Annotated in this window: 71 protein-coding genes, 2 rRNA genes and 2 other annotated features (1 of these 75 cut by a window edge); all 73 genes read left to right on the plus strand. The window is 45.3% G+C overall.

The window, feature by feature from the left end; all coding sequences use genetic code 11:
* A 23S ribosomal RNA gene (locus KP77_RS00495) occupies nt 1-99 on the plus strand; the annotation flags it as partial.
* Nucleotides 100-169: 70 nt separating this feature from the next.
* Nucleotides 170-285 (plus strand): 5S ribosomal RNA (rrf, locus tag KP77_RS00500).
* 393 nt (nt 286-678) lie between these two features.
* Nucleotides 679-1,140, plus strand: a complete 462-nt coding sequence (locus KP77_RS00505; protein WP_041120808.1) for a CtsR family transcriptional regulator — start codon at nt 679-681, stop codon at nt 1,138-1,140.
* Nucleotides 1,141-1,158: 18 nt separating this feature from the next.
* Nucleotides 1,159-1,707 carry a UvrB/UvrC motif-containing protein gene (locus KP77_RS00510; protein WP_041120809.1) on the plus strand — a complete coding sequence of 183 codons (549 nt, stop codon included), beginning with the start codon at nt 1,159-1,161 and terminating at the stop codon, nt 1,705-1,707.
* Entirely contained in the window at nt 1,697-2,776 is a 1,080-nt protein-coding gene (locus KP77_RS00515; RefSeq protein ID WP_041120810.1) for a protein arginine kinase, read from the plus strand. Before KP77_RS00510 ends, KP77_RS00515 begins: the two co-directional genes overlap by 11 nt.
* Nucleotides 2,773-5,211 (plus strand): ATP-dependent protease ATP-binding subunit ClpC, encoded by a 2,439-nt coding sequence (gene clpC, locus KP77_RS00520; protein ID WP_041120811.1) that lies wholly within the window; start codon nt 2,773-2,775, stop codon nt 5,209-5,211. Before KP77_RS00515 ends, clpC begins: the two co-directional genes overlap by 4 nt.
* Before the next feature lie 64 nt (nt 5,212-5,275).
* A complete protein-coding gene (gene radA, locus KP77_RS00525) occupies nt 5,276-6,652 on the plus strand; it encodes a DNA repair protein RadA (RefSeq protein ID WP_041120812.1) in 1,377 nt (458 codons plus the stop codon).
* Nucleotides 6,653-6,655: 3 nt separating this feature from the next.
* On the plus strand, nt 6,656-7,720 hold the full coding sequence (gene disA / locus KP77_RS00530; protein ID WP_041120813.1) for a DNA integrity scanning diadenylate cyclase DisA: 1,065 nt from the start codon (nt 6,656-6,658) through the stop codon (nt 7,718-7,720).
* 137 nt (nt 7,721-7,857) lie between these two features.
* Nucleotides 7,858-8,958 carry a PIN/TRAM domain-containing protein gene (locus KP77_RS00535; protein ID WP_041120814.1) on the plus strand — a complete coding sequence of 367 codons (1,101 nt, stop codon included), beginning with the start codon at nt 7,858-7,860 and terminating at the stop codon, nt 8,956-8,958.
* A 12-nt stretch (nt 8,959-8,970) separates the two neighbouring features.
* Nucleotides 8,971-9,651, plus strand: coding sequence for a 2-C-methyl-D-erythritol 4-phosphate cytidylyltransferase (ispD, locus tag KP77_RS00540; RefSeq protein ID WP_041120815.1), 681 nt, complete (start codon nt 8,971-8,973; stop codon nt 9,649-9,651).
* Between the two features lie 15 nt (nt 9,652-9,666).
* Nucleotides 9,667-10,143, plus strand: coding sequence for a 2-C-methyl-D-erythritol 2,4-cyclodiphosphate synthase (gene ispF / locus KP77_RS00545; protein ID WP_041120816.1), 477 nt, complete (start codon nt 9,667-9,669; stop codon nt 10,141-10,143).
* Between the two features lie 245 nt (nt 10,144-10,388).
* A complete protein-coding gene (gltX, locus tag KP77_RS00550; protein ID WP_041120817.1) occupies nt 10,389-11,846 on the plus strand; it encodes a glutamate--tRNA ligase in 1,458 nt (485 codons plus the stop codon).
* A 73-nt stretch (nt 11,847-11,919) separates the two neighbouring features.
* Nucleotides 11,920-12,137, plus strand: a binding site (T-box leader).
* Nucleotides 12,138-12,234: 97 nt separating this feature from the next.
* Entirely contained in the window at nt 12,235-12,885 is a 651-nt protein-coding gene (cysE, locus tag KP77_RS00555) for a serine O-acetyltransferase (RefSeq protein WP_039806237.1), read from the plus strand.
* On the plus strand, nt 12,882-14,279 hold the full coding sequence (gene cysS, locus KP77_RS00560) for a cysteine--tRNA ligase (RefSeq protein ID WP_041120818.1): 1,398 nt from the start codon (nt 12,882-12,884) through the stop codon (nt 14,277-14,279). The genes cysE and cysS overlap by 4 nt, the downstream gene beginning before the upstream one ends.
* Before the next feature lies 1 nt (nt 14,280).
* A complete protein-coding gene (locus tag KP77_RS00565) occupies nt 14,281-14,706 on the plus strand; it encodes a Mini-ribonuclease 3 (protein WP_041120819.1) in 426 nt (141 codons plus the stop codon).
* Nucleotides 14,699-15,442 carry a 23S rRNA (guanosine(2251)-2'-O)-methyltransferase RlmB gene (gene rlmB, locus KP77_RS00570; RefSeq protein ID WP_041120820.1) on the plus strand — a complete coding sequence of 248 codons (744 nt, stop codon included), beginning with the start codon at nt 14,699-14,701 and terminating at the stop codon, nt 15,440-15,442. Before KP77_RS00565 ends, rlmB begins: the two co-directional genes overlap by 8 nt.
* Nucleotides 15,443-15,448: 6 nt before the next feature.
* Complete coding sequence (locus tag KP77_RS00575; RefSeq protein ID WP_041120821.1) at nt 15,449-15,961, plus strand: NYN domain-containing protein; 513 nt, start codon at nt 15,449-15,451, stop codon at nt 15,959-15,961.
* Between the two features lie 4 nt (nt 15,962-15,965).
* Entirely contained in the window at nt 15,966-16,685 is a 720-nt protein-coding gene (gene sigH, locus KP77_RS00580; RefSeq protein ID WP_041120879.1) for an RNA polymerase sporulation sigma factor SigH, read from the plus strand.
* A 77-nt stretch (nt 16,686-16,762) separates the two neighbouring features.
* Nucleotides 16,763-16,912 carry a 50S ribosomal protein L33 gene (rpmG, locus tag KP77_RS17740; protein WP_084218539.1) on the plus strand — a complete coding sequence of 50 codons (150 nt, stop codon included), beginning with the start codon at nt 16,763-16,765 and terminating at the stop codon, nt 16,910-16,912.
* A gap of 56 nt (nt 16,913-16,968) precedes the next feature.
* Entirely contained in the window at nt 16,969-17,148 is a 180-nt protein-coding gene (gene secE / locus KP77_RS00585) for a preprotein translocase subunit SecE (protein ID WP_041120822.1), read from the plus strand.
* Nucleotides 17,149-17,393: 245 nt separating this feature from the next.
* A complete protein-coding gene (gene nusG, locus KP77_RS00590) occupies nt 17,394-17,930 on the plus strand; it encodes a transcription termination/antitermination protein NusG (protein WP_041120823.1) in 537 nt (178 codons plus the stop codon).
* Between the two features lie 441 nt (nt 17,931-18,371).
* Entirely contained in the window at nt 18,372-18,797 is a 426-nt protein-coding gene (gene rplK / locus KP77_RS00595; RefSeq protein WP_039806251.1) for a 50S ribosomal protein L11, read from the plus strand.
* Between the two features lie 105 nt (nt 18,798-18,902).
* Entirely contained in the window at nt 18,903-19,601 is a 699-nt protein-coding gene (rplA, locus tag KP77_RS00600; RefSeq protein WP_041120824.1) for a 50S ribosomal protein L1, read from the plus strand.
* 58 nt (nt 19,602-19,659) lie between these two features.
* Nucleotides 19,660-19,803: a sequence feature (ribosomal protein L10 leader region), on the plus strand.
* Between the two features lie 41 nt (nt 19,804-19,844).
* Nucleotides 19,845-20,345 (plus strand): 50S ribosomal protein L10, encoded by a 501-nt coding sequence (rplJ, locus tag KP77_RS00605; RefSeq protein ID WP_041120825.1) that lies wholly within the window; start codon nt 19,845-19,847, stop codon nt 20,343-20,345.
* Between the two features lie 65 nt (nt 20,346-20,410).
* Nucleotides 20,411-20,773, plus strand: a complete 363-nt coding sequence (gene rplL / locus KP77_RS00610; protein WP_041120826.1) for a 50S ribosomal protein L7/L12 — start codon at nt 20,411-20,413, stop codon at nt 20,771-20,773.
* 77 nt (nt 20,774-20,850) lie between these two features.
* Complete coding sequence (locus KP77_RS00615) at nt 20,851-21,453, plus strand: class I SAM-dependent methyltransferase (protein WP_041120827.1); 603 nt, start codon at nt 20,851-20,853, stop codon at nt 21,451-21,453.
* 224 nt (nt 21,454-21,677) lie between these two features.
* The gene (gene rpoB / locus KP77_RS00620; RefSeq protein ID WP_041120828.1) at nt 21,678-25,238 is read left to right on the plus strand and encodes a DNA-directed RNA polymerase subunit beta; all 3,561 of its coding nucleotides are present in this window, start codon (nt 21,678-21,680) and stop codon (nt 25,236-25,238) included.
* Between the two features lie 60 nt (nt 25,239-25,298).
* Entirely contained in the window at nt 25,299-28,898 is a 3,600-nt protein-coding gene (rpoC, locus tag KP77_RS00625) for a DNA-directed RNA polymerase subunit beta' (RefSeq protein WP_041120829.1), read from the plus strand.
* Between the two features lie 318 nt (nt 28,899-29,216).
* Complete coding sequence (locus KP77_RS00630) at nt 29,217-29,465, plus strand: 50S ribosomal protein L7ae-like protein (protein ID WP_041120830.1); 249 nt, start codon at nt 29,217-29,219, stop codon at nt 29,463-29,465.
* Between the two features lie 100 nt (nt 29,466-29,565).
* Nucleotides 29,566-29,985 (plus strand): 30S ribosomal protein S12, encoded by a 420-nt coding sequence (gene rpsL, locus KP77_RS00635; protein ID WP_041120831.1) that lies wholly within the window; start codon nt 29,566-29,568, stop codon nt 29,983-29,985.
* Between the two features lie 47 nt (nt 29,986-30,032).
* Complete coding sequence (gene rpsG, locus KP77_RS00640) at nt 30,033-30,503, plus strand: 30S ribosomal protein S7 (protein WP_039806267.1); 471 nt, start codon at nt 30,033-30,035, stop codon at nt 30,501-30,503.
* 51 nt (nt 30,504-30,554) lie between these two features.
* Nucleotides 30,555-32,633 carry an elongation factor G gene (fusA, locus tag KP77_RS00645; RefSeq protein WP_041120832.1) on the plus strand — a complete coding sequence of 693 codons (2,079 nt, stop codon included), beginning with the start codon at nt 30,555-30,557 and terminating at the stop codon, nt 32,631-32,633.
* A gap of 131 nt (nt 32,634-32,764) precedes the next feature.
* On the plus strand, nt 32,765-33,955 hold the full coding sequence (gene tuf, locus KP77_RS00650; protein ID WP_041120833.1) for an elongation factor Tu: 1,191 nt from the start codon (nt 32,765-32,767) through the stop codon (nt 33,953-33,955).
* Between the two features lie 329 nt (nt 33,956-34,284).
* Complete coding sequence (locus KP77_RS00655) at nt 34,285-34,749, plus strand: hypothetical protein (RefSeq protein ID WP_041120834.1); 465 nt, start codon at nt 34,285-34,287, stop codon at nt 34,747-34,749.
* A gap of 253 nt (nt 34,750-35,002) precedes the next feature.
* A complete protein-coding gene (rpsJ, locus tag KP77_RS00660) occupies nt 35,003-35,311 on the plus strand; it encodes a 30S ribosomal protein S10 (protein WP_039806276.1) in 309 nt (102 codons plus the stop codon).
* A gap of 44 nt (nt 35,312-35,355) precedes the next feature.
* Nucleotides 35,356-35,985, plus strand: coding sequence for a 50S ribosomal protein L3 (gene rplC / locus KP77_RS00665; protein ID WP_041120835.1), 630 nt, complete (start codon nt 35,356-35,358; stop codon nt 35,983-35,985).
* A 30-nt stretch (nt 35,986-36,015) separates the two neighbouring features.
* Nucleotides 36,016-36,639 carry a 50S ribosomal protein L4 gene (gene rplD, locus KP77_RS00670; RefSeq protein WP_041120836.1) on the plus strand — a complete coding sequence of 208 codons (624 nt, stop codon included), beginning with the start codon at nt 36,016-36,018 and terminating at the stop codon, nt 36,637-36,639.
* On the plus strand, nt 36,639-36,923 hold the full coding sequence (rplW, locus tag KP77_RS00675; protein WP_041120837.1) for a 50S ribosomal protein L23: 285 nt from the start codon (nt 36,639-36,641) through the stop codon (nt 36,921-36,923). The genes rplD and rplW overlap by 1 nt, the downstream gene beginning before the upstream one ends.
* 33 nt (nt 36,924-36,956) lie before the next feature.
* The gene (gene rplB, locus KP77_RS00680) at nt 36,957-37,787 is read left to right on the plus strand and encodes a 50S ribosomal protein L2 (protein WP_041120838.1); all 831 of its coding nucleotides are present in this window, start codon (nt 36,957-36,959) and stop codon (nt 37,785-37,787) included.
* A 60-nt stretch (nt 37,788-37,847) separates the two neighbouring features.
* Nucleotides 37,848-38,126, plus strand: coding sequence for a 30S ribosomal protein S19 (gene rpsS, locus KP77_RS00685; protein WP_041120839.1), 279 nt, complete (start codon nt 37,848-37,850; stop codon nt 38,124-38,126).
* A gap of 19 nt (nt 38,127-38,145) precedes the next feature.
* Nucleotides 38,146-38,487: a 50S ribosomal protein L22 gene (rplV, locus tag KP77_RS00690; protein ID WP_039806287.1), complete on the plus strand. Its 342-nt coding sequence runs from the start codon at nt 38,146-38,148 to the stop codon at nt 38,485-38,487.
* 3 nt (nt 38,488-38,490) lie between these two features.
* On the plus strand, nt 38,491-39,153 hold the full coding sequence (gene rpsC / locus KP77_RS00695; RefSeq protein WP_041120840.1) for a 30S ribosomal protein S3: 663 nt from the start codon (nt 38,491-38,493) through the stop codon (nt 39,151-39,153).
* 2 nt (nt 39,154-39,155) lie between these two features.
* Entirely contained in the window at nt 39,156-39,590 is a 435-nt protein-coding gene (gene rplP, locus KP77_RS00700) for a 50S ribosomal protein L16 (protein ID WP_039806290.1), read from the plus strand.
* Nucleotides 39,580-39,780 carry a 50S ribosomal protein L29 gene (rpmC, locus tag KP77_RS00705; protein ID WP_039806292.1) on the plus strand — a complete coding sequence of 67 codons (201 nt, stop codon included), beginning with the start codon at nt 39,580-39,582 and terminating at the stop codon, nt 39,778-39,780. Before rplP ends, rpmC begins: the two co-directional genes overlap by 11 nt.
* A 22-nt stretch (nt 39,781-39,802) precedes the next feature.
* Complete coding sequence (gene rpsQ / locus KP77_RS00710; protein ID WP_039806294.1) at nt 39,803-40,066, plus strand: 30S ribosomal protein S17; 264 nt, start codon at nt 39,803-39,805, stop codon at nt 40,064-40,066.
* Between the two features lie 41 nt (nt 40,067-40,107).
* Nucleotides 40,108-40,476: a 50S ribosomal protein L14 gene (gene rplN / locus KP77_RS00715; protein WP_039806296.1), complete on the plus strand. Its 369-nt coding sequence runs from the start codon at nt 40,108-40,110 to the stop codon at nt 40,474-40,476.
* 37 nt (nt 40,477-40,513) lie between these two features.
* Nucleotides 40,514-40,825, plus strand: coding sequence for a 50S ribosomal protein L24 (gene rplX / locus KP77_RS00720; RefSeq protein ID WP_041120841.1), 312 nt, complete (start codon nt 40,514-40,516; stop codon nt 40,823-40,825).
* Between the two features lie 26 nt (nt 40,826-40,851).
* On the plus strand, nt 40,852-41,391 hold the full coding sequence (gene rplE / locus KP77_RS00725) for a 50S ribosomal protein L5 (protein WP_041120842.1): 540 nt from the start codon (nt 40,852-40,854) through the stop codon (nt 41,389-41,391).
* Nucleotides 41,392-41,415: 24 nt separating this feature from the next.
* Nucleotides 41,416-41,601, plus strand: a complete 186-nt coding sequence (gene rpsN / locus KP77_RS00730) for a 30S ribosomal protein S14 (RefSeq protein WP_036787751.1) — start codon at nt 41,416-41,418, stop codon at nt 41,599-41,601.
* A gap of 30 nt (nt 41,602-41,631) precedes the next feature.
* Entirely contained in the window at nt 41,632-42,030 is a 399-nt protein-coding gene (gene rpsH, locus KP77_RS00735) for a 30S ribosomal protein S8 (protein ID WP_041120843.1), read from the plus strand.
* Between the two features lie 31 nt (nt 42,031-42,061).
* The gene (gene rplF, locus KP77_RS00740) at nt 42,062-42,598 is read left to right on the plus strand and encodes a 50S ribosomal protein L6 (protein WP_039806306.1); all 537 of its coding nucleotides are present in this window, start codon (nt 42,062-42,064) and stop codon (nt 42,596-42,598) included.
* Between the two features lie 33 nt (nt 42,599-42,631).
* Nucleotides 42,632-42,988: a 50S ribosomal protein L18 gene (rplR, locus tag KP77_RS00745; protein WP_041120844.1), complete on the plus strand. Its 357-nt coding sequence runs from the start codon at nt 42,632-42,634 to the stop codon at nt 42,986-42,988.
* A 23-nt stretch (nt 42,989-43,011) separates the two neighbouring features.
* Nucleotides 43,012-43,512, plus strand: coding sequence for a 30S ribosomal protein S5 (gene rpsE, locus KP77_RS00750; protein ID WP_039806310.1), 501 nt, complete (start codon nt 43,012-43,014; stop codon nt 43,510-43,512).
* Nucleotides 43,513-43,525: 13 nt separating this feature from the next.
* Entirely contained in the window at nt 43,526-43,708 is a 183-nt protein-coding gene (rpmD, locus tag KP77_RS00755) for a 50S ribosomal protein L30 (RefSeq protein WP_039806311.1), read from the plus strand.
* Nucleotides 43,709-43,738: 30 nt separating this feature from the next.
* Complete coding sequence (gene rplO / locus KP77_RS00760; protein ID WP_041120845.1) at nt 43,739-44,179, plus strand: 50S ribosomal protein L15; 441 nt, start codon at nt 43,739-43,741, stop codon at nt 44,177-44,179.
* Nucleotides 44,179-45,480: a preprotein translocase subunit SecY gene (secY, locus tag KP77_RS00765; RefSeq protein ID WP_041120846.1), complete on the plus strand. Its 1,302-nt coding sequence runs from the start codon at nt 44,179-44,181 to the stop codon at nt 45,478-45,480. Before rplO ends, secY begins: the two co-directional genes overlap by 1 nt.
* A 56-nt stretch (nt 45,481-45,536) precedes the next feature.
* The gene (locus KP77_RS00770) at nt 45,537-46,187 is read left to right on the plus strand and encodes an adenylate kinase (protein ID WP_041120847.1); all 651 of its coding nucleotides are present in this window, start codon (nt 45,537-45,539) and stop codon (nt 46,185-46,187) included.
* Complete coding sequence (gene map / locus KP77_RS00775; protein WP_041120848.1) at nt 46,187-46,933, plus strand: type I methionyl aminopeptidase; 747 nt, start codon at nt 46,187-46,189, stop codon at nt 46,931-46,933. The genes KP77_RS00770 and map overlap by 1 nt, the downstream gene beginning before the upstream one ends.
* A 16-nt stretch (nt 46,934-46,949) precedes the next feature.
* Nucleotides 46,950-47,240 carry a KOW domain-containing RNA-binding protein gene (locus KP77_RS00780; protein WP_041120849.1) on the plus strand — a complete coding sequence of 97 codons (291 nt, stop codon included), beginning with the start codon at nt 46,950-46,952 and terminating at the stop codon, nt 47,238-47,240.
* A 21-nt stretch (nt 47,241-47,261) separates the two neighbouring features.
* Nucleotides 47,262-47,480, plus strand: coding sequence for a translation initiation factor IF-1 (gene infA / locus KP77_RS00785; RefSeq protein ID WP_039806323.1), 219 nt, complete (start codon nt 47,262-47,264; stop codon nt 47,478-47,480).
* A 38-nt stretch (nt 47,481-47,518) separates the two neighbouring features.
* Entirely contained in the window at nt 47,519-47,632 is a 114-nt protein-coding gene (rpmJ, locus tag KP77_RS00790; RefSeq protein WP_003156543.1) for a 50S ribosomal protein L36, read from the plus strand.
* A gap of 23 nt (nt 47,633-47,655) precedes the next feature.
* Nucleotides 47,656-48,021, plus strand: a complete 366-nt coding sequence (rpsM, locus tag KP77_RS00795; protein WP_041120850.1) for a 30S ribosomal protein S13 — start codon at nt 47,656-47,658, stop codon at nt 48,019-48,021.
* A gap of 26 nt (nt 48,022-48,047) precedes the next feature.
* Nucleotides 48,048-48,437, plus strand: coding sequence for a 30S ribosomal protein S11 (rpsK, locus tag KP77_RS00800; RefSeq protein WP_041120851.1), 390 nt, complete (start codon nt 48,048-48,050; stop codon nt 48,435-48,437).
* Nucleotides 48,438-48,599: 162 nt separating this feature from the next.
* Nucleotides 48,600-49,544, plus strand: coding sequence for a DNA-directed RNA polymerase subunit alpha (locus KP77_RS00805; RefSeq protein ID WP_039806329.1), 945 nt, complete (start codon nt 48,600-48,602; stop codon nt 49,542-49,544).
* Nucleotides 49,545-49,586: 42 nt separating this feature from the next.
* Nucleotides 49,587-49,967 (plus strand): 50S ribosomal protein L17, encoded by a 381-nt coding sequence (gene rplQ / locus KP77_RS00810; protein WP_039806331.1) that lies wholly within the window; start codon nt 49,587-49,589, stop codon nt 49,965-49,967.
* A gap of 814 nt (nt 49,968-50,781) precedes the next feature.
* Nucleotides 50,782-51,618, plus strand: a complete 837-nt coding sequence (locus KP77_RS00815; RefSeq protein WP_041120852.1) for an energy-coupling factor ABC transporter ATP-binding protein — start codon at nt 50,782-50,784, stop codon at nt 51,616-51,618.
* Nucleotides 51,594-52,454: an energy-coupling factor ABC transporter ATP-binding protein gene (locus tag KP77_RS00820; RefSeq protein WP_041120853.1), complete on the plus strand. Its 861-nt coding sequence runs from the start codon at nt 51,594-51,596 to the stop codon at nt 52,452-52,454. Before KP77_RS00815 ends, KP77_RS00820 begins: the two co-directional genes overlap by 25 nt.
* Nucleotides 52,451-53,254: an energy-coupling factor transporter transmembrane component T family protein gene (locus KP77_RS00825; protein WP_041120854.1), complete on the plus strand. Its 804-nt coding sequence runs from the start codon at nt 52,451-52,453 to the stop codon at nt 53,252-53,254. Before KP77_RS00820 ends, KP77_RS00825 begins: the two co-directional genes overlap by 4 nt.
* Nucleotides 53,255-53,266: 12 nt before the next feature.
* Nucleotides 53,267-54,004: a tRNA pseudouridine(38-40) synthase TruA gene (gene truA, locus KP77_RS00830; protein WP_041120855.1), complete on the plus strand. Its 738-nt coding sequence runs from the start codon at nt 53,267-53,269 to the stop codon at nt 54,002-54,004.
* Nucleotides 54,005-54,278: 274 nt separating this feature from the next.
* On the plus strand, nt 54,279-54,716 hold the full coding sequence (rplM, locus tag KP77_RS00835) for a 50S ribosomal protein L13 (RefSeq protein WP_041120856.1): 438 nt from the start codon (nt 54,279-54,281) through the stop codon (nt 54,714-54,716).
* Nucleotides 54,717-54,741: 25 nt separating this feature from the next.
* Nucleotides 54,742-55,134 (plus strand): 30S ribosomal protein S9, encoded by a 393-nt coding sequence (rpsI, locus tag KP77_RS00840; RefSeq protein WP_041120857.1) that lies wholly within the window; start codon nt 54,742-54,744, stop codon nt 55,132-55,134.
* 394 nt (nt 55,135-55,528) lie between these two features.
* Nucleotides 55,529-56,227: an N-acetylmuramoyl-L-alanine amidase CwlD gene (gene cwlD / locus KP77_RS00845; protein WP_041120858.1), complete on the plus strand. Its 699-nt coding sequence runs from the start codon at nt 55,529-55,531 to the stop codon at nt 56,225-56,227.
* Between the two features lie 65 nt (nt 56,228-56,292).
* Nucleotides 56,293-56,653 carry the beginning of an Mrp/NBP35 family ATP-binding protein gene (locus KP77_RS00850; protein ID WP_041120859.1) on the plus strand. Its footprint extends 698 nt past the window's final position, so only the first 361 of its 1,059 coding nucleotides appear in the window; it begins with the start codon at nt 56,293-56,295; the stop codon falls past the right edge of the window.

The raw sequence follows: 56,653 nt of genomic DNA on the forward strand, positions 1-56,653 counted from the left end.
TGGTAAGATCCCTGAAAGATGATCAGGTAGATAGGTTCGAGGTGGAAGCATGGTGACATGTGCAGCTGACGAATACTAATCGATCGAGGACTTAACCAATTAGGTGATTCTCGACAATCTCCTTACTTTGATGAACGTATCCAGTTTTGAAGGCGCGAGCCTTTCATAGTCTAGTGATGACAGCGAAGAGGTCACACCCGTTCCCATGCCGAACACGGAAGTTAAGCTCTTCAGCGCCGATGGTAGTTGGGGGTTTCCCCCTGTGAGAGTAGGACGTCGCTAGGCAGTTTGAAAAAGTCTTTCCTTTAGGGGAAAGGCTTTTTTTGTGCGTTTAAAAGTGAAGGAAGGGACGGAGACCGAAGTGCATGAAGGGCAAAAAACCGGAATCCTGGAGACATAAACGGCAAAAGGCTGGAATCCTAAGTGCATCCAGTGCAAAAAGCCGGGATCCCAAAGGCACAAATAAATTTTGCATTCCTTCAAAGTAAATTCCTCGACTTCTTTCTGTCTCCTTCAGCATGCAAGATGATTCCTTCATTTATCCATTTGCCGCGCTGCTATTATTCCCTCACAAATCTCTACTCAGCTGTACCCAACCCCTCAAATTGCACATAACCTAAAATGTGTTGTATAATCATAGTCAAAGATAGTCAAAGTCAAGGTGGGGGAGGTGGCAATGTGAAAAATATTTCTGATGTGATTGAAAACTATTTGAAAGAGGTTTTAGAGAAGAGCGGGAGTGAAATAGTGGAAATAAAGCGCAGTGAAATTGCTGAGCGTTTTCAGTGTGTGCCTTCTCAAATTAATTATGTGATGAAAACCCGTTTTACGATTGAAAGTGGCTACGTTGTGGAGAGTAAGCGTGGCGGCGGAGGGTATATACGTATTATAAAGGTAAAAAGCGATGATCACGCTCATTTAATTGATCAGATATTAGCAATTCTTCAGCCGGCAGTCCCACAGGCTGCTGCTGAGAGTGTGGTTTTCAGGCTGATTGATGAAGACGTTATTTCTAAGCGTGAAGCAAAGCTGATGCTTAGTGCGATGGATCGTTCGACGCTTAATGTCCCGCTGCCTGTCAGGGATGAAGTGAGGGGACGTATGCTGACTGCTATGCTGACGGTTTTAAAATATCAATAAGGTCGCGGGGTGATCGAGATGATGTGTGAACAATGCCAGGAGCGGCCTGCTGCTGTTCATTTAAAAAACGTGGTGAATGGAAAGTCGACTGAGGTTCATTTGTGTGAAGTGTGCGCGCAGGATAAGGGCGAGGCTTTTATGAATGATGATGGTGCTTTTTCATTCAACCATTTGCTTGCAGGGCTGTTGAATGTTTCGCCGGTCATGAAGCAGAATCAGCCAACACAAAACAGGCGCGAGACAGTGGAGTGCAGTGGTTGCCAGATGACGTTTGACCAGTTTTTAAAGATTGGTAAGTTTGGTTGTCCTAAGTGTTATGAATCATTCAGAGATCAGCTGCCGCCTATTTTAAAAAGACTGCACAGCGGTAATACTGTTCATCAGGGGAAGCTGCCTGAACGTCAGGGCGGCACGATTCATATGAAGAGAAAGGTCAGTGATCTTCGTGTTGAATTGAAATCACTGATTGAGCAGGAGGAATTTGAACAGGCTGCGACGATTCGTGATCAAATCCGTTCTCTTGAAAAAGAAATAGATGGTGAAAGGGGCGGTGCTGATGAGTCTTAAGAGGTTTTTGAATCAGGCGGTCAGCTCCTGGATGAATGAGGATGGCCCTGCTTCTGAGATTGTACTTTCAACAAGGATCAGGCTGGCCAGAAACCATAACCGCTATGCGTTTCCTACTGTATTTACAAAGGAAGAGGCTGAACAGACTGCCCAGGCAATGAGAACTGCTGTAGAGCAGGCAGGTTATCCGCTTGAAGAACTGAAAATGCAGGATCTTCAGGGGCTTGAGAAAAGGGTGCTCGTGGAAAAGCATCTGATCAGTCCGAATCTTGCAGAGGATGCAGGCTCGTCATCTGTGTGGCTGTCAGATCAGGAAGATATCAGTCTGATGGTGAATGAAGAGGATCATTTAAGAATTCAGTGTCTGTTCCCAGGGCTTCAGTTAAAAGAAGCTTTGCGAAAGGCGCTTGAAATTGATGATGCGATTGAAAAGCATTTTGATTATGCGTTTGATGAGAATTTCGGTTATCTGACGACGTGCCCGACAAATGTGGGGACGGGATTGCGTGCATCTGTTATGATGCATTTACCAGGATTAATGATGACGCACCAGATGAACCGGATTATTCCGGCAATTGGACAATTTGGTCTGGTGGCAAGAGGAATTTACGGTGAAGGCAGCGAAGCTTTAGGTAACATCTTTCAGATCTCCAACCAGACGACTCTCGGTAAGTCTGAAGAAGACATTACAGAGGATCTGCTGCACGTGGTGGATCAGATTATTACCCAGGAGAAAGCTGCCCGGGAAGCACTGGTGAAGTCATCAGGTATTCAGCTTGAAGACAGAGTATTCCGGTCATATGGAACGCTGCGTTACAGCAGAGTGATCGAGTCAAAGGAAGCGGCGAAATGTCTGTCAGATGTTCGCCTCGGTATTGACCTTGGCTTCATTGAAAATGTGTCGAGAAGCATTTTGAATGAGCTGATGATTTTAACGCAGCCAGGATTTTTACAGCAGTATGCAGGAGGTTTCCTGCGTCCTGTGGAAAGAGATATCAGACGTGCTTCGCTGATCCGCGAGCGTCTGGAGATGGATGTAAGTAAAGATAAAGGAGGATCAGACTTATGATGTTTGGACGATTCACAGAGAGAGCACAAAAAGTATTAGCATTGGCACAGGAAGAGGCGATCCGTCTTTCCCATTCAAATATCGGTACTGAGCATATCCTTCTTGGTCTCGTTCGTGAAGGAGAGGGCATTGCAGCGAAAGCACTGCAGACGCTTAATTTGAGCACAACGAAAATTCAGGAAGAAGTAGAAGAATTGATCGGCAAAGGGACAGAACAGTCACCGAGCGTTCACTATACACCAAGAGCAAAGAAAGTGATTGAGCTTTCAATGGATGAAGCCCGTAAGCTTGGTCATTCCTATGTAGGAACTGAACATATTCTGCTTGGTTTAATCCGTGAAGGAGAAGGCGTGGCAGCACGCGTACTCAATAACCTTGGCGTGAGCCTGAATAAAGCCCGCCAGCAGGTACTGCAGCTTCTCGGCAGTAATGAAGCAGGCAGCCAGCAGGCGTCAAACGCGAGTGCGAATACGCCGACGCTTGACGGACTTGCACGCGACCTGACAGTCATTGCACGTGAAGGAAGCCTTGATCCGGTTATCGGAAGAAGTAAGGAAATCCAGCGTGTGATTGAAGTGTTAAGCCGCCGTACGAAGAATAACCCTGTATTAATCGGGGAGCCTGGTGTAGGTAAAACAGCGATCGCTGAAGGATTGGCTCAGCAGATTGTACAAAATGAAGTGCCGGAAATCCTGCGTGATAAGCGCGTAATGACACTTGATATGGGTACCGTTGTTGCAGGTACAAAATACCGCGGTGAATTCGAAGACCGTCTGAAAAAGGTAATGGATGAGATCCGTCAGGCAGGAAACGTGATTCTATTCATCGATGAGCTTCATACATTGATTGGTGCAGGTGGAGCAGAGGGTGCGATTGATGCATCCAATATCCTGAAACCGTCACTTGCACGCGGTGAGCTTCAGTGTATCGGTGCGACGACGCTTGATGAATACCGTAAATATATCGAAAAGGATGCAGCGCTTGAACGCCGTTTCCAGCCAATTCAGGTAGATGAGCCGACAGCTGAAGAGTCAGTACTGATTTTAAAAGGACTGCGTGACCGCTATGAAGCCCACCACCGCGTATCAATTACTGATGCAGCGATTGAAGCGGCAGTGAAAATGTCTGACCGTTATATTTCAGACCGCTTCCTTCCTGATAAAGCGATTGACTTAATTGATGAAGCAGGCTCTAAAGTGCGTCTGCGTTCATATACAACACCGCCTAACCTGAAAGAGCTTGAAGCTAAGCTTGAAGGCATCCGTAAAGAAAAGGATGCTGCTGTACAGAGTCAGGAATTCGAAAAAGCGGCTTCTCTTCGCGATTCTGAGCAAAAGACGAAAGAAAAGCTTGAAGAAACGAAAAAAGTGTGGAAAGAAAAGCAAGGACAGGAGAATACTGAAGTCACTGTTGAAGATATCGCACATGTGGTTTCTACGTGGACGGGTGTACCGGTATCACGCCTTGCTGAGACTGAAACGCAGAAGCTTCTGCATCTTGAAGATTCGCTCCACGGCCGCGTGATCGGTCAGGAAGATGCGGTAACGGCGATTGCCAAAGCCGTACGCCGTGCCCGAGCAGGTCTGAAGGATCCGAAGCGTCCGATCGGCTCATTCATTTTCCTTGGACCAACCGGTGTCGGTAAAACGGAGCTTGCCCGCGCACTTGCTGAATCAATGTTCGGTGAAGAGGACGCGATGATTCGTATCGATATGTCTGAGTACATGGAAAAACACTCGACTTCACGACTTGTCGGATCACCTCCAGGCTATGTAGGCTATGAAGAAGGCGGTCAGCTGACTGAGAAAGTCCGCCGTAAGCCATACTCAGTTGTGCTGCTTGATGAGATTGAAAAAGCGCACCCTGATGTATTTAATATTCTTCTTCAAGTACTTGAAGATGGACGCCTGACAGATTCTAAAGGCCGTACAGTAGACTTCCGTAACGTCGTACTGATTATGACATCAAACGTTGGTGCAAGCGCACTGAAGCAGAACCGTCATGTAGGGTTTGCGGTACAGGATTCGAGTCAGGATTACAAGGATATGAAAGGTAAAGTGCTTGAAGAATTGAAGCGCGCCTTCCGTCCGGAGTTCCTGAACCGTATCGATGAAACCATTGTGTTCCACTCACTTGAAAAGAACCATTTAAAACAGATCGTGTCACTGATGGCAGGAGAACTTGTGAAACGCCTGAAGGAAAAAGACATTGATCTCGTGATTACAGAAGCAGCGAAAGAAAAAATTTCAGATGAAGGCTTTGATCCTGAATATGGAGCGCGTCCGCTGCGCCGTGCGATTCAAAAGCATATCGAAGACCGCCTGTCTGAAGAGCTGCTGAAAGGCAATGTGCTTGAAGGCTACAGAGTGGAAATTGATTATAAAGACGGTGAGTTCACCGTATCACGTAAAGAAGAAGTAGATGTAACGCAATAATGTCTGAAGGTGCACGTGTGAATGAATACAATCACGTGCACCTTTTTTAACGGAGGTTATCAGTTTGGCAAAAAAGAAATCCAAGTTTATGTGTACGTCATGCGGGTATGAATCTGCTAAATGGATGGGTAAATGTCCTGGGTGCGGTGAATTCAACACCATGGTGGAAGAAGTAACGGTGACAGGCAAACAGCCGAGAAAGTCTTTTACCCATACACCAGAAGGCAGCCAGTCAAAGGCTACACCGCTGATTAAAGTTGAGACACAGGAAGAAACACGGGTTATGACAAAAATGCAGGAGTTAAACCGCGTACTCGGCGGGGGTGTTGTGCCCGGTTCGATGGTGCTGATCGGGGGAGATCCCGGTATCGGGAAATCCACGCTGCTGCTCCAGGTCTCCTCACAGCTCGCTGAAACGAAAAATAAAGTACTTTATATCTCAGGTGAGGAATCCATCAAACAGACGAAGCTTCGTGCCGACCGTCTGAGTGTGACTTCAGAAGAGCTGATGATCTATGCTGAGACAAACCTTGAGTCGATTCACCACTCCATCGAGCAGGTCTCCCCTGATATTGTCATCATTGATTCTATCCAGACAGTCTACCACCCTGAAGTCACATCAGCGCCGGGGAGCGTCACACAGGTACGTGAATGTACAGCAGAGCTGATGCGGATTGCCAAAACAAAAAACATTGCGATTTTCCTTGTGGGGCACGTCACGAAAGAAGGATCGATTGCAGGACCGAGAATTTTAGAGCATATGGTGGATACAGTGCTGTACTTTGAAGGTGAACGTCATCATACGTACCGGATTCTCCGCGCTGTGAAAAACCGTTTCGGTTCGACAAATGAAATGGGTATTTTTGAAATGAGGGAAGAAGGCTTAAGGGAAGTCGGTAATCCGTCTGAGATTTTCCTTGAGGAACGTTCCCAGGGTGCCGCCGGTTCGACAGTGGTGGCTTCAATGGAGGGAACGCGGCCGATTCTTGTAGAAATTCAGGCGCTTGTTACACCGACGAGCTTTAATAACCCGAGAAGAATGGCGACAGGAATCGACCAGAACCGAGTCTCACTGCTGATGGCTGTCCTTGAAAAGCGTGTCGGATTAATGCTGCAGACGCAGGATGCCTACCTGAAAGTAGCGGGTGGCGTGAAGCTGGATGAGCCTGCAGTCGATCTCGCTGTACTCGTCAGTATAGCGTCGAGTTACCGCGATGAGCCGCCAAAGCCGTTTGACTGTATGATCGGTGAGGTTAGCCTGACGGGAGAAGTGCGCAGGGTATCAAGAATTGAGCAGCGGGTACAGGAAGCGGCAAAGCTTGGCTTTAAAAGAGTCATTATTCCTGAAAATAATATTGGCGGCTGGACATTCCCGGAAGGTATTGAAGTCATCGGCGTATCAAATGTAGCAGACGCTCTAAAGAAGACATTGGAGGGATAAAGAATGGATAACAGGAGAAGAAAGCGTCCGTCAGCTGATATTATTCAGCTTGTTGCACCGGGTACACCTTTTAGAGAAGGAATTGATAATGTGCTTCGGGCAGGAACAGGCGGGCTGATTGTTGTCGGATGCAACGATAAGATGAAGCCGCTTGTAGACGGGGGCTTTCAGATCCATTGTCCATTTTCCCCGACTTATCTGTATGAGCTGGCAAAAATGGATGGGGCTATTATTCTCAATGAATCAGGCAGTAAGATTCTGATTGCTAATGCGCAGCTGAATCCGAGTCCGATGGTGCCTTCATCTGAAACAGGTATGCGTCACAGAACAGCGGAGCGGGTGGCAAGAGAGACAGATTCACTTGTCATTGCGATTTCACAGAGAAGAAACGTCATTACACTGTACAAAGGAACATACCGCTACGCATTAAAAGAGATTGCTGTCATTTTGGCCAAAGCGAATCAGGCGCTTCAGACGCTTGAGAAATACCGCACTGTGCTTGATCAGAGTCTGTCACACTTAACGCTGCTTGAATATGAGGAAGCGGTGACGTATAACGATGTTTTACAGGTGATTCACCGTTTTGAAATGGTCATCCGGATTAAAAATGAGCTCCTGCTCTACCTGAATGAACTGGGATCGGAAGGCCGTCTTGTGCGGCTGCAGCTGAATGAGTTGCTGGCTGACCTTGAAAAAGAAGCGGTAATGGTCATCCGGGATTATGCTTCACAGGATCATGCTGGTGCCCATGATATGTATGAGGCGTTTGCTGAAAAAGTGTCATCTAAAATCATGGAGGATGAATCAATCATGAAAATGCTTGGTCATCCGTCATCGACTGAATATGAAAGCCAGACAGTGCCAAGAGGGTATCGCGTGCTGAACAAAATCCCAAGACTGCCGCTTACGATTATTGAAAATATCATAGGCGATTTCGGTACGCTCGATCAGCTAAAGAAAGCGACAGTTGAGGAACTGGATCAGGTGGATGGAATCGGCGGCATCCGCGCAAGGAAAATTAAAGAGGGATTGAAATCAGTGAGAGAACAGTCTCTGGCGGACCACTAACAAAAAATGGTTTGTAAGCACTCTCTTTGTATGATATGATAATTCATTTTTATTAAAATTGACTTGCTTATTACTGTCATGCTACTCTTTTCACAAGCTTTCATTATAGAAAAAATTTCATCTGAGGAGGTGAAGGAATGTTAAAACGTATTATTCAAGTCTGTTTCCTGATCGTTGGCGGAACATTAGGCGTATTTTTATTACCTGAATTAGTTCTTATACCTTTTAATCTTGATTATGCACTTTTAAACAACCCTTATGTGACTGCTATTTTAGGAGCGATCATCTTTTATGCTGCTACGTTTTGGGCCATTAAGTATGTAGTCAATTTTATTACCTGGGCAGAGGATTCCCTTGTGAAGGCACCTGTTACAGATATTTTATTCGGGGCACTTGGACTGATCATCGGTCTGATCACCGCTTTCCTTCTGGGGGTGGCAGTGAATGATATTGAGATTCCAATCGTGAATACCGTCGTTCCGATTCTGTTAACGCTGATTCTCGGGTATCTCGGGTTCCAGGTTGGTTTCACAAAAAGGGACGAGCTGGTCCAGCTGTTTTCAAGGGGTGGTTCAGCTAAAAGAACTGAGGAATCGGCTGCGAAGGAAGTTAGTGATGTTCCGGCTTCAAAGCGCCATAAGATCCTTGATACAAGTGTTATTATTGACGGTCGTATTGCAGATATCTGTCAGACTGGCTTTTTAGACGGTGAGATTGTCATTCCTCAATTTGTGCTTGGTGAGCTGCAGCATATTGCGGATTCATCAGATGCATTGAAACGTAACCGCGGGCGCAGGGGACTGGATATTTTAAAAAGAATCCAACGCGATATCCCGATTCAGGTTACGATTTATGAAGGTGATTTTGAAGAAATCCAGGAGGTCGACAGTAAGCTTGTCAAGCTTGCAAAAGTACTGAATGGTATTGTCGTGACCAATGACTTCAACTTAAATAAAGTATGTGACCTGCAGGATGTGCAGGTACTGAATATTAATGATCTTGCCAATGCTGTAAAACCTGTTGTGCTACCGGGTGAAGAACTGCACGTGCAAATGATCAAAGACGGTAAAGAACAAAATCAGGGAATTGCCTACCTTGATGACGGCACGATGATCGTAGTCGAGGACGGCAAAAACTTTATCGGTAAACATATCGATGTAATTGTAACGAGTGTGCTTCAGACGTCAGCCGGCCGCATGATTTTTGCCAAGCCTAAGTCTTATGAAAAAGCACTGTAAAGGGAGTTTCAAATGACATATGAAGTGGTAATTCCGGCAGCGGGCCGGGGCAAGCGCATGGGGGCAGACCGCAATAAGCTGCTGCTTGAATTAAAGGGGATTCCGGTTATCGTCCATACGCTGCAGGTATTTGAACGCGATCCACTGTGCAGCGCCGTCATTCTTGTTATTCATCCTGACGACAAAAAGACGCTTGAAGAGCTGATTGATCAGTATCATCTGACAAAAATCACGCAGATGGTGACAGGCGGTGCTGAACGCCAGCATAGTGTCTACGAAGGACTGAAGAAGGCTGCTGCTAAGATTGTGATGGTTCATGACGGAGCGCGTCCTTTTATCAGCCAGGAGGTCATCCACAAGCTTGCAGAAGCCGCTGCATCAAAAGGCGGTGCGATTGCGGCTGTTCCTGTAAAAGATACGATTAAAAAAGTTAAAAACGGCACAGTAACCGAAACAGTGGAGCGTTCAGATCTGTGGTCAGTTCAGACACCTCAGGCTTTTTTACTTGAGGTGCTGATGGGTGCGCATGAGGAAGCAGTCCGTACAGATTTTCTCGGCACAGATGAAGCGTCACTGGTCGAAAAAACTGGCGGAAAAGTAGCGGTTATTGAGTCGGATTATGATAATATAAAGCTGACAACAAAAGAAGATCTCGTTTTTGCTGAAGCGATTTTAGCGAAAAACGGTCAATAGAGAGGGGAAACTGCCATGTTTCGAATTGGACAGGGCTATGACGTCCATCAGCTTGCAGAGAACCGTCCGCTCATTATCGGCGGGGTAACGATTCCTTACGAAAAAGGACTTCTCGGTCATTCAGATGCAGATGTACTGCTTCATGTAGTGGCGGATGCAGCGCTGGGTGCGATCGGTGAAGGTGATATAGGAAAGCATTTTCCGGATACAGAACCCGAATTTAAAGATGCCGATTCAAAGAAATTACTTCAGCACGTCTGGAGTATTGTCAGAGAACACGGTTACCGCTTAGGCAACATTGACTGTACGATTATCGCGCAAAAGCCGAAGATGGCGCCTCATATCAGTGACATGCGCAAAGTAATCGCAGAACTGCTTGAAGCATCAGAAGGCCAGGTCAATGTCAAAGCGACAACAACTGAACAGCTGGGCTTTGAAGGTCGCGGCGAAGGAATCGCTGCACAGGCAGTTATTCTTTTGCAGAAAACCTAATAAGCAGAGCTGCTTAAAGTCTTTTTGAATTTATAAACTCATAGGTGCATGATTTTATAAAAATACACTTTGTAACATGCACAGCGGTGATCGCAGTGGAAGGCGGCGACTCCGGGACGATTAGAGGGAAGCTGAGACCCCGCAGCCGAAGGCGAGGAGGCTCAGCAACCTCCGTCCGGAAAGCGTCCGCCTGAAACGGAGATCTAACGCCAAAATATTAAGCAATCATTCTAGGAGGATTTTTTATGTCTACAGACATTCGCGTGCGTTACGCACCAAGCCCGACAGGACACCTGCATATCGGGAACGCAAGAGCAGCTTTATTCAACTACCTATTCGCAAGAAGCCACAATGGGACATTCATTATCCGCGTTGAGGATACAGATACAAAGCGTAATATTGAAGGCGGAGAGGAATCTCAGCTTGAGTACCTGAAATGGCTCGGTATTGACTGGGATGAAAGTATTGATGTAGGCGGAGATTACGGTCCGTACCGTCAGTCAGAGCGTAACGACCTTTACAAAAAGCATTATGATGACCTGCTTGAGCGCGGGCTTGCATATAAATGCTATTGCACAGAGGAAGAACTTGAAGCAGAGCGTGAAGGACAGATCGCACGCAGCGAGATGCCACGCTACAGCGGAAAGTGCCGCAACCTGACAGATGATGAGCGTGCAGCACTTGAAGCGGAAGGCCGCAAGCCGAGTATCCGTTTTGCTGTACCACAGGGTAAGACATATACATTCAACGATATCGTAAAAGACGATGTGTCATTTGAAAGTGATGGAATTGGCGACTTCGTTATTGTGAAAAAAGACGGAATTCCGACCTATAACTTTGCAGTGGCAGTAGACGATCACTATATGGAGATCTCTCACGTCCTGCGCGGAGATGACCACATTTCTAACACACCGAAGCAGCTGATGATTTATGAAGCGTTCGGATGGGATATTCCGAAGTTCGGTCATACGACACTGATTGTCAATGAAGAGCGTAAAAAGCTGAGTAAGCGTGACGGCTCAATCATTCAGTTCATCGAGCAGTATAAAGACCTTGGCTATCAGCCGGATGCGTTATTTAACTTTATTGCTCTGCTTGGCTGGTCACCTAAGGGTGAAGATGAATTATTCTCAAAAGAAGAGCTGATTGAGCGCTTTGATGCTGACCGTCTGTCTAAGTCACCGGCTGTATTCGACACGAAGAAGCTTGAATGGATGAATAATCAGTATATGAAGAATCTTGACCTTGATGAGGTTGTGGCGCTGTCAGTTCCTCACCTTGAAGAAGCAGGTAAGATTCAAAAAGACCGCACACCTGAACAGGATGAGTGGGTAAGAAAGCTTGTCGGACTTTATCAGGAGCAGATGAGCTATGGTGCTGAGATCGTGGCACTATCAGAACTGTTCTTTAAAGATGAGATTGCCTACGACGAGGAAGCGAGCGCTGTCCTTGCTGAGGAGCAGGTGCCTGAAGTGATGGCAGAACTAAGCCGCCAGCTTGAAGCACTTGAAAACTTTGAAGCATCAGAGATTAAAAAGGCGATTAAAGCAGTGCAAAAAGAAACGGGTCATAAAGGTAAAAAGCTGTTCATGCCAATCCGTGTAGCAGCGACTGGCCAGACACACGGACCGGACCTTCCGAGTGCAATTGAAGTATTAGGAAAAGAAAAAGTACTGGCACGCCTAGCGAAGCTGACTGATTAACATTTTGAAAAGAATAGTATATAGTATGTCTATAGAAAACTTTTAAACAGCTGATGAACACACAGTGATATAAATAAAAGCTTTGAGAGGGAGAAGTAGGAAAAGTGGAAGCACCGAAAGAGAGAACCGCCATCAGGCTGAAAGCGGTTTGGGCTGAATGCTTTCTGAAATGCACCCTTGAGTCTTTTGCTGAAAGTTGATGTAGGCAACAGCGGTTCAGGCCGTTATCCTGATTAAGTTGGGGGTAGTATTGCCTCAAACAGAGTGGAACCGCGCAAAAGCGTCTCTGTCATTTGACAGAGACGCTTTTTCTATTTTAAAACAGTTAATTCTGATCGTATTAGTTGGTTTTAGGTGTGAATCGGATAAAATGAAAGGAGTGAACCGTATGTTCAAGCGGATTCGTGAAGATATAGATACCGTGTTCGACCAGGACCCGGCAGCCCGCTCAGCTTTTGAAATCGTTCTGACTTATTCAGGGCTTCATGCGATCTGGGCTTACCGGATTGCACATTGGTTTTATAAGCGGAAAATGTTCTTTATTGCCCGGGCAATATCGCAAATTGCGAAGGTTCTCACAGGCATTGAAATTCATCCTGCAGCAAAAATCGGGCGACGCTTTTTCATTGATCATGGAATGGGTGTAGTCATTGGTGAAACGTGCGAAATCGGTAATAACGTGACAGTTTTTCAGGGGGTCACCTTAGGTGGAACCGGTAAAGAAAAAGGAAAGCGTCACCCGACACTTGAAGATAACGTACTGATTGCCACAGGTGCCAAAGTACTCGGGTCGATTATTGTCGGTGAGAATTCAAAGGTTGGAGCGGGATCAGTTGTGTTAAAAGACGTACCCGCAAATTCCACTGTGGTCGGTATCCCAGGCAAAGTCGTCATCAGAGATGGCAAGAAAGTCCGCCGGGATCTTGATCATCAGGATATGCCGGACCCGATCTGGGAGCGGATCAGAACACTCGAAACAGAACTGGCTTTTGTAAAAGATCAGCTGAAGAAAGAACGTGAAAGGAGCTCACAGCCATGAGCATTCAAATGTACAACACTGTAACAAGAAAGAAGGAACCGTTTAAACCGCTTGAAGAAGGAAAAGTATCCATGTATGTATGCGGTCCGACCGTTTATAACTATATTCATATTGGAAATGCCCGTCCGCCGATTGTCTTTGATACAGTCAGACGTCACCTTGAATACAGAGGATATGACGTGAATTACGTCTCAAACTTTACAGATGTGGACGACAAATTAATCCGTGCAGCCAATGAGCTTGGTGAAGAGGTGCCAGCAGTGGCAGAGCGCTTCATTGACGCTTATTTTGAAGATGTGGGTGCGCTTGGATGCGCACGCGGTACAGCGCATCCGCGTGTTACAGAAAACATTGACCTGATTATTGAATTCATTGAATCACTGATTGAGAAGGATTTTGCTTATGAATCAGGCGGCGATGTCTATTACCGCACAAGAAAGTTCAATGGTTACGGCAAGCTGTCTCACCAGTCAATTGATGAGCTGCGCATTGGGGCGAGAATTGAGTCGGATGAGCGGAAGGAAGACGAACTGGATTTCGTTCTCTGGAAAGCAGCGAAAGAAGGGGAGATTTCCTGGGAAAGTCCTTGGGGAGAAGGGCGTCCGGGCTGGCACATAGAGTGCTCTGCAATGGCGCGTAAGTATCTCGGGGATACAATTGATATTCATGCAGGCGGCCAGGATCTGGCTTTCCCTCACCATGAAAATGAAATTGCCCAGTCTGAAGCCTTAACAGGTAAACCATTCGCCAACTACTGGCTTCATAACGGTTATATCAACATTGATAATGAAAAAATGTCAAAATCACTCGGTAACTTTGTCCTTGTGCATGACATTTTAAAAGAAGCGGATCCACAGGTACTGAGATTCTTTATGCTGTCCGTTCACTACCGTCATCCGATCAACTATAACCGTGAATTGCTTGAAGCAGCAGGAGCGGGACTTGACCGCATCCGGACAGCTTACGAAAACTTAAAGCACCGTAAAGAAGCAAGTTCAGGCCTGACAGAAAACGATGCAGAATGGCTTGAAAAAGTGGCAGCACAGAAAGAAGCATTTATTAAAGAAATGGATGATGACTTCAACACAGCTAACGCGATCTCTGTTCTGTTTGACCTTTCAGGAGAGGCGAATCTTTACTTAAGAGAAAAGAATACCTCTCCGGAAGTGATTGATGCATTTACGGATACACTAAAAGAATTAGCGGGTGTGCTTGGCATTGAAATGAAAGAGCAGGAAATGCTTGATGAAGAAATAGATGAGCTGATCGTAAAGCGTGAGGCAGCGCGTAAAGATCGCGATTTTGCAACAGCAGACGCCATTCGTGATCAGTTAAAAGAGATGAATATCATTCTGGAAGATACAAAACAGGGTATCCGCTGGAGAAGAGGATAGTATGACGTATTCATCTCCACTTGATCCAAAGCAGCTGAATGCACTTGCACTAGCCTATATGGGGGATGGGGTCTATGAACAGTATGTCAGACACCATCTTCTCACGATCGGTACAATCCGTCCCCATGCCCTGCAGCGGGAAGCGATCTGTTACGTATCAGCAAAAGCACAGGCGCAGGTACTGCATCAAATGTTTGAAGAAGACCTGTTCACCGAAGAGGAGATGGCGATCATCAGGCGGGGGCGCAATGCAAAGTCAGGCAGCGTACCTAAGAACACAGATGTCGCTACTTACCGGTACAGCACAGCATTTGAAGCCATGATTGGCTATTTATATTTAACAGAACAAAAAGAACGTATGGAAGAGATCATATTAAAGGCGATTTCCATGATAGTGGATAGCAGAAAGGAGCCGGGCAATGAGTGAAGAGTTTATTGGCGGCAAAAATCCGGTACTTGAAGCACTGAGAGCCGGAAGAGAAATCAATAAGATCTGGATTGGTGAAGGGTCACAGAAAGGACAGATGCAGCAGGTCATCCAGTTGGCTAAAGAAGCGAATGTACTTGTGCAGTTTGTGCCGAAAAAGAAGATTGATCAGCTGATGGATGGGCAGCACCAGGGTGTTGTGGCCTCAATCGCTGCCTATGAATACGCAGAGCTCGATGACGTGTTCGCACTTGCTGAGAAGAAGGGCGAAGATCCGTTTATCATGATCTTAGATGAGCTTGAAGATCCCCATAACCTTGGCTCAATTATGAGAACAGCAGATGCAGTCGGCGTTCATGGCATCATTATTCCAAAGCGCCGCGCGGTTGGTCTGACTGCGACGGTAGCGAAAGCTTCTACAGGAGCGATTGAACACGTGCCGGTTGTGCGCGTTACAAACCTTTCCCGTACGCTTGATGAACTGAAAGATAAAGGATTATGGATTGCCGGAACGGATGCAAAAGGCAGTGAAGACTACCGCCGTTTTGATGGCACCATGCCTGTTGGTCTCATTATCGGGAGTGAAGGAAAAGGCATGAGCAGAATCCTGCGTGATAAATGTGACTTTCTGATCCACCTTCCGATGAGTGGACATGTTACTTCGCTGAACGCTTCAGTTGCTGCAAGCATTCTGATGTATGAAATCTACCGCCGCCGTCATCCGTTGGAAGGATGACGTGCGATGAAAAACGTGCTGCTCGTCGATGGCTACAACATTATAGGCGCCTGGCCTGAATTAACTGAATTAAAAAGCCACGACCTTGGTTCAGCGCGGGACAGGCTGATTGAGATGATGGCGGACTATCAAGGCTATACGGGCCACCGCGTCATTATTGTCTTTGATGCCCAGTTTGTCGAAGGCATGTCCAAAAAAATGTATAACTACCGCGTGGAGATTATATTCACGCGGAAAAATGAAACGGCTGATGAGCGGATTGAAAAGCTTGCGATTGAATTGAATGATATACGCACCCAGGTGATTGTAGCGACTAGTGATTACACAGAACAATGGGCAATATTCGGTCAGGGAGCGCTCAGAAAGTCCGCCCGGGAACTTTTAATTGAAGTGAAGCAAATCGAGAAGAAAATATCAAAAAATATTGAAAAAAACCAGTCAGCACGCCCTGTATCCAAAATTCCGATCAGTGATGAAATCGCCGAAATATTCGAAAAATGGAGGCGTGGAGACAAATGAGCGGTTGACGCTCGAAAATTCAGTAAAGTATAATATTTCTATCTATTTGTTTCACAGAGTCGGGGGGATCCATTTGAACGCACATACTCAGACGTCGGACCGAAACTTATTCAGCGGAATGGAAGACGATAAGATCATCGAACTGATTCATCACGGCAACAGCGATGCACTTGATTTTCTGATTAACAAATACCGCCATTTCGTCAGGGTGAAAGCCCGCTCTTATTTTCTGATTGGAGCTGACAAGGAAGATATTATACAAGAAGGCATGATTGGGCTTTATAAGGCAATCAGAGACTACAAGGGTGAGAAGCTGACATCCTTTAAGGCATTTGCCGAGCTTTGTATTACCCGCCAGATTATTACCGCAATTAAAACAGCAACCCGCCAGAAACACATCCCGCTTAATTCCTATGTGTCCCTGGATAAGCCGATCTATGATGAGGAGTCTGACAGGACGCTGATGGATGTTATTTCACCTGCCAAGCCGACTGACCCCGAAGCACTCGTGATCCACCGGGAGGAGTTCAGTAAGATTGAGGGGAAAGTAGCTGAGCTGCTCAGTGACCTTGAAAGGAAAGTGCTCGCACTATACCTGGACGGTCAATCCTATCAGGAAATATCTGAAGAACTGGATCGTCACGTCAAATCAATTGATAATGCCCTCCAGCGTGTCAAAAGAAAACTTGAGCGCTATCTGGAGGCGCGGGAATTGACTTTCTAGCTTGAATGTTATATTGACACAACTTCCATAGAGTGTTATTTTTTAAAGGATGCACATCCTGAAAAGGAATGAACATTATGACTAAAAAGACAATCCTTGCCTGTACGGAATGCGGATCCCGTAATTATACGATTCCTGCAAACGGTAACAGACAGACCGATAGATTAGAAGTGAAGAAATTTTGCCGTTACTGCAATGCTCATACTGTTCATAAACAGACAGTATAATGGTCTGCCCCCGGGCAGGCACAAATGAAATAACACTGGTTGGAGGGTACGTCATCATGAGTAAAATCAGCAACTTTTTTCGTAACGTTGCTTCCGAAATGCGCAAGGTCAGCTGGCCAAAGCGTAAAGAACTCACAAAGTACACTGTTACAGTACTATCAACAGTTGTCTTTGTTGCAGTGTTCTTTTTCGTAGTTGATATGGGTATTGATGCGATCATTAACTGGATTTTATAATCCGCTTTGTTTTCGCAACTGATCAGCATTTCGTGTACAATAGCAGGAGACATGCAAAAGCCCGTTTAACGGGTTTTTTCATTGTTTAAAATGATTTTTGGATATTATGACTGTCAGATAGATAAGTGTTATGTAAAATTGAATGTTGTTTTATCACAGCTGGTGATTGCGGTGGAAATCAACAGCCAGCTTTACAAGAGACTATTTAAAAAAAGGCAAGCGCCTTAAAAAGGAGGAGCCCATTCGTGGAAAAGAATTGGTATGTTGTTCACACATATTCCGGTTACGAGAATAAGGTGAAAATGAACTTGGAAAAACGGGTAGAGACAATGGGGATGCAGGATAAAATCTTCCGCGTTGTTGTGCCTGAAGAAGAAGAAACTGAAATTAAAGATGGTAAAGCAAAAACGGTGAAGCGTAAAACATTCCCTGGTTATGTACTTGTAGAGATCGTCATGACAGATGACTCATGGTACGTTGTGCGTAATACCCCTGGCGTAACAGGTTTCGTCGGTTCATCAGGCGGCGGCGCAAAGCCGACTCCGCTGCTTCCGGAAGAAGTTACACAGCTGCTTAAGCAGATGGGTATGCAGGAACGTACAATTGATGTGGACTTTGACCTTGGTGAAAATGTAACCGTGAACGACGGCCCATTTGCTAACTTTGCCGGTGTGATCGAAGAGATCGACGCTGACAAAGGAAAAGTGAAAGTACTCGTCAACATGTTCGGCCGTGAAACACCGGTTGAACTTGAATTCACACAGATTACGAAGCTGGATTAAGAGATGTTATAGCGGTTATAACTTGAGAAGAGAGGCTTTATTAAGAAGTTTAATAAAACCCATCTTTAGTATCTGCACAGATGGTGGTTGTAGCGGAAGGGGGCGACTCCAGCAGGAGAAGTTGGACAGGTGAGACCCTGCAGAGCGAAGCTCGAGGAGGCTCACCGCCGGCCCTGCGGAAAGCGTCCCCCTGGAGCTTCAACCACCAGCCAACTTGAATAAAGCCAAAATAAAACCGCTTATTTCACCAATTTCCTTAAAATATAAAAAGAACGTCTTGAATTATGATTTGAAAGATGGTAACATCTTTTAAGTCAGTATGTCTCAATAGAGAGACTGAACTAACATTTTATATTCTTTATATAAAAAGAATCAGTTTTGAGTGGGAGGGCAAAAACAAAAGCCCTATTACCACATCACGGACTTAAGGAGGTGTGTCTCGTGGCTAAAAAAGTTATTAAAATGGTAAAGCTTCAAATCCCTGCTGGGAAAGCTAATCCAGCTCCGCCGGTAGGTCCTGCGCTAGGTCAGGCTGGTGTTAACATTATGGGATTCTGTAAAGAGTTTAACGCTCGTACAGCTGATCAGGCTGGTCTTATCATCCCTGTTGAAATTACGGTTTTTGAAGACCGTTCATTTACATTCGTTACTAAAACTCCGCCGGCTGCAGTTCTTCTTAAGAAAGCAGCAGGAATCGAGTCAGGTTCTGGTGAACCAAACCGCAACAAAGTAGCGGCTGTCAAGCGTGACAAGGTACGTGAAATCGCGGAAACAAAAATGCCAGATCTTAACGCAGCTGATGTTGAAGCAGCAATGCGTATGGTCGAAGGTACGGCTCGAAGCATGGGTATCACGATTGAAGACTAATTGATGTTTTGTTTTTGGACTGGGTTGCGAAGCTGAAGAACTTTCACTCGCAACCTTTATTCGTGGGAGGTTATTCCGCTAAAACCACATTAGGAGGAACTTATAATGGCTAAAAAAGGTAAAAAGTATCAAGAAGCTGCAAAGCTTGTTGACCGTTCAGTGAACTACTCAGTAACTGAAGCAATCGAGCTTGCGCAAAAGACAAGCACAGTAAAATTCGATGCAACAGTGGAAGCGGCATTCCGCCTTGGAATCGATACTCGTAAAAACGACCAGCAGATCCGTGGAGCAGTTGTACTTCCAAACGGAACTGGTAAAACGCAAAGCGTTCTTGTTTTCGCTAAAGGCGAAAAAGCGAAAGAAGCTGAAGCGGCTGGCGCAGATTTCGTTGGAGACAGCGAGCTTGTTCAAAAGATTCAGGGCGGCTGGTTTGATTTCGACGTAATCGTTGCAACACCTGACATGATGGGTGAGGTTGGTAAGCTTGGACGTGTCCTTGGACCAAAAGGCCTTATGCCAAACCCTAAAACTGGTACAGTTACATTTGACGTTGAGAAAGCTGTTAATGAAATCAAGGCTGGTAAAGTTGAATACCGCGCTGAAAAGTCTGGTATCATCCACGTGCCAATCGGTAAGGTTTCATTTGATCAGGAAAAGCTTGTTGAAAACTTCAATGCAATCTTTGATGTTGTTCAAAAAGCGAAGCCATCTTCATCTAAGGGAACTTACATGAAGTCAGTAGCTGTAACAACGACTATGGGCCCTGGAATCAAGGTTGACCCATCTTCTGTAACAGTAAAATAATTTCTGAAACTTATTGACACAACGTGAGAGCATCTGATATGATGTTCTCTGTTGTGAAATTATATATTCATTTGTACCGTAGACAGCAGGTGTCTCAGACTTAATTTCCTGCCGAGGTCATGACGATTAAAAGAACTTTCTTTTACTTGAAATGATACGCCTCTATGTCTACTTTCCGGCATAGAGGCTTTTTTATGATCGGGACGGTATAGGTGTACAGCAAATATTACAGGAGGTGTTAGGATGAGCAGTATTATCGAGCAAAAGAAACAGGTTGTAACAGAAATTCAGGAAAAATTTCAATCAAGCGCATCATCTGTGATTGTTGATTACCGCGGACTATCTGTTGCAGAAGTAACTGAGCTTCGTAAACAGCTTCGTGAAGCAGGCGTTGAGTTCAAAGTATACAAAAACTCAATGACTCGCCGTGCTGCAGAAGCTGCTGGTCTTGAAGGTCTTGATGAAAGCCTTACAGGTCCTAATGCAATCGCATTTTCTGCTGAAGATGTTGTTGCGCCAGCGAAGATTCTTAACAACTTTGCGAAAGACCATGAAGCACTTGAACTTAAAGCAGGTGTGATCGAAGGAACTGTTGCTTCACTTGACCAAGTGAAAGCTCTTGCAGAACTTCCATCACGCGAAGGCCTACTTTCTATGCTTCTTAGCGTTCTTACTGCGCCAATGCGCGGATTCGCAGTTGCGACTCAAGCAGTTGCAGATCAAAAAGAAGAACAGGGCGCATAATTCCCTGTTAACCGGATAGCAATATCCAAAAAAACTAAAAACATTCCACGAGGAGGAACTATATCATGACTAAAGAACAAATGATCGAAGCAATCAAAGAAATGACAGTTCTTGAACTGAACGACCTAGTAAAAGCAATCGAAGAAGAATTCGGCGTATCTGCTGCTGCTCCTGTAGCTGTAGCTGGTGGCGGAGGCGGCGAAGCTGCTGCTGAGCAAACTGAATTTGACGTTGTTCTTACTGAAGCTGGTTCTCAGAAGATCAAGGTTATCAAAGTGGTTCGTGAAATCACTGGTCTTGGCCTGAAAGAAGCTAAAGAAATGGTTGATAACACACCTAAAGCTGTTAAAGAAGGCGCTTCTAAAGAAGAAGCTGAAGAGCTTAAAGCTAAACTTGAAGAAGTTGGCGCTGGCGTAGAAGTTAAGTAATTTTGCCTTAAGAAGAAAGTCCGCTTGAAATATAGCGGGCTTTTTTTATCGAAATGAAGAAGGGTGGAGTGATCAGAATGGCAGATCATTATTACTCAAAAAAACCCGGCGTTGAAAGTAAACCGAACGGGTGGAACTACACGCTTCGCGGTCATGTAATCAAATTTAAAACTGATCAGGGTGTATTCTCGAAAAAAGAAGTAGATTTCGGTTCGAGGGTGCTAATTGAAGCGTTCGAAGAGCCTGTAACCGGGGGACCGGTACTGGATGTGGGCTGCGGCTACGGTCCGATTGGTTTGTCGCTCGCTAAAAGTATGCCTGAGCGAAATATTCATATGGTCGATGTGAATGAACGGGCGCTTGAATTAGCAAAAGAAAATGCGGAACAAAACCAGATTCGCAATATCTCAATTTATGAAAGTGATTGCCTTGATCAGGTGGAGGAGCAGTCTTTTGCAGCGATTCTTACAAATCCGCCGATCCGCGCAGGGAAGCAGACTGTACACCGCATTTTTGAGCAGAGTGCAGAAAAACTTACCTCGGGCGGGGAGCTATGGGTGGTCATTCAGAAAAAACAGGGCGCACCATCTGCTAAGGCGAAACTTGAAGAATTATTCGGCAATGTGGAAACGGCTGACAAGCAAAAAGGCTACTTTATCTTCCGCGCGAAAAAAGATTGACCGGCTATACCGGTTGTGTTACTATTATAAGATGTAAAAATATTAATATCAGTAAGTATGTCCATTTTGTATAAATGGGCTGTCTTTTGGGTAAAATGGTTTAAATAAAGTTTTAAAGAATAGAAAATGTGGAGTTTTCCCGTTTTCTATTTGTGTTATGTTCGTTTTTTCTTTTTTAAAGAAACAAATGGACACTAAAATGCTTGATTTGAGGGGTGAATCAGTTGACAGGTCAACTAGTTCAGTATGGACGACACCGCCAGCGCAGAAGCTATGCGCGTATTAGTGAGGTGCTGGATTTACCGAATCTGATAGAGATTCAGACAGCTTCTTACGACTGGTTTTTAGAAGAAGGATTACGCGAAATGTTCCGAGATATTTCGCCGATCGAAGATTTCACAGGCAACTTGTCACTTGAGTTTATTGATTACAGCCTTGGTGAGCCGAAATATTCTGTTGATGAATCTAAGGAGCGTGACGTAACTTATTCTGCACCGCTGCGTGTGAAGGTTCGTCTATTGAATAAAGAAACCGGCGAAGTAAAAGACCAGGATGTATTTATGGGAGACTTCCCGCTGATGACTGAAACAGGTACCTTCATTATTAATGGAGCAGAGCGTGTTATCGTTTCTCAGCTTGTACGTTCTCCAAGCGTATATTTCCACGATAAAATGGATAAAAACGGGAAGAGAGGCTTTGGCGCAACGGTTATTCCAAACCGCGGTGCATGGCTTGAGTACGAAACTGATGCGAAAGACGTTGTTCACGTCCGTATCGACCGTACGCGCAAGCTTCCTGTGACTGTATTACTGCGTGCACTTGGTTTTGGTTCGGATCAGGAGATTATTGACCTGGTTGGAGACAACGAGTATATCCGTAATACGCTTGAAAAAGACAATACCGAAAGTGTTGAAAAAGCGCTTCTGGAAATCTATGAGCGTCTGCGTCCGGGCGAACCCCCGACAGTAGAAAATGCCAAGAGCCTTCTGGAATCACGTTTCTTTGACCCTAAGCGTTACGATCTGGCTAATGTAGGCCGTTATAAAATGAATAAAAAGCTTCATATTAAGAATCGTCTGTTCGGACAGGTGCTTGCTGAAACGCTTGCTGATCCTGAAACTGGCGAAATTATCGCAGAAAAAGGAACACTACTTGACCGCCGTAATCTTGATAAGCTGATTCCTAACCTTGAAAGCGGAGTAGGATTCGTTACGTACAATCAGGTGAGCGGAGTTGTCGAAGAAGACCTAAAGCTTCAGACAATTAAAATTCAGGTACCTAATTCTGAAGAAGGTCAGGAAATCAACGTAATCAGTAATGCATACGTTGATGACAGCGTGAAAAACATCACGGTAGCTGACATTGTATCTTCAATCAGTTACTTCTTTAACCTTCTGCATGGCGTTGGCTTAACAGATGATATTGATCACCTTGGTAACCGTCGTCTGCGTTCAGTAGGTGAGCTTCTTCAAAACCAATTCCGTATTGGTCTCTCACGTATGGAGCGTGTTGTTCGTGAAAGAATGTCTATTCAGGATACGAATACAATTACGCCTCAGCAGCTGATTAACATTCGCCCTGTAATCGCGTCTATTAAAGAGTTCTTTGGAAGCTCTCAGCTTTCTCAGTTCATGGATCAGACAAACCCGCTTGCAGAATTAACGCATAAGCGTCGTCTTTCTGCGCTTGGACCGGGTGGTTTGACACGTGAACGTGCAGGCTTTGAAGTACGTGACGTACACTATTCTCACTATGGCCGTATGTGTCCAATCGAGACACCTGAGGGCCCGAACATCGGTCTGATCAACTCGCTTTCAAGCTTCGCAAAGGTAAACCGTTTCGGCTTCATCGAGACACCTTACCGCCGCGTTGACCCTGAAACTGGCAGAGTGACAGAACGCATTGATTATCTGACTGCTGATGAAGAGGATAATTATGTTGTAGCACAGGCAAACGCCCGTCTTGGTGATGACGGTTCATTCCTTGATGAAGAAGTTGTTTCCCGTTTCCGCGGTGAAAACACTGTATTCAAGCGTGACCGCATTGACTATATGGATGTATCGCCTAAGCAGGTAGTATCTGCTGCGACAGCATGTATCCCGTTCCTTGAAAACGATGACTCGAACCGTGCGTTAATGGGAGCGAACATGCAGCGTCAGGCAGTTCCGTTAATGAATCCGGAAGCGCCTTTTGTAGGTACGGGAATGGAGCACGTTTCTGCGAAGGATTCAGGTGCTGCTGTTATTAATAAACATGAAGGTATCGTTGAGCGCGTACAGGCAAACCAGGTTTGGGTACGCCGCTTAGTAGATGTGGACGGCAGAGAAACTGAAGCCGACCTTGATAAGTACAAGCTGCAGAAATTCATCCGTTCCAACCAGGGAACATGCTACAACCAGCGTCCAATCGTTGCTGTAGGTGACCGCGTTGAAAAAGGTGAAATTCTTGCAGACGGACCATCGATGGAAGCAGGAGAGCTTGCGCTTGGACGTAACGTTCTTGTCGGCTTCATGACATGGGACGGCTTTAACTACGAGGATGCTGTTATCATGAGTGAGCGCCTTGTAAAAGATGATGTATACACGTCTATTCATATTGAAGAATATGAATCAGAGTCCCGTGATACAAAGCTTGGACCTGAAGAAATCACACGTGACATTCCTAACGTTGGTGAAGATGCACTGCGCAACCTTGACGACCGTGGAATCATCCGTGTGGGTGCTGAAGTAAAAGACGGAGATATTCTCGTTGGTAAAGTAACGCCTAAGGGTGTAACTGAGCTGACAGCTGAAGAACGTCTGCTTCATGCAATCTTCGGTGAAAAAGCACGTGAAGTACGTGATACGTCACTTCGTGTACCACACGGAGCAGGCGGAATCATCCTTGATGTGAAAATCTTTAACCGTGAAGACGGCGATGAGCTGCCCCCTGGTGTAAACCAGCTGGTACGTGTCTACATCGTACAGAAGAGAAAGATTTCTGTAGGGGATAAGATGGCCGGACGTCACGGTAACAAAGGTGTTATCTCGCGTATTCTTCCGGAAGAAGATATGCCATATCTTCCAGACGGCACACCAATTGACATCATGTTAAATCCACTGGGTGTACCATCCCGTATGAACATCGGTCAGGTTCTTGAGATGCACATGGGAATGGCTGCCCGCGCAATGGGTATTCATATTGCTACACCGGTATTTGATGGTGCCAATGAGGAAGACGTTTGGGAAACAATCGCAGAATCGGGTATGTCACGCGATGGTAAGACAGTTCTTTATGATGGAAGAACCGGCGATCCATTCGACAACCGTGTATCTGTCGGCGTCATGTACATGATCAAGCTGGCTCACATGGTTGATGACAAGCTTCACGCTCGTTCAACAGGACCTTACTCACTTGTTACACAGCAGCCACTGGGCGGTAAAGCACAGTTCGGCGGACAGCGTTTCGGTGAGATGGAGGTTTGGGCACTTGAAGCATATGGTGCTGCATATACACTTCAGGAAATTCTAACTGTCAAATCAGATGACGTTGTCGGACGTGTGAAAACGTACGAAGCGATCGTTAAAGGTGACAGCGTTCCGGAACCGGGCGTTCCTGAATCATTTAAAGTATTAATCAAAGAACTTCAGAGTCTTGGCATGGACGTGAAGATGCTGTCTGCCAATGATGAAGAAATCGAAATGCGCGACCTGGATGACGATGACGACATCCACCAGGCTGATGCATTGAACATTGCCCCGGAAACAGAAGCACCGACTTCTGAAACTGTCGGCACGAAAGAATAGTTGTGACACTGGGAATCAACAAAAGGGTGAAACCTTTAAACGAAAAGGGAGGTAGGCTCCTTGATAGATGTTAATAACTTTGAATATATGAAAATTGGTTTAGCCTCACCAGATAAGATCCGTTCTTGGTCATTTGGTGAAGTCAAGAAACCTGAAACGATTAACTATCGTACACTGAAGCCTGAAAAAGACGGTCTTTTCTGCGAGCGAATCTTCGGCCCGCAGAAAGACTGGGAGTGTCACTGCGGTAAATACAAACGCGTCCGTTATAAGGGCGTCGTTTGTGACCGCTGTGGTGTTGAAGTAACACGTGCGAAAGTGCGCCGTGAACGTATGGGTCACATCGAACTTGCAGCACCTGTTTCTCACATCTGGTACTTCAAAGGCATCCCTAGCCGTATGGGACTTGTTCTTGACATGTCACCGCGTGCGCTTGAGGAAGTCATCTACTTTGCTTCTTACGTAGTAACAGAAGCAGGAGATACTGCACTTGAAAAGAAACAGCTTCTGTCTGAGAAGGAATACCGTGCGTACCGTGAAAAGTACAGTGGTAAATTCCAGGCTGCAATGGGAGCTGAAGCAATCCGCAAGCTTCTTCAGGATATCGATCTTGATAAAGAAGCGGAAACGCTGAAAGAAGAATTAAAAACTGCTCAGGGGCAGCGTCGTACTCGTGCGATCAAGCGCCTTGAAGTAGTTGAATCATTCCGTAACTCAGGTAACCTTCCTGACTGGATGATTCTTGATGTACTACCTGTGATCCCACCGGAACTTCGTCCGATGGTTCAGCTTGATGGCGGACGTTTCGCTACATCTGACCTGAATGACCTGTACCGTCGTGTGATCAACCGTAACAACCGTCTGAAGCGTCTATTGGACCTTGGTGCACCAAGCATCATCGTTCAGAACGAGAAGCGTATGCTGCAGGAAGCTGTAGATGCACTAATCGATAACGGCCGCCGCGGACGTCCTGTTACAGGACCGGGTAACCGTCCACTAAAATCTCTTTCTCATATGCTGAAAGGGAAGCAGGGACGTTTCCGTCAAAACCTTCTTGGTAAGCGTGTTGACTATTCCGGCCGTTCAGTTATCGTAGTTGGACCTAGCCTGAAAATGTATCAGTGCGGACTGCCGAAGGAAATGGCACTTGAACTGTTCAAGCCTTTTGTGATGAAAGAGCTTGTTGAGCGCGGACTTGCGCACAATATTAAGAGTGCAAAACGTAAGATTGAACGTGTTCATGATGAAGTATGGGACGTACTTGAAGATGTTATTAAGGAGCATCCGGTTCTTCTAAACCGTGCACCGACACTTCACCGTCTTGGTATCCAGGCATTCGAACCAACACTGGTTGAAGGCCGTGCGATCCGTCTTCACCCGCTCGTATGTACAGCTTATAACGCTGACTTTGACGGTGACCAGATGGCGGTTCACGTACCACTATCATCTGAAGCTCAGGCTGAAGCGCGTCTTCTTATGCTTGCTGCACAGAACATCCTTAACCCGAAAGACGGAAAACCTGTTGTTACGCCGTCTCAGGATATGGTACTTGGTAACTACTACCTGACATTGGAACGTAAAGATGCTGTAGGTGAAGGTTCAGTATTCCGTGATGCGGATGAAGTCCTTCTTGCATACCAGAATGGTTATGTACACCTGCACACACGTATTGCGATCCATGCGGGTGCTGTTAACAAGCCAACATTTACGGAAGAACAAAATAAGAAGCTTCTTCTGACAACAGTCGGAAAAGTAATCTTTAACGAAATTCTTCCTGAAGAGTTCCACTACATTAACGAGCCGACAATGGAGAACCTTGAGGTGAATACACCTGATAAGTACTTCGTTGACCCGACGACTGATGTAAAAGAACACTTCAAATCAGCTGACCTTGTAACGCCGTTCAAGAAAGGATTCCTTGGAAGCATCATCGCTGAAGTCTTCAAGCGATTCCACTTAACGGATACATCTAAAATGCTTGATAGCATGAAAAACCTTGGATTCAAGCACTCAACGCGTGCTGGTATTACAATCGGTATCGCTGATATCGTGGTACTTCCTGAGAAGCAGGGAATCCTTGACGATGCACAGTTAAAGGTTGATAAAGTCCAGAAGCAATTCCGCCGTGGTCTGATCACAGAAGAAGAGCGCTATGAGCGTGTTATCTCAATCTGGTCAGCTGCAAAGGACATTATTCAGGATAAGCTGATGCTTACACTCGACAGCCTGAACCCGATCTATATGATGAGTGATTCAGGTGCCCGTGGTAACGCATCTAACTTTACGCAGCTTGCCGGTATGCGTGGTCTGATGGCCAACCCGGCTGGACGTATCATCGAGCTTCCGATCAAGTCAAGTTTCCGTGAAGGTCTGACAGTACTTGAGTACTTCATCTCTACACACGGTGCACGTAAAGGTCTTGCCGATACAGCACTGAAAACTGCCGATTCAGGTTACCTGACTCGCCGACTTGTAGACGTGGCACAGGATGTGATCGTCCGTGAAGAGGATTGCGGTACTGACCGCGGTCTGCGCGTAAGCTCTCTGAAAGACGGTACAGAAGTGATTGAAGCACTTGAAGAACGTCTTGAAGGCCGTTATTCAAACCAGACAGTCAAGCATCCTGAAACTGGTGATGTTTTCGTAAGACGTAATGAACTGATTACAGAAGATATTGCCCGTCAGATTGTTGAAGCTGGTGTTGAAGAAGTATCTATTCGTTCTGCATTCACTTGTAACACGCGTCATGGCGTATGTGAGAAGTGTTATGGTAAGAACCTTGCGACTGGTGAAAAAGTTGAAGTCGGCGAAGCAGTCGGTATCATCGCAGCCCAGTCAATCGGTGAGCCGGGTACACAGCTTACAATGCGTACATTCCACACAGGTGGTGTAGCAGGAGACGATATTACACAGGGTCTTCCGCGTATCCAGGAAATTTTCGAAGCGCGTAACCCGAAAGGTCAGGCTACGATTTCTGAAATTGATGGTGTCGTAACTGAAGTAACAGAAGGTAAAGACCGTCAGCAGGATATTACAGTAAAAGGTGAAGTAGAAACAAAGACTTATTCTGCTCCTTATACTGCCCGTATTAAAGTAGCGGTTGACGATGTAATCGAACGCGGTCAGGTTCTGACAGAAGGTTCAATCGATCCGAAAGAACTGATCAAGATCCGCGACGTTGCTGCTGTACAGGAATATCTGCTGAAAGAAGTACAGAAAGTATACCGTATGCAGGGTGTTGAAATCGGTGATAAGCACGTTGAAGTCATGGTTCGCCAGATGCTTCGTAAAGTACGTGTTATTGAAGCCGGAGAAACTGAACTGCTGCCTGGTTCACTGCTTGATGTACATCAGTTCATGGAAGCAAATGAACAGGTTCTGCTTGATGGTAAGCAGCCGGCAACTGGCCGTCCGCTTATCCTGGGGATCACAAAAGCATCTCTTGAAACAGAATCGTTCCTTTCAGCTGCATCATTCCAGGAGACAACTCGTGTCCTGACAGACGCAGCGATCAAAGGAAAGCGTGATGAGCTCCTTGGACTGAAAGAAAATGTTATCATCGGTAAGCTTGTTCCAGCCGGAACAGGAATGCAGCGCTATCGTCAGGCTGAGATCGAAAATGAAGAAATTCCAGAGGAAGAAGCAGTATCCGTGGAATAATTCACAGCCTGTGAAAGCAAAAGTGGTGGCGCCCCTGTGGCGCCACCTTTTTTATCTATTATTTCATCGAAGAATGCGATTGTTTCTATAAAAGTAATAGCAGTTGATTGTAGTGGGGGACGTAGACTCTCGCCCGGGGACAGGAAAGCGAAGTCCCCCACAGAAATCAACAGCGGTTACCGGAAATCAGCCGACTCTCATTAATCTTGATAAAGAACCCGCAATTATTTTCAAACGTTGTTGACAACCTATCATTGAGATGATAATATATTCAAGGTTGCTACTAATTAACAACCTGTTACTTTGGAGGATATGATTATGTCTTATGAAAAAGTATCACAGGCTAAACACATCATTGTAGGATCCAAGCAAGTTGTAAAGGCACTCAAAGCAGGGTCAGTGAAGGAAGTCATCGTTGCAGACGATGTCGACCGCCATGTAATTGATCGGGTGCTACTCACCGCTGAAGAGATGAACGTAAACGTAACCCATGTTGATTCCATGAAGAAGCTGGGCAAAGCGTGCGGGATCGAGGTTGGTGCTGCTGCGGTAGCCATTACTATGTAAACATGTTTTTGCAGCAAAAGTTGCAAAGACTTTGTTTTTACCCTAAAATGAACCACCTGGATGTGTGGGCTTAAAATATTGAGGAAGGGAGGACATAAACATGCCTACTATTAACCAATTAGTGCGTAATCCACGCCAATCAAAGGGCTCAAAGTCTGACTCACCAGCACTTAACAAAGGTTACAACAGCTTCAAGAAGAAAGCGACTAACCTTTCATCACCACAAAAGCGTGGTGTTTGTACTCGTGTTGGTACAATGACACCGAAGAAGCCGAACTCGGCACTTCGTAAATATGCTCGTGTGCGTCTTACAAACCAAATCGAGGTTACAGCATACATTCCTGGTATCGGGCACAACCTTCAAGAGCACAGTGTTGTTCTTATTCGCGGAGGACGTGTAAAAGATTTACCAGGGGTACGTTACCACATCGTACGTGGTGCGCTTGATACTGCTGGTGTAGATGGACGCCGTCAAGGCCGTTCACTATACGGTACTAAGAGACCAAAAGACCAAAAGTAATCGATTCAATATAAAGAAGTTATTTTCCTATGAAAGGAGGAAATCACATGCCTCGTAAAGGTGCAGTTGCAAAACGTGACGTTTTACCGGATCCGATTCATAACTCGAAGCTGGTAACTCGTCTTGTAAACAAAATCATGATTGACGGAAAGAAAGGTACAGCACAGCGTATCTTATATTCTGCTTTCGATATCGTTCAGGAACGTTCTGGTAAAGATGCTCTTGAAGTATTCGACCAGGCGCTTAAGAACATCATGCCAGTACTTGAAGTACGTGCTCGTCGTGTCGGCGGAGCGAACTATCAGGTACCAGTTGAGGTGCGTCCGGAACGTCGTACTACACTTGGACTTCGCTGGTTAGTTAACTATGCGCGTCTTCGTGGAGAAAAGACTATGGAAGAGCGTCTTGCTAACGAAATTCTTGATGCAGCAAACAACACTGGCGCTTCAGTTAAGAAGCGTGAAGATATGCATAAAATGGCTGAAGCAAATAAAGCATTTGCTCACTACCGCTGGTAAGATTCAGTATTTTATCACCCAAATCTCATTTAGTAGGAAGGAGAAAGACCAATGCCTAGAGAGTTCTCCTTAAAAGACACTCGTAATATCGGTATCATGGCTCACATCGATGCCGGTAAAACGACTGCTACGGAGCGTATCCTTTACTACACAGGCCGTATCCACAAGATCGGTGAAACGCACGAAGGTGCATCACAGATGGACTGGATGGAGCAGGAGCAGGAGCGTGGGATCACGATCACATCTGCTGCAACAACAGCTTCATGGAAAGGCCACCGTGTAAACATCATTGATACACCTGGACACGTAGACTTCACAGTAGAAGTTGAACGTTCACTTCGTGTACTTGATGGTGCTGTAGGTGTACTTGATGCCCAGTCGGGTGTTGAGCCACAGACAGAAACTGTATGGCGTCAGGCGACAACATACGGTGTTCCTCGTATCGTATTCGTTAATAAAATGGATAAGATCGGGGCAGACTTCCTTTATTCTGTAGGAACACTGCACGACCGCCTTCAAGCTAATGCTCATCCAATTCAACTGCCAATCGGTGCGGAAGATGAATTCGAAGGAATCATCGACCTGGTTGAAAATGTAGCATACTTCTATGAAGATGATCTTGGTACTCGTACTGAGCAGCGTGAAATTCCTGAAGAATACAAGGCACAGGCTGAAGAATACCGCGGAAAGCTAATTGAAGCGGTAGCAGATCTTGATGAAGATCTTATGATGAAATACCTTGAAGGCGAAGAAATGACAGTGGAAGAAATCAAAGCTGCAATCCGTAAAGGAACTTGTGACGTTGAATTCTATCCTGTAATCTGTGGTTCTGCTTTCAAGAACAAAGGTGTTCAGCTTCTTCTTGATGCAGTACTTGAATACCTTCCGTCACCACTTGATGTTAAGCCAATCACAGGACATGTTCCTGAGACTGAAGAAGAAGTTGTTCGTCCTGCTAGCGACGAAGAGCCATTCTCAGCGCTTGCATTCAAAGTAATGACAGACCCTTATGTAGGTAAGCTTACATTCTTCCGTGTTTATTCTGGTGTGCTATCTTCTGGATCATACGTACAGAATGCAACGAAAGGTAAGCGTGAGCGTGTAGGACGTATCCTGCAAATGCACGCTAACTCTCGTGAAGAAATTGCGGAAGTATATGCTGGAGATATCGCTGCTGCAGTTGGTCTTAAAGACACAACTACAGGGGACACACTATGTGACGAAAAGAGTCTTGTTATTCTTGAGTCTATGGAATTCCCTGAGCCAGTTATCTCTGTTGCGATCGAACCTAAGTCTAAAGCTGACCAGGACAAGATGTCTCAGGCGCTTCAGAAGCTTCAGGAAGAAGATCCAACATTCCATGCACACACTGACCAGGAAACTGGACAGACGATCATCGCAGGTATGGGTGAACTTCACCTTGATATCCTTGTTGACCGTATGAAGCGTGAATTCAAAGTAGAAGCTAACGTGGGTGCTCCACAGGTATCTTACCGTGAAACATTCCGCGGCTCTGCACAAGTTGAAGGGAAGTTCGTCCGCCAGTCTGGTGGTCGCGGACAGTTCGGTCACGTTAAGATCGAATTCTCTCCTAACGAAGAAGGAGCAGGCTTTGAATTTGAAAATGCAATCGTTGGGGGATCAGTACCACGTGAATACATCCCGGCTGTTCAGCAGGGTCTTGAAGACTCACTGGATAACGGTGTACTAGCAGGCTACCCTCTAATCGACATCAAAGCGAAGTTATACGATGGTTCATACCATGACGTTGACTCCTCTGAGATGGCGTTTAAGATTGCTGCATCTATGGCACTTAAAAATGCAGTTTCTAAGTGTAACCCGGTTCTTCTTGAGCCGCTAATGCGCGTAGAAGTTATGATCCCAGAAGAATACATGGGAGACATCATGGGTGACGTTACAGCTCGCCGTGGACGCGTAGAAGGTATGTCTGCTCGCGGTAACACACAAATCGTTAAAGCATTTGTACCGCTTGCTGAAATGTTCGGTTACGCAACTTCACTTCGTTCTAACACGCAGGGACGTGGAACATTCTCAATGTTCTTCGATCACTACGAGGAAGTACCGAAGTCTGTGAGTGAAGAAATCATCAAAAAAAATAAAGGTGAATAATTGATTTCACCCTTACAATAAAGTATAACTACTTATGTAAGCTATGGTGACTCCTGGGACACTGTCCCGGGGTGAGCCATATTTAAAAATAAAACTAATTAACTTTAATTATTTTAAGGAGGAATTCCGTAATGGCTAAGGAAAAATTCGACCGTTCGAAAACCCATGCGAATATTGGAACAATCGGACACGTTGACCATGGTAAAACAACTCTAACTGCTGCAATCACAACTGTACTTCACAAGAAATATGGTCGTGGATCTGCAATGGCATACGATCAAATTGATGGTGCTCCAGAAGAGCGCGAGCGCGGAATCACAATCTCAACTGCACACGTTGAGTACGAAACTGACACTCGTCACTACGCACACGTTGACTGCCCAGGACACGCTGACTATGTTAAGAACATGATCACTGGTGCTGCACAGATGGACGGCGGTATTCTTGTAGTATCTGCTGCTGATGGCCCAATGCCACAGACTCGTGAGCACATCCTTCTTTCTCGTCAGGTAGGTGTACCTTACCTTGTTGTATTCATGAACAAGTGTGACATGGTAGACGACGAAGAACTACTTGAACTAGTTGAAATGGAAATCCGTGACCTTCTTTCTGAGTACGATTTCCCTGGCGACGACATTCCAGTAATCAAAGGTTCTGCACTTAAAGCTCTTGAAGGAGAAGCTGAGTGGGAAGAGAAAATCTTCGAACTTATGGAAGCTGTAGATAGCTACATTCCAACTCCTGAGCGTGACACTGAAAAGCCATTCATGATGCCAGTTGAGGATGTATTCTCAATCACTGGTCGTGGTACAGTTGCTACTGGACGTGTTGAGCGTGGACAAGTTAAAGTTGGTGACGAAGTAGAAATCATCGGTCTTTCTGAAGAGCCGAAGAAAACTACTGTTACTGGTGTTGAAATGTTCCGTAAGCTTCTTGACTATGCAGAAGCTGGCGACAACATTGGCGCACTTCTTCGTGGGGTTTCTCGCGACGACATCAACCGTGGACAGGTTCTTGCTAAGCCAGGAACAATCACTCCACACACTAACTTCAAAGCTGAAGTTTATGTTCTATCTAAAGAAGAAGGTGGACGTCACACTCCATTCTTCACTAACTACCGCCCACAGTTCTACTTCCGTACTACGGACGTAACTGGCGTATGTAACCTTCCTGATGGAGTAGAAATGGTTATGCCTGGCGACAACATCGAAATGACTGTTGAGCTAATCTCTCCAATCGCGATCGAAGAAGGAACTAAGTTCTCTATTCGTGAAGGTGGACGTACAGTAGGCGCTGGCGTTGTAGCTTCTATCCAGAAGTAATAGCGACTTTGCGATACAAATCCTGCATCCTTATGGGTGCAGGATTTTTTTCGTATAAAAACAGGGCAAGTAGAGCTGAAAGGATCTAACCGGTGAAAGTGAGTTAATGACCTGTAAAATCACGGTTGTGACCGCCAATGCCTCCGATTATGGTAAAAACCCCTTACTAGCCTTATATAACTTCCATATAATGACCTGAACTACTCCCACAAGCCGTTATCAACCTTAGACCGTACACAGCCTGCAAATACTCTTCCCACAACTCCCCATAACCGCTACACTACTATAGAAGAAGCATGTCATCATTCACAGTGAAAGGGGAACAACCCATGAAGACGATTCACCTCTGGCTATCTGTCTACGATCAACAGCACAAAAAACCGCAGCGTACGATGCAGCCGCTGCTCCCTGCAGTCATTCTTGCTTACCGCCAATCAATGAAGCAGCCTGCTGTTCAAGCAGAGCAGGCCTATCAGATACTCACAGGTCTGTTGAAGGAAGATCACTATCAGCAAATCGTAAAAGAGTGGGAGAAGCAAAACTATTACTCTATAGAAGAAAGACGTTTTGGAACGATGGTCTCTAGACTGTTCCATTTAGAAAAAAAGGCGCTGCAGGCACAGCAGGATCTGCGTGAATTAAAAAACCGGATTGAACTTCATATGCTCGTAGAAGATGATCTTCATTACCTCTCTTTCAGCTCGCTCATCAACACCAGGCATCGCGCATTTCGTATGGATCAACCGTGGGTCATAGCAGCTGAACAATGGATTCAACAGCGTCAAAGCCTATGAATTTTCTGCATATTTTAATACCACTTGAAAGTCAGCTGGAAGGGTCTTATAATAGACAAAGTGTATTCAGAAAGTAATTTTGCAACAGGGGTTGCACAATCTAATTATTTTCTGTATAATATTTAATGTTGGTCTTTGACTTGCGATGAAGCAGGAGGTTGCCGACACACCCGGCCGCTTTGCCATGGCTCGTGTGTGGGAAATTTCTGCGGAGAATGTCTATTCCTAAATAGGCGAAAAAGGAGGGAAAATAATGGCAAAACAAAAAATCCGTATCCGTTTGAAAGCATACGATCACAGAATTCTTGATCAGTCTGCTGAGAAGATTGTTGAAACTGCAAAACGTTCAGGTGCTAGTGTATCGGGTCCAATCCCGCTACCAACTGAAAAGTCTGTTTACACAATCCTTCGTGCGGTCCACAAATACAAAGATGCTCGTGAGCAGTTTGAAATGCGCACACATAAACGTCTTGTAGACATTGTGAACCCGACACCACAAACGGTAGATGCGCTAATGCGTCTTGATTTACCGTCTGGCGTTGACATCGAAATCAAACTTTAATCAACAAAAAATAAATTACTAAACAATAATAGGAGGTGTGACTAATGACCAAAGGAATCTTAGGTAGAAAGATTGGAATGACTCAGGTTTTTGCTGAGAACGGCGATCTTATCCCAGTAACAGTAATCGAAGCTACTCCAAACGTAGTTCTTCAAAAGAAAGCTGTTGATACTGATGGATATGAATCAATCCAGATCGGTTTCGAAGACAAGCGCGAAAAGCTTGCTAACAAACCATCAAAAGGACATGCCGCTAAAGCTGAAACGGCTCCTAAGCGCTTCGTCCGTGAAATCCGCGGTGTTGAGCTTGGCGAGTATGAGGTTGGTCAAGAAGTCAAGGTTGATATTTTCGCAGAAGGCGATGTAATTGATGTAACAGGAGTATCGAAGGGTAAAGGTTTTCAGGGTGCAATCAAGCGTCACAACCAATCCCGCGGACCAATGACTCACGGTTCTCGTTACCACCGTCGTCCTGGTTCAATGGGTCCTGTTGATCCAAACCGCGTATTCAAAGGTAAATTACTACCTGGACGCATGGGCGGAGAAAAAATTACAGTTCAGAACCTTTCAATCGTGAAAGTAGACGCTGAGCGTAATCTATTACTTGTAAAAGGGAACGTTCCTGGCCCTAACAAGTCACTTATCACAGTAAAAAGCGCAATTAAAGCGAAATAAAAGACGTTAATCGGAAAGGAGGAAACAGGAATGCCTAAAGTATCCGTATTCAAACAGGATGGTTCACAAGCCGGCGATATCGAGCTTAACGAATCCATCTTCGGCATTGAGCCAAACAACGCAGTGATGTTCGAAACTGTACTAATGCAGCGTGCTGCACAGCGTCAGGGAACTCACAAAGTAAAAAATCGTTCTGCAGTAGCTGGCGGTGGTCGTAAGCCATGGCGTCAGAAGGGAACTGGACGTGCCCGTCAAGGTTCGATCCGTTCACCACAATGGCGTGGCGGTGGAGTCGTATTCGGCCCAACACCTCGTAGCTATAGCTATAAGCTTCCTAAAAAAGTTCGTCGTCTGGCGATCAAATCAGCTCTTTCAAGCAAAGTTGCTGAAGAAAATATCTTAGTTCTAGAGGCGCTTTCATTCGAATCGCCAAAAACAAAGGAATTTGCTACAGTATTAAGCAGCCTTTCACTAGACAAGAAGGTCCTAGTAGTGACTGAAGGTCTTGACGAAAACGTTGCTCTATCTGGACGTAACATTCCAGGCGTAACAGTTATTTCTGCTACTGGCGTCAACGTACTTGATGTACTTGGCCACGATAAAGTGGTTATGACGAAAGGTGCAGTTCAAAAAGTAGAGGAGGTGCTTGCATAATGGATGCTCGCGATATTATTAAGCGCCCCGTAATTACAGAGCGTTCTTCAGACCTTATGGGTGAGAAGAAGTACACGTTCGAAGTCGACACTCGTGCTAACAAAACACAAGTGAAAGACGCAATCCAGGAAATCTTTGGTGTGGATGTTGAGAAAGTTAACATCATGAACTACAAAGGTAAATTCAAGCGCATGGGACGTTACACTGGTTTTACCAACAAGCGTCGCAAAGCGATTGTAACCCTGACAGAAGAAAGTAAAGAAATCGAATTTTTTGAGGTTTAATAAAACCGATAAATAGAAGAGGAGGGAACAGACATGGCGATTAAAAAGTACAAACCTACCTCTAATGGTCGTCGCGGCATGACAGCTTCTGACTTTGCTGAGATTACAACTAGCAAGCCGGAAAAATCGCTTCTTGCGCCAATTAAGCGTAAGGGTGGCCGTAACAACCAGGGTAAGTTAACAGTTCGTCATCAAGGTGGAGGCCATAAGCGCCAATACCGTGTCATCGATTTCGCTCGTACGAAAGATGGCATTCCAGGACGCGTTGCTACGATCGAATATGATCCAAACCGTTCAGCAAACATTGCACTAATCAACTACGTTGATGGTGAGAAGCGTTATATCCTAGCTCCTAAAGGACTTGTAGTAGGCATGGAAATCATGTCAGGCCCTGAAGCGGACATCAAAACAGGTAACGCACTTCCACTAGTTAACATTCCAGTGGGTACAGTAATCCACAACATCGAGCTTAAGCCTGGTAAAGGTGGTCAGCTGGTACGTTCAGCTGGTACATCAGCACAGGTTCTAGGTAAAGAAGGTAAATACGTGCTTGTACGTCTTAACTCAGGCGAAACTCGTATGATCCTTGCAACTTGCCGTGCTACTGTAGGACAAGTTGGTAACGAACAACACGAACTAATCAACATCGGTAAAGCAGGACGTTCACGCTGGTTAGGCAAGCGCCCAACTGTACGTGGTTCTGTAATGAACCCGAATGATCACCCACACGGTGGTGGTGAAGGTAAAGCGCCAATCGGCCGTAAATCACCAATGTCACCATGGGGCAAACCAACTCTTGGTTACAAGACTCGTAAGAAGACAAACAAGTCCGATAAGTTTATCGTACGCCGTCGTAAAAAATAACGGGATTGAGCTACGGTTCATTAAACGGGCCGTAGGGCAATCACGAAGGGAGGTTCCAATATGGGTCGCAGCTTGAAAAAAGGACCTTTTGTGGACGATCATTTAATGTCAAAAGTTGAGAAGCTTAACGAATCAGACAAGAAGCAGGTTGTAAAAACTTGGTCTCGTCGTTCTACTATCTTCCCTAACTTCATCGGTCATACAATCGCTGTATACGATGGACGCAAACACGTACCAGTTTACGTGACTGAAGATATGGTTGGTCATAAACTTGGCGAATTCGCGCCAAGCCGTACGTACAAAGGTCACGCAAGTGATGATAAGAAAACAAGACGCTAATTGAGAGGAGGCTATCCTAATGCAAGCAAAAGCTGTTGCAAACACAGTTCGTATTGCTCCTCGTAAAGTACGCCTAGTAGCAGATTTAATCCGCGGTAAGCAGGTTGGCGAAGCGGTGGCTATTTTGAACCACACACCACGCGCTGCATCACCAGTAATCGAGAAAGTATTAAAATCTGCTGTAGCGAACGCTGAGCATAATTACGACATGGACATTAACAACCTTGTGATTTCTGAAGCATATGTTAACGAAGGACCAACACTTAAACGTTTCCGTCCTCGTGCACAAGGTCGTGCAAGTGCCATTAATAAACGTACAAGCCACATTACAATCGTGGTATCTGAAAAAAAGGAGGGATAACACGTGGGTCAAAAAGTACATCCAATTGGACTACGTATCGGAGTCATTCGTGACTGGGAATCAAAATGGTTCGCAGGCAAAGACTACGCAGACTTACTTCATGAAGACCTTAAAGTTCGTGACTACATCGAAGGTCGTCTGAAAGAAGCATCAGTTTCTAAAGTAGAAATCGAACGTGCGGCTAACCGCATCAACATTACAATTCACACTGCTAAGCCAGGTATGGTTATCGGTAAAGGTGGTACTGAAGTCGAAGCACTTCGTAAAGACCTTAACAAGATCACTGGCAAGCGAGTTCACATCAACATCGTTGAAATCAAACGCGCTGACCTTGATGCGAAACTTGTAGGTGAAAACATTGCACGTCAACTGGAAAACCGTGTGTCTTTCCGTCGTGCACAGAAGCAATCAATCCAACGCACAATGCGGGCTGGCGCTAAAGGGATCAAAACTCAGGTTTCTGGTCGTCTAGGCGGAGCAGACATCGCACGTGCTGAACATTACAGTGAAGGTACTGTTCCACTTCATACTCTTCGCGCTGACATCGACTACGCTCACGTTGAAGCGGATACTACGTATGGTAAGCTCGGAGTTAAAGTATGGATCTACCGTGGAGAAGTTCTTCCTACCAAGAACCACAAGAAATCCGAGGAAGGAGGAAACTAATCATGTTATTACCTAAACGCGTGAAATATCGTCGTGTACACCGCGGAAAAATGCGCGGCCAGGCAAAAGGCGGTACTGAAGTAAGCTTTGGTGAATACGGTCTTCAAGCTCTTGAAGCTAGCTGGATCACTAACCGTCAGATCGAGTCTGCCCGTATCGCGATGACTCGTTACATGAAACGTGGCGGTAAAGTATGGATTAAAATCTTCCCACACAAGCCTTACACTAAGAAACCTCTAGAAGTCCGAATGGGTTCCGGTAAAGGGGCACCAGAAGGATGGGTAGCAGTTGTAAAGCCGGGTAAGATTATGTTCGAAATCGCTGGAGTATCTGAAGAAGTTGCTCGTGAAGCACTTCGTCTTGCATCACACAAACTTCCGGTTAAGACTAAGTTTGTAAAACGAGAAGAAATTGGTGGTGAATCAAATGAAAGCTAATGAAATTCGTGACCTAACCACTGCCGAAATTGAACAAAAAGTAAAATCTTTGAAGGAAGAGCTATTTAACCTTCGTTTCCAACTGGCTACTGGTCAGCTTGAAAACACTGCTCGCATCCGTCAAGTACGAAAAGCCATTGCTCGCATGAAAACCGTGATTCGTGAAAGAGAAATTGGCGCTAACAACTGATAACTGAGAGGAGGTTTGCAGCATGAGTGAACGCAACCAGCGTAAAGTTTACACTGGCCGTGTTGTTTCGGACAAAATGGACAAAACAATCACAGTGCTAGTTGAAACTCAAAAGAAACATTCACTTTATGGCAAACGAGTAAAGTACTCTAAGAAGTACAAAGCTCACGATGAACAAAACCAAGCCAAGACTGGCGATATTGTTCGTATTATGGAAACTCGTCCGCTTTCAGCAACAAAACGTTTCCGTCTAGTGGAAGTCGTAGAAGAAGCGGTTATTATCTAATATATTGTTCGGAAATGTAATTCCGAAGGGAGGTAACCTACATGATTCAACAGGAATCGCGTTTAAAAGTAGCTGACAACTCTGGCGCACGTGAAGTATTAACCATTAAAGTTCTTGGAGGTTCAGGCCGCAAGACTGCTAATATTGGTGATGTGATCGTCTGCACAGTGAAACAAGCAACACCAGGAGGCGTTGTTAAAAAAGGTGAAGTTGTAAGAGCGGTAATCGTTCGTACAAAGAGCGGTGTTCGTCGTAAAGATGGCACGTACATCAAGTTTGATGAGAACGCTTGTGTCATCATTCGTGACGACAAAGGCCCTCGTGGAACTCGTATCTTCGGACCGGTTGCTCGTGAACTTCGTGACAGCAACTTCATGAAGATTGTTTCTCTAGCACCAGAAGTTCTTTAATTGATAATCAACCACCGTATCAAGGAGGTGCGACAGGATGCACGTTAAAAAAGGCGATAAAGTAATGGTTATTTCCGGAAAAGATAAAGGCAAGACAGGTACTGTACTTGCTGCTAATCCGAAAGCTGACCGCGTAATTGTTGAAGGTGTGAACATCGTCAAGAAACATTCAAAACCTTCACAGATGAATCCACAAGGTGGAATCTCTAACATGGAAGCAGCAGTTCACGTATCAAACGTGATGCTGATCGATCCGAAAACTAACGAACCAACACGCGTTGGTTATAAAGTTGAGGACGGTAAGAAAGTACGTATTGCTAAAAAATCAGGTGAATCTTTAGATAAATAGTTAATGAAGAGGGGAGGTACTCAAGCATGAACCGCCTAAAAGAAAAGTTCAATAGTGAAATCACACCTGCTCTAGTTAAGAAGTTCGATTACACTTCTGTAATGCAGGTGCCAAAAATCGAAAAAATCGTAATCAACATGGGTGTTGGTGAAGCAGTTCAAAACACTAAATCACTGGATACAGCTGTAGAAGAGCTTACGACTATCACTGGTCAGAAGCCTCTAATTACAAAAGCTAAGAAATCTATCGCAGGTTTCCGTCTTCGTGAAGGTATGCCAATCGGAGCGAAAGTTACACTTCGCGGCGAGCGTATGTATGACTTCCTAGACAAGCTAATCTCTGTATCTCTACCACGTGTACGTGACTTCCGCGGAGTATCTAAAAAGTCTTTCGACGGACGCGGTAACTACACTCTTGGTGTTAAAGAGCAGCTAATCTTCCCAGAGATCGATTATGACAAAGTAAACAAAGTACGTGGCATGGACATCGTAATTGTTACGACAGCTAACTCAGACGAAGAGTCTCGTGAGCTTCTTACACAATTCGGTATGCCATTCCAAAAGTAATCTCTACAAAAGGGAGGCGTAAACGTGGCTAAAAAATCAATGATTGCGAAACAACAGCGCAAACAGAAATTCAAAGTACAAGAGTATACACGTTGCGAACGTTGCGGACGTCCACACTCAGTACTGCGTAAATTCAAGCTGTGCCGTATTTGTTTCCGTGAACTAGCATACAAGGGTCAAATTCCTGGCGTTAAGAAAGCCAGCTGGTAATACCCGATTTTGGGAAGGAGGTAAATTAATATGACAATGACAGATCCAATCGCAGATCTTCTGACTCGCATCCGTAATGCGAATCAGGTCCGTCACGAGAAGCTAGAGGTTCCTGCTTCTAACATGAAGAAAGAAATCGCAGAAATCCTTAAGCGTGAAGGTTTCATCCGTGACGTTGAATATATCGAGGACAGCAAGCAGGGTATCATTCGCATCTTCCTTAAGTATGGTGCAAACAATGAGCGTGTTATCACTGGCCTTAAGCGTATTTCTAAGCCTGGACTTCGCGTATACGCAAAAGCTGATGAGCTTCCACGTGTACTGAACGGTCTTGGAATCGCAATCGTTTCTACTTCAACTGGCGTTGTAACTGACAAAGAAGCTCGCTCTAAGCAAGTGGGCGGAGAAGTTCTAGCATACGTCTGGTAATATCTTTTAATCGAAAGAGAGGTGCAACAAAATGTCTCGTGTAGGAAAAAAACCAATCGAGGTACCTTCAGATGTAACATTAACTTTTGACGGTTCACATGTTACTGCTAAAGGACCTAAAGGTGAACTTTCATTCACTTTTAATTCAGAAATGAAATTCGAGCAGGAAGGCAGCACACTTACAGTTGTCCGCCCTTCTGACTCAAAAGAACACCGTACAATCCACGGTACTACTCGTGCGATCCTGAACAACATGATCGAGGGTGTATCTAAAGGTTTCGAACGTAGCCTTGAGCTTATCGGGGTTGGATATCGTGCACAGAAACAAGGTAACAAGCTTGTTCTTAACGTAGGATACTCACACCCGGTTGAGATCACACCGGAAGAAGGAATCGAAATCGAAGTTCCTTCAAACACAAAGGTTACAATTAAAGGCGCAAGCAAAGAGCGCGTAGGCGCACTAGCTGCAAACATCCGTGACGTTCGTCCTCCAGAGCCTTACAAAGGTAAAGGAATCCGTTACGAAGGCGAATACGTTCGTCGTAAAGAAGGTAAAACAGGTAAATAATGCCACTTAGGCGCATGAAAGGAGTGACCTTGATTGATTACTAAAGTTGACAAGAATGCGGTACGTAAAAAACGTCATGCGCGTGTTCGTACAACGATCACGGGAACTGAATCTCGTCCGCGTTTGAATGTTTACCGTTCAAACAAGCACATCTACGCTCAGCTTATCGATGATGCTAATGGCGTAACACTAGCTGCTGCATCTACGAAGGAGCTTGGGCTTGAATCTGGCGGAAACGTCGAGGCTGCACAAAAAGTTGGCGAAGCAATCGCTAAACGCGCAGCAGAAAAAGGAATGAAATCAGTCGTATTCGACCGTGGAGGATATCTTTACCACGGACGTGTGAAAGCTCTTGCTGAAGCTGCACGTGAAAACGGACTTGAATTTTAATAGAAAAAGGAGGGACAATCCAGATGCGTCGCATTGATCCAAACAAACTTGAACTTGAAGAACGCGTAGTTACGATTAACCGTGTCGCTAAGGTTGTTAAAGGTGGCCGCCGCTTCCGTTTCTCTGCTCTAGTAGTAGTAGGAGACAAGAATGGCCATGTAGGTTTCGGTACAGGTAAAGCCCAAGAGGTTCCTGATGCGATCCGTAAAGCAATCGAAGACGCGAAGAAAAATCTGATTGAAGTACCAATGGTTGAAGGAACTACTCCTCACATTGTTACAGGCCGCTTCGGTGCAGGCTCAATCTTCATCAAGCCAGCATCTCCTGGTACAGGAGTTATCGCTGGTGGACCAGTTCGTGCGGTACTTGAACTTGCAGGTGTCCACGACATTCTTTCAAAATCACTAGGTTCTAACACACCAATCAACATGGTTCGTGCCACAATTGACGGCCTTAAGCAGCTTAAGCGTGCAGAAGACGTTGCTAAGCTACGTGGCAAGTCAGTGGAAGAACTGTTAGGATAAGGAGGGATAAGTGATGGCAAATAAACTAGCAATTACCCTCACTCGCAGCGTGATCGGACGCAGTAAAGATCAGCGTGCAACAGTTCAGGCTCTTGGTCTTCGTAAGACTAACCAGACTGTTGAACAGCAGGATAACGAAGCTATTCGCGGAATGATCAATAAAGTGTCTCACCTGGTATCAGTTAAAGAAATCTAATTTCATGTTTATCAACAAGGAGGTGCCACTATGAAACTTCATGAGTTAAAACCTGCAGAAGGATCCCGCAGAGAGCGCAATCGCGTTGGTCGCGGTATCGGTTCTGGTAATGGTAAAACTTCAGGTAAAGGTCACAAAGGTCAAAACGCTCGTTCAGGCGGAGGCGTAAGACCAGGCTTTGAAGGTGGTCAGAACCCATTAGCACGCCGTCTTCCAAAACGTGGATTCACTAACATCCACCGTAAGGAATATGCGGTTGTTAATCTTGACACACTTAACCGTTTTGACGAAGGTACGGAAGTAACTCCGGAACTTCTAATCGAAACTGGAGTAGTAAGCAAAGAATTAGCAGGAATCAAGATCCTTGCTAAAGGTAACGTAGAGAAGAAGCTGACTGTTAAAGCTCACAAATTCTCTTCTGCTGCTAAAGAAGCAATTGAAGCTGCCGGCGGAACAACTGAGGTGGTTTAATGTTTCGGACAATCTCCAATTTTATGCGCGTGGGTGATATAAGAAATAAAATTATTTTCACCCTTTTAATGTTGGTGGTCTTTAGGATCGGAACTTTCATTCCAGTTCCGGGTGTAGACGCACAAGTTCTTCAGGCACAGGATGAAATGGCCGGCCTGATCGGATTTATGAATACATTCGGCGGTGGAGCATTAATCAACTTCTCGATCCTCGCGATGGGCATTATGCCGTATATCACGGCCTCCATCATTGTACAGCTTTTGCAAATGGACGTTGTTCCGAAATTTGCTGAGTGGTCAAAGCAGGGAGATGTTGGACGTCGTAAGCTGGCTCAGTTTACACGTTACTTCACGATTGTACTGGCATTCATCCAGGCAATCGGAATGTCTTATGGCTTCAATCGTATGTACGGCGGATCACTGATCCCTGATACTTCGATTACAACGTACATGCTAATCGCAGTTGTACTGACAGCCGGGACAGCCTTTTTAATGTGGTTAGGAGAGCAGATCACAGCAAAAGGTGTTGGAAATGGTATTTCCATCATTATCTTTGCAGGTATCGTGGCCGCTATTCCTAATGGCGTTAATCAGTTATACGCACAACAGATTCAGGGTGCAGGGGAACAGCTTTTCCTAAACATCGTGATTCTGGCACTATTGGTACTCGCGATTGTCGCAATTACAGTTGGCGTTATTTTCGTCCAGCAGGCATTGCGTAAAATCCCGGTTCAATATGCAAAGCGTGTAGGCGGCAAGAATGCACCGGCAACGGGCGGACAGTCGTCACACATTCCATTGAAAGTGAATGCTGCAGGGGTAATTCCGGTTATCTTTGCGATTTCCTTTATTATCACACCGCAGACACTCGTAACTTTCTTTGGTCAAAACAACATTACAACAACGATTCAGGAAGTATTTGATTACACGCAGCCAATCGGTATGACGATTTACGTTGCGCTGATCGTTGCGTTCACGTATTTCTACGCATTCATTCAGGTGAATCCGGAGAATATGGCAGAAAACCTTAAAAAACAAGGTGGTTATATCCCAGGGATCCGACCTGGACAAGCGACTCAGGATTACCTGACAAGCGTTCTTTACCGTTTAACTTTCGTAGGTGCGATTTTCCTTTCAGTAATTTCAATCCTGCCAATCTTCTTCATTAATCTTGCAGGGCTTCCTCAATCGGTTCAAATTGGCGGTACTAGCCTATTGATCGTTGTAGGGGTTGCACTTGAGACAATGAAGCAGCTTGAAGCACAGCTGGTAAAACGGAATTATAAAGGGTTCATGAGATAATCACATGGTTTTGGGGTGAGAGCCCTGAAGCCCATCGTAAATGAGGGGGCTTACTTGTGAATATTGTTTTAATGGGATTACCTGGTGCTGGTAAAGGTACTCAGGCTGAAAGAATTATTGAAAAATATAATATCCCTCACATTTCGACAGGGGATATGTTCCGTGCAGCGATTAAAGACGGCACAGAGCTTGGAATGAAGGCGAAATCGTACATGGATCAGGGTGACCTGGTACCGGACGAAGTAACGATCGGTATTGTCCGTGAACGATTAAGCAAAAATGATTGCCAAGAAGGGTTTCTGTTAGATGGATTCCCGAGAACAGTGGCACAGGCCGATGCGCTTGATGCATTACTCAAAGACCTTGGCAAAGAACTTGACTATGTTCTAAACATTAAGGTGGAAAAAGAAGAACTGATGACGCGTCTTACCGGCCGCTGGATTTGTAAGACCTGCGGTGCGACGTATCACACAGTATTCAACCCTCCTGCAGTAGAAGGTACTTGTGATAAAGACGGTGGAGAACTTTACCAGCGTGAAGATGACAAGCCTGAAACTGTACAAAATCGTTTAGATGTTAATATGAAGCAAACTCAGCCGCTTCTTGACTTTTACAGTCAAAAGGGTGTGCTCAGAGACATTGACGGCCAGCAGGATATCAATAAGGTATTCGCTGATGTTGATGAATTGCTTGGGGGCCTTCGCTAATGATCATTTGCAAGACTCCTCGCGAGATTGAGATCATGCGCGAAGCAGGCAAGATCGTTGCGTTAACCCATCAGGAGCTGCAAAAGCATATAGCGCCTGGTATCACAACGAAGGAACTTGATGGGATTGCTGACCGGTTCATCCGTCAGCATGACGCAGTTCCATCCTTCAAAGGATACAACGGTTTTAGCGGAAGCATTTGTGCATCTGTGAATGAAGAGCTCGTACATGGTATTCCAGGTAACCGCGCGCTTGAGGACGGCGACATTATCAGCATTGATATTGGCGCAAAGTACAAAGGCTACCACGGTGACTCAGCCTGGACTTATCCGGTAGGAACGATTCCTGAAGAGACACAAAAGCTGCTTGACGTTACGGAAGAATCACTCTACCGTGGCCTGAGCGAAGCTAAACCGGGTGTTCGTCTGTCGAACATCTCTCATGCTGTTCAAACGTATGCTGAAGAAAACGGTTTTTCAATCGTACGGGAGTATGTGGGGCACGGTGTAGGGCAAGACTTACATGAGGCACCGCAAATTCCTCATTTTGGTCCACCTGATAAGGGACCCCGCCTGAAGCCCGGCATGGTACTAGCGGTTGAACCGATGGTGAATGCAGGAAGTCGCTACGTCAAGACACTTGCTGATAACTGGACAGTCGTAACAGTTGATGGTAAAATGTGTGCGCACTTTGAACACACGATTGCGATCACAGAAGAAGGTTACGAGATCCTGACAAGAACCTGATTGAAGGTGATCCTTTTTGTTTGAATCCGATTCGCCCCCCGGGATAGGGCAAATTGTGCAGGTGAACAAGGGCCGCGATACGGGAGTATATGCGGTTGTCATTCATCGGTTAGATGAAAAGTTTGTTTTAATTGCGGACGGTGAAAACCGGAAGTTTGACCGGCCCAAGAAAAAAAACATCCATCATTTGACTTCATGCGACTATGTATCCCCTGAAGTTCAAAATAGTATATCCGAAACAGGGCGTGTGACAAACGGCAAGCTGCGTCATGCAGTGACGACATTTGTCAGCACTCTGCAAGATTGATAAAGAAGGGAGATTTGTTCGATGGCGAAAGACGATGTTATCGAAATTGAAGGCACCGTTGCTGAAACTTTGCCTAATGCAATGTTTAAGGTAGAATTAGAAAATGGTCACACTGTGCTTGCACACGTGTCAGGTAAGATTCGTATGCACTTCATTCGAATCCTGCCAGGCGACAGAGTAACTGTGGAGTTATCTCCATATGATCTGACTCGCGGCCGTATCACTTACCGTTACAAATAATCTTTTGCACTCCGAACCACTAAGGAGGTTTAGATAAGATGAAAGTGAGACCATCTGTTAAGCCAATCTGCGAAAAGTGCAAAGTCATCCGCAGAAAAGGTAAAGTAATGGTGATTTGCGAAAATCCTAAACACAAACAAAAACAAGGCTAATAAAGAAGGAGGTGCTCGTGTAAATGGCACGTATTGCTGGAGTAGATATCCCTCGCGATAAGCGCGTTGTGATTTCTCTAACTTATATTTTTGGTGTTGGTAAATCAACTGCAAGTCAAATCCTTAAAGAAGCTGGTGTTTCTGAAGACACTCGCGTTCGTGATCTGACTGAAGATGAACTTAACAAAATCCGTGAAATCCTTGACAGCTACAAAGTGGAAGGTGACCTTCGTCGTGAAACGTCACTTAACATTAAGCGTCTAATGGAAATCGGTTCATACCGTGGTCTTCGCCACCGTCGTGGTCTTCCTGTAAGAGGACAGCACACGAAAAATAATGCTCGTACTCGTAAAGGTCCTCGTAAGACTGTAGCGAACAAGAAAAAATAATTAGGTAAAGGAGGTTACTTCCTACAATGGCACGTAAACAACAAACTCGTAAGCGTCGTGTGAAAAAGAATATCGAAGCTGGTATTGCACACATCCGCTCAACTTTTAACAATACAATCGTGATGATTACTGATACGCAGGGTAATGCAATTGCATGGTCAAGTGCTGGTTCACTTGGTTTCCGCGGATCTCGTAAGTCAACTCCATTCGCAGCTCAAATGGCAGCTGAAACAGCAGCTAAAGCTTCAATGGAACACGGACTAAGAACTCTTGAAGTAACAGTAAAAGGTCCTGGTGCTGGTCGTGAAGCGGCTATTCGTGCACTTCAGGCTGCAGGTCTTGACGTAACGGCAATCAAAGACGTAACGCCAGTGCCTCACAATGGCTGCCGCCCGCCAAAACGTCGTCGTGTTTAATTTTTCTGTATAAGATCAGCTGATTCCGGTTAATACTGGAAAAGGCAGTTTCCTTCTTACAGAGATGATAGATCCAGTTGTAAAGCACAATGGGAACCGTAAACATGGGGAATTTCGGATACCTTTCCGGGATTTCGACGTTTTGAAGGAGGGTAAATTTGAATGATCGAAATTGAAAAGCCAAAAATTGAAACGGTTGAGATCAGCGATGATGCCAAGTACGGAAAATTCGTTGTAGAGCCACTTGAGCGTGGGTATGGTACAACATTGGGTAACTCCTTGCGTCGTATCCTATTATCTTCACTTCCTGGTGCAGCAGTAACGTCAATCCAGATTGACAGTGTACTGCACGAATTTTCAACGATCGAAGGCGTCGTAGAAGATGTCACAACAGTTGTAATGAATATCAAGAAACTGGCATTGAAGATCTATTCAGATGAAGAAAAAACATTGGAAATTGATGTTCAGGGTGATGGGCAGGTAACTGCGGCCGATATTACTCATGATAGTGACGTAGAGATTCTTAACCCGGATCTTTATATTGCAACAGTGGGCAAAAACGGTCACCTTCGCATGCGTTTAACTGCATCAAGAGGACGCGGTTATACACCAGCAGACCAGAACAAGCGTGAAGATCTGCCAATCGGTGTGATTCCGGTTGATTCAATCTACACACCTGTTTCCCGTGTAAACTATCAGGTTGAAAATACTCGTGTTGGTCAGCTGACTAACTTCGATAAGCTTTCACTTGATGTCTGGACAGACGGAAGCATTGGCCCGAAAGAAGCTGTTGCTCTAGGTGCTAAGATTCTGACTGAACACCTAAACATTTTCGTTGGCTTAACCAATGAAGCACAGAATGCAGAAATCATGGTAGAAAAAGAAGAAGATCAGAAAGAGAAAGTATTGGAGATGACAATCGAAGAGCTTGATCTGTCTGTTCGCTCTTACAACTGCCTGAAGCGTGCAGGAATCAACACAGTCCAGGAACTGGCTAACAAGTCAGAAGAGGATATGATGAAAGTGCGTAACCTTGGACGTAAGTCTCTTGAAGAAGTTAAGGCGAAATTAGATGAACTTGGGTTAGGCCTTCGTAAAGAAGACTAATGAACTGATAGAACAGAATTTTAATAAAGGAGGGAACCCTTCATGGCTTACAGAAAGTTAGGACGTACAAGCTCTCAGCGTAAAGCACTTCTTCGTGACCTTACAACTGACCTTATCGTCAACGAACGTATTGAAACAACTGAAGCTCGCGCGAAAGAACTTCGCTCAACAGTAGAAAAAATGATCACTCTTGGAAAACGTGGTGACCTGCACGCACGTCGTCAGGCAGCTGCATTCATCCGTCGCGATCAGGCAACTGTTAAGAACGAAGAAGGCGAAGAGTCAACAGTATACGCTCTTCAAAAACTATTCAACGATGTAGCACCTCGTTATACTGAACGTCAAGGTGGATACACTCGTATCATGAAAGTTGGTCCTCGTCGCGGAGACGGCGCACCAATGGTAATCATTGAATTAGTATAATTCTGATTGCACCGGAGAGGGCGGAGCCTAACTGCTCTCGCCCTCTTTGTTTAACGATTCATACGACACGCAAAAAGCAGAGCGCTACGATGGGCAGGTCCGCCTGTCCCGTCTAGCTCTAAGCACCTCATTCATCCATCGTCACAATGGAGACGGAAATATAATAGTCACACTTGCGCATTTCCTTGAATGAGGTGCGCGCTTTTTTTGTATTAAGCTATGTTAAACTCAGGGGAGAGTTTGATGTAGTTTAATATGAAAAAATAATTAATAAATAGATACAAACGAGAATTGATCTTCGCTGCAGACGGCTGCTTTCCGCTGCGATCAATTCTCTGAATATGAATCAAACTAATTTATATAACAGAACAGTGTTATGTGCTTTCTTTTTCATAAAAGTAACCTATTTAGTATGTAAATATTAGCTGATGATTGGAGTATAGGGCGAAGACTCCTGCGGAAAAACGATCGTTCGAGACCCCGCAGGGCAGTGGTTTTCTGCCTGAGGAGGCTCGGGCGTTCGTCCGCGGAAAGCGAAGCCCTATACGGAAAACATCAGCGTTTCATAACTGAAATAATTTTTAAAATTGGCTTTTATAAAACCCAATGTCGTTTAAGCACAGCTGGTGATTGTAGCGGAAGGGGGACGACTCCAGCAGGAGAAGCGTGACAGGTGAGACCCCGCAGGCGAAGCCGAGGAGGCTCACCGCACGCCCTGCGGAAAGCGTTCCCCCTGAAGCGGAAATCAACAGCCACTTTAACAGAGCTAAAAAATTTAGCAGAGCAGAGAACAGAAGAAAGGAGTTCCGGATCAATGAGCAATATGATTTCACTCGAGAACATTACATTTAAATATCCCGGAACAGAGAAAGAAGTATTAAAGAATATATCAATCTCTATAAAAGAAGGCGAATGGACAGCAATTGTCGGCCATAACGGATCCGGCAAATCCACACTGGCTAAGCTGATGAACGGTCTCTATTTCCCCGAACAGGGGACTGTTACAATCGCAGGAATCCAGCTGAACGAGGATACAGTCTGGGATACGCGCCGTCATATCGGTATGGTCTTTCAGAATCCGGATAACCAGTTTGTCGGCACCACAGTTCAGGATGACGTTGCATTCGGCCTTGAGAACCATGGGATCCCGCAGGACATCATGGTAGAGCGCGTGCAAACTGCACTGAAGCAGGTTAAGATGGATGACTTTCTGAATCAGGAGCCACATCATCTTTCAGGCGGTCAGAAGCAACGTGTAGCCATGGCAAGTGTGCTTGCACTCAGACCGGACATTATCATTCTTGATGAAGCGACCTCTATGTTAGATCCTGCAGGTCGTGCGGAAGTGATTGAACTTGTCCGGGAGCTTAAGAGAGAAGAAGATATGACCGTCCTTTCTATTACACATGACCTCGAAGAAGCTGCAAAAGCTGACAGGATCATTGTGATGAATCAGGGAGAGGTCTACAGGGAAGGAACGCCTGAAGATATTTTTGCAATGGGACAGGAGCTTGTTGACCTTGGGCTTGATTTGCCTTTCCCGTTAAAAATGGCGCATGTATTAACTGAAAAAGGTATTCCGCTAAAGCAGAATACGCTGACAGAAGAAGAGTTGGTGAATGAACTATGGACATCGTTCTTGAGCAAGTAGAATACCGCTATGCGGCAAATTCTCCATTTGAGAAAAAGGCAGTGGAAGACGTCACTTTTAAAATCCCTGAAGGTCAGTGTACAGCTATTATCGGTCACACAGGGTCAGGAAAGTCTACGCTGCTGTTGCATTTAAATGCGTTGTTAAAACCGACTTCAGGTACTGTACAGATCGGGGAACGGACAGTGAAGGCGGGACGTAAGGAAAAGGATTTAAAGCCGATCCGTGAAAAAGTCGGGATCGTTTTTCAGTTCCCTGAGCAGCAGCTTTTTGAAGAAACAGTGATGAAAGATATCTGTTATGGCCCGATGAACTTCGGTGTCTCAGAACAGGAAGCGAAAAAGCGTGCAGCTTTCTGGTTAAAAGAAGTAGGCATGCCTGAAGAGGTACTCGGGAAGTCGCCGTTTGATCTCTCAGGCGGTCAGATGCGCAGGGTGGCCATTGCAGGTGTGCTTGCAATGGAGCCTGAAGTACTCGTATTAGATGAGCCGACTGCAGGACTTGACCCGCGCGGACGCCGCGAAATGATGGAGATGTTCTATCGTCTTCATCAAGAGCGCGGAATCACACTCGTTTTAGTGACACACAGCATGGAGGACGCTGCGCGTTACGCTGACAAAGTTGTCGTCATGCATAAAGGCAGAAAAGTCCATGAAGCACCGCCGCGTGAACTGTTCAGTGATACAGCACGTCTGGCTGAATGGGGGCTTGGCGTTCCTGAGGTTGTAAAGTTCCAGCGAATGCTTGAAGAGAAGACAGGGAAAGCTTTCCCGAAAGTCTGTCTGACGATGGATGAGCTCGCTGACATGCTGAAGCAGGGAGGCGAATCGCTATGATGGAGAAAATGATTTTCGGACGATATATTCCGGCAGACTCTATTGCTCACCGGATGGACCCGAGAGCCAAGCTGATATTCGTCTTTGCTTTTATCGCCATTATCTTTATTGCAAATGATGTCTGGGGCTATGTCATCGCAGCTGCATTCACTTATATAAGCGTGAAGATGTCAGGTCTGTCGCTCAGATTTCTGATCAGCGGTCTGAAGCCTGTGATGATTCTGATAGCTTTTACATTCCTCTTACAGCTGTTTTTCGCACGTGAGGGAAATGTGGTGCTTGACCTCGGCTTTATTCAGGTCTATGAAGAAGGGATCCGTCAGGCATTCTTTATTTCAATGAGATTTACACTGCTTGTATTTATGACGTCACTTTTGACACTGACAACAACACCAATCTCCATTACGGATGGTCTTGAAAGTCTGTTGAATCCGCTGAAAAAAATCAAATTTCCGGCACATGAGCTGGCATTGATGATGTCGATCGCACTGCGTTTTATTCCAACGCTGATGGATGAGACAGATAAGATTATGAAAGCGCAGATGGCCCGCGGCTCTGATATGTCGAGTGGTCCGCTGAAGGATCGGATCAAAGCGATCGTCCCACTGATGATTCCGTTGTTTGTGAATGCCTTTAAGAGGGCTGAAGACCTTGCAACAGCAATGGAAGTACGCGGCTACCGCGGCGGTGAGGGCAGAACCAAGTATCGCCTGTTATTCTGGAAAGCCCGTGATACCTTTGCGCTGCTGTCACTCGTTCTGCTGGCCGGGGCACTGGCTGCGTTCCGTTTTTGGATATAGGGAGAGAATTGTATGCGTATCAAATGTATCGTCTCATATGACGGCTCACAGTTTTATGGTTACCAGGTACAGCCCGGCCAGCGGACTGTCCAGGGGGAGATTGAAGAAGCGCTCTCAGAAGTCCACAAAGGGAAGTTTGTCCGGATCACAGCGAGCGGCCGCACAGATGCAGGAGTTCATGCGATGGGGCAGGTCTTTCACTTTGACACAGACCTCCAGATCCCCGCAGCTAAATGGCCGGTCATCCTTAACCAGAAGATCGGCCGCGATATCGCCATATTAAGCGCTGAGGAAGCATCTGAGGGGTTTCATGCACGTTTTGATGTTAAGACGAAGGAATACCGCTATATCATTGATAAAAGCACTGTAGCATTGCCATTCAGACGTCATTATGCCGTTCACTACCCTTATCATTTAAATGTGGAAGCGATGCGAGAAGCAGCAGCCCATTTAGAAGGGGAACATGACTTCACAAGCTTCTCATCTGCTAAAACAGAAGTCATTGACCGTGTCAGAACAATCGATTTTATTAAGGTCGAAGAAATCGAACATGAATTGATTTTTCGAGTGAGGGGCAATGGCTTTTTATACAACATGGTCCGCATCATCGCAGGAACACTGCTTGAAGTCGGAACCGGCAAATACAAGCCGGGGGAAGTAATGAAGATGCTTGAAGCGAAAGATCGCGGTGCTGCTGGAAAAACAGCCCCTGCACATGGATTGTATTTGTGGGAAGTAAACTATCAATAAATCTTTGAATTTAATTGGGCTGATCATTGCAGCGGAAATCATCAGCCACCTCTAACAAAGTTAAATAAATAAAAATAAATAAAAAAATTACTAAAACAACTAATCCGGGTGTAACATCCTCTTGACATCTAGTGTCAAACATTATAAGATAGCCTATGGTATGTATTTCACCCTCAAGTAAGAACCCGGACCTTACAATGAGTGAAGTGTTATAAATACAACAAAACTAATGAAGCGATTCATAACGATATAATCTTATTTAGGAGGTAAACTCATGCGTACAACATTTATGGCTAAAGGCCACGAAGTAGAACGCAAGTGGCTAATTGTAGACGCTGAGGGCCAGACTCTTGGACGTCTATCAAGCGAAGTAGCTGCGATTCTACGCGGTAAAAACAAACCGACATTCACACCTAACGTTGACACTGGTGATCACGTGATCATCATCAATGCTGATAAAATTCATCTTACAGGTAAGAAGCTGACTGACAAGATCTACTACCGTCACAGCATGCACCCAGGTGGACTTAAGCAGCGTACAGCACTAGAAATGCGCACTAAGTACCCACGTCAAATGCTGGAGCTTGCAATCAAAGGTATGCTTCCAAAGAACTCTCTTGGACGCCAGATCTTCAAGAAGCTTCACGTATATGCAGGCGCTGAGCACCCGCACCAGGCTCAAAAACCAGAAGCGTACGAACTACGCGGTTAATTAAACTTAAGAGGAGGTAACTATCTTGGCACAAGTTCAATATATCGGCACAGGCCGTCGTAAGAGCTCTACTGCTCGTGTACGTCTAGTACCAGGTAACGGAACAATCGTTATCAACGGACGCGACGTTGAAAACTATATCCCATTCGCAACTCTACGCGAAGTAATCAAGCAGCCACTTAACATTACTGAAACACTTGGAAGCTATGACATCCACGTAAATGTTAACGGTGGTGGTTACACTGGACAAGCTGGAGCAATCCGTCACGGAATCTCCCGCGCACTTCTTACAGTAGATCCAGAATTCCGCGGCTCACTTAAGCGCGCAGGTCTTCTGACTCGTGATGCTCGTATGAAAGAGCGTAAGAAGCCAGGTCTTAAAGGCGCACGTCGTGCACCTCAGTTCTCAAAGCGTTAATTTTCTTTTTCGCTTACACAAACTCTCAGGCAGATGCCTGGGGGTTTTTCTGTGTTTGGAATCAGCACAAGCGGCAGCTGCGATTTAGCTGATGGAAAAATGTGCGCAGGTGAAGGAATTACTCATTATTTGAAGGAATACTCAACCAGGCTGAATGGAATACCATAAGTTGAAGTCTGCCTGATTGAATCATTTTAGTCACTGAAGGAATAAAAATACAACTGATGGAATTGACTCATGCATTGAGAGAATTAGTACATAGGTTGATGGAATTCACAGCCTGCCCAGCCCTTAGCCCGTTCCGCCTTATACTACGCCATCAAAATCACCCTCCATGAAGTCTATCTTCCGCCAACCCTGCATATACTCCTCTAGAAAATAAGGAGGACAGGACATGCTGAGGAAATCGATGATACTCGCAGCAATTGTGCTGCTTATAGGAATGGCTGCAGGTGCGCTGCTGTATGCAGTAGAAGAGTGGAGTCTGCCTTTAACAGGAGAAGTCATTGTATTGGACCCGGGTCATGGCGGCCTCGATGGTGGGGCAAGCTATGAAACCATTCTCGAAAAGAACCTGACACTATCGATTGCTAAAAAACTGCAGGCCTATCTGGAAGAACAGGGGGCCATTGTGATTCTGTCCAGGGAAACGGATAAGGATCTGGCTGCTGAAGATACAAAAGGGTTCAGAGATCGTAAAAGAGAGGATCTCAAAAACAGACTGGAACTCATCAATAATAAAGACAATGATTTATTCATCAGCATTCATCTCAATGCCATTCCTGAAACAAGATGGAACGGTCCGCAGACTTTTTATACAACGTACAATGATCAGAATGAGCGGCTTGCCAGGTTCATTCAGCACGAACTGAACCGCCACATTCCCAACAGTAAAAGAAAATCAAAACCGATTGACGGGATCTATGTATTAAGTCATGCAGAGACACCAGGTGCACTCGTTGAAGCAGGATTTCTCTCTAATCCGGAGGAGAGATATTGGCTGTTGCAGGATGATTACCAGCAGCAGATCGCAGCTGCCATTTACATCGGAATTTTGAGACATTATTCCAAAGAAGATAAGCCTCCTGAGTAAGAATGATCGTTTCACCTATGTTATACTTGCATAGATGAAAACGAATTCAAAAGGAGTGTCTTGTTTTGGTAACTGAACAGCAGGTCAGAGAATTGCTCGGTTCGATGAATGATCCGGTTTTACATACAACGCTTGCAGAAACAGAAGGTATTGTGGAAGTAAGTATTAAGGAAGAAAAAAATCATGTCAGTGTAAAGATTGCCCTTGCAAAAACGGGTACAGCTGAACAGATGCAGCTTCAGATGGCAGTTGTAGAAGCACTGAAGGGGGCGGGCGCTGAGACAGTAGGGATCCGCTTTACAGAGCTTGAGCCTGAAAAGCTTGAAAAATTCCGCGGCCAGACTGGTGATGCAGTTGAAGATAACCTGCTCGCACCGGGCAACAAGGTGCAGTTTATCGCAGTAGCCAGTGGTAAAGGCGGCGTAG

Origin of the sequence: Jeotgalibacillus alimentarius (genome assembly GCF_000829445.1) — a bacterium.
Classification (GTDB): Bacteria; Bacillota; Bacilli; order Bacillales; family Jeotgalibacillaceae; genus Jeotgalibacillus; species Jeotgalibacillus alimentarius.

Coding starts and splice junctions, on each gene's coding strand:
- KP77_RS00510 (WP_041120809.1), top strand. CDS start 1,159: ATGATGTGTGAACAATGCCAGGAGCGGCCTGCTGCTGTTCATTTAAAA.
- KP77_RS00515 (WP_041120810.1), top strand. CDS start 1,697: ATGAGTCTTAAGAGGTTTTTGAATCAGGCGGTCAGCTCCTGGATGAAT.
- clpC (WP_041120811.1), top strand. CDS start 2,773: ATGATGTTTGGACGATTCACAGAGAGAGCACAAAAAGTATTAGCATTG.
- disA (WP_041120813.1), top strand. CDS start 6,656: ATGGATAACAGGAGAAGAAAGCGTCCGTCAGCTGATATTATTCAGCTT.
- KP77_RS00535 (WP_041120814.1), top strand. CDS start 7,858: ATGTTAAAACGTATTATTCAAGTCTGTTTCCTGATCGTTGGCGGAACA.
- ispD (WP_041120815.1), top strand. CDS start 8,971: ATGACATATGAAGTGGTAATTCCGGCAGCGGGCCGGGGCAAGCGCATG.
- ispF (WP_041120816.1), top strand. CDS start 9,667: ATGTTTCGAATTGGACAGGGCTATGACGTCCATCAGCTTGCAGAGAAC.
- gltX (WP_041120817.1), top strand. CDS start 10,389: ATGTCTACAGACATTCGCGTGCGTTACGCACCAAGCCCGACAGGACAC.
- cysE (WP_039806237.1), top strand. CDS start 12,235: ATGTTCAAGCGGATTCGTGAAGATATAGATACCGTGTTCGACCAGGAC.
- cysS (WP_041120818.1), top strand. CDS start 12,882: ATGAGCATTCAAATGTACAACACTGTAACAAGAAAGAAGGAACCGTTT.
- KP77_RS00565 (WP_041120819.1), top strand. CDS start 14,281: ATGACGTATTCATCTCCACTTGATCCAAAGCAGCTGAATGCACTTGCA.
- rlmB (WP_041120820.1), top strand. CDS start 14,699: ATGAGTGAAGAGTTTATTGGCGGCAAAAATCCGGTACTTGAAGCACTG.
- KP77_RS00575 (WP_041120821.1), top strand. CDS start 15,449: ATGAAAAACGTGCTGCTCGTCGATGGCTACAACATTATAGGCGCCTGG.
- rpmG (WP_084218539.1), top strand. CDS start 16,763: ATGACTAAAAAGACAATCCTTGCCTGTACGGAATGCGGATCCCGTAAT.
- secE (WP_041120822.1), top strand. CDS start 16,969: ATGAGTAAAATCAGCAACTTTTTTCGTAACGTTGCTTCCGAAATGCGC.
- rplA (WP_041120824.1), top strand. CDS start 18,903: ATGGCTAAAAAAGGTAAAAAGTATCAAGAAGCTGCAAAGCTTGTTGAC.
- rplJ (WP_041120825.1), top strand. CDS start 19,845: ATGAGCAGTATTATCGAGCAAAAGAAACAGGTTGTAACAGAAATTCAG.
- rplL (WP_041120826.1), top strand. CDS start 20,411: ATGACTAAAGAACAAATGATCGAAGCAATCAAAGAAATGACAGTTCTT.
- KP77_RS00615 (WP_041120827.1), top strand. CDS start 20,851: ATGGCAGATCATTATTACTCAAAAAAACCCGGCGTTGAAAGTAAACCG.
- KP77_RS00630 (WP_041120830.1), top strand. CDS start 29,217: ATGTCTTATGAAAAAGTATCACAGGCTAAACACATCATTGTAGGATCC.
- rpsL (WP_041120831.1), top strand. CDS start 29,566: ATGCCTACTATTAACCAATTAGTGCGTAATCCACGCCAATCAAAGGGC.
- rpsG (WP_039806267.1), top strand. CDS start 30,033: ATGCCTCGTAAAGGTGCAGTTGCAAAACGTGACGTTTTACCGGATCCG.
- fusA (WP_041120832.1), top strand. CDS start 30,555: ATGCCTAGAGAGTTCTCCTTAAAAGACACTCGTAATATCGGTATCATG.
- tuf (WP_041120833.1), top strand. CDS start 32,765: ATGGCTAAGGAAAAATTCGACCGTTCGAAAACCCATGCGAATATTGGA.
- KP77_RS00655 (WP_041120834.1), top strand. CDS start 34,285: ATGAAGACGATTCACCTCTGGCTATCTGTCTACGATCAACAGCACAAA.
- rpsJ (WP_039806276.1), top strand. CDS start 35,003: ATGGCAAAACAAAAAATCCGTATCCGTTTGAAAGCATACGATCACAGA.
- rplC (WP_041120835.1), top strand. CDS start 35,356: ATGACCAAAGGAATCTTAGGTAGAAAGATTGGAATGACTCAGGTTTTT.
- rplD (WP_041120836.1), top strand. CDS start 36,016: ATGCCTAAAGTATCCGTATTCAAACAGGATGGTTCACAAGCCGGCGAT.
- rplW (WP_041120837.1), top strand. CDS start 36,639: ATGGATGCTCGCGATATTATTAAGCGCCCCGTAATTACAGAGCGTTCT.
- rplB (WP_041120838.1), top strand. CDS start 36,957: ATGGCGATTAAAAAGTACAAACCTACCTCTAATGGTCGTCGCGGCATG.
- rpsS (WP_041120839.1), top strand. CDS start 37,848: ATGGGTCGCAGCTTGAAAAAAGGACCTTTTGTGGACGATCATTTAATG.
- rplV (WP_039806287.1), top strand. CDS start 38,146: ATGCAAGCAAAAGCTGTTGCAAACACAGTTCGTATTGCTCCTCGTAAA.
- rplP (WP_039806290.1), top strand. CDS start 39,156: ATGTTATTACCTAAACGCGTGAAATATCGTCGTGTACACCGCGGAAAA.
- rpmC (WP_039806292.1), top strand. CDS start 39,580: ATGAAAGCTAATGAAATTCGTGACCTAACCACTGCCGAAATTGAACAA.
- rpsQ (WP_039806294.1), top strand. CDS start 39,803: ATGAGTGAACGCAACCAGCGTAAAGTTTACACTGGCCGTGTTGTTTCG.
- rplN (WP_039806296.1), top strand. CDS start 40,108: ATGATTCAACAGGAATCGCGTTTAAAAGTAGCTGACAACTCTGGCGCA.
- rplX (WP_041120841.1), top strand. CDS start 40,514: ATGCACGTTAAAAAAGGCGATAAAGTAATGGTTATTTCCGGAAAAGAT.
- rplE (WP_041120842.1), top strand. CDS start 40,852: ATGAACCGCCTAAAAGAAAAGTTCAATAGTGAAATCACACCTGCTCTA.
- rpsH (WP_041120843.1), top strand. CDS start 41,632: ATGACAATGACAGATCCAATCGCAGATCTTCTGACTCGCATCCGTAAT.
- rplF (WP_039806306.1), top strand. CDS start 42,062: ATGTCTCGTGTAGGAAAAAAACCAATCGAGGTACCTTCAGATGTAACA.
- rpsE (WP_039806310.1), top strand. CDS start 43,012: ATGCGTCGCATTGATCCAAACAAACTTGAACTTGAAGAACGCGTAGTT.
- rpmD (WP_039806311.1), top strand. CDS start 43,526: ATGGCAAATAAACTAGCAATTACCCTCACTCGCAGCGTGATCGGACGC.
- rplO (WP_041120845.1), top strand. CDS start 43,739: ATGAAACTTCATGAGTTAAAACCTGCAGAAGGATCCCGCAGAGAGCGC.
- secY (WP_041120846.1), top strand. CDS start 44,179: ATGTTTCGGACAATCTCCAATTTTATGCGCGTGGGTGATATAAGAAAT.
- map (WP_041120848.1), top strand. CDS start 46,187: ATGATCATTTGCAAGACTCCTCGCGAGATTGAGATCATGCGCGAAGCA.
- infA (WP_039806323.1), top strand. CDS start 47,262: ATGGCGAAAGACGATGTTATCGAAATTGAAGGCACCGTTGCTGAAACT.
- rpmJ (WP_003156543.1), top strand. CDS start 47,519: ATGAAAGTGAGACCATCTGTTAAGCCAATCTGCGAAAAGTGCAAAGTC.
- rpsM (WP_041120850.1), top strand. CDS start 47,656: ATGGCACGTATTGCTGGAGTAGATATCCCTCGCGATAAGCGCGTTGTG.
- rpsK (WP_041120851.1), top strand. CDS start 48,048: ATGGCACGTAAACAACAAACTCGTAAGCGTCGTGTGAAAAAGAATATC.
- KP77_RS00805 (WP_039806329.1), top strand. CDS start 48,600: ATGATCGAAATTGAAAAGCCAAAAATTGAAACGGTTGAGATCAGCGAT.
- rplQ (WP_039806331.1), top strand. CDS start 49,587: ATGGCTTACAGAAAGTTAGGACGTACAAGCTCTCAGCGTAAAGCACTT.
- KP77_RS00815 (WP_041120852.1), top strand. CDS start 50,782: ATGAGCAATATGATTTCACTCGAGAACATTACATTTAAATATCCCGGA.
- KP77_RS00820 (WP_041120853.1), top strand. CDS start 51,594: ATGGACATCGTTCTTGAGCAAGTAGAATACCGCTATGCGGCAAATTCT.
- KP77_RS00825 (WP_041120854.1), top strand. CDS start 52,451: ATGATGGAGAAAATGATTTTCGGACGATATATTCCGGCAGACTCTATT.
- truA (WP_041120855.1), top strand. CDS start 53,267: ATGCGTATCAAATGTATCGTCTCATATGACGGCTCACAGTTTTATGGT.
- rplM (WP_041120856.1), top strand. CDS start 54,279: ATGCGTACAACATTTATGGCTAAAGGCCACGAAGTAGAACGCAAGTGG.
- cwlD (WP_041120858.1), top strand. CDS start 55,529: ATGCTGAGGAAATCGATGATACTCGCAGCAATTGTGCTGCTTATAGGA.